The 55002-nt window shown below is 29.9% G+C and carries 70 protein-coding genes, 1 tRNA gene and 1 pseudogene (2 of these 72 running past the window's edge); 52 read left to right on the top strand and 20 right to left on the bottom strand.

The window, feature by feature from the left end:
• The 14 genes from secE to AJN64_RS09710 all read left to right on the top strand — a co-directional run.
• Positions 1 to 14, top strand: partial view of a preprotein translocase subunit SecE gene (gene secE, locus AJN64_RS02205; protein WP_002854985.1) — the end only. The gene continues 166 nt to the left of window position 1, outside the view; 14 of the gene's 180 nt are visible here — the last part of the coding sequence; its start codon lies beyond the left edge, outside the window; its stop codon occupies positions 12 to 14.
• 9 nt (positions 15 to 23) lie between these two features.
• Positions 24 to 557, top strand: a complete 534-nt coding sequence (nusG, locus tag AJN64_RS02200; protein ID WP_002851098.1) for a transcription termination/antitermination protein NusG — start codon at positions 24 to 26, stop codon at positions 555 to 557.
• A gap of 25 nt (positions 558 to 582) precedes the next feature.
• Positions 583 to 1008 (top strand): 50S ribosomal protein L11, encoded by a 426-nt coding sequence (rplK, locus tag AJN64_RS02195; RefSeq protein ID WP_002779452.1) that lies wholly within the window; start codon positions 583 to 585, stop codon positions 1006 to 1008.
• Positions 1009 to 1062: 54 nt separating this feature from the next.
• Positions 1063 to 1764, top strand: a complete 702-nt coding sequence (gene rplA, locus AJN64_RS02190) for a 50S ribosomal protein L1 (RefSeq protein WP_002854928.1) — start codon at positions 1063 to 1065, stop codon at positions 1762 to 1764.
• A 151-nt stretch (positions 1765 to 1915) separates the two neighbouring features.
• The gene (rplJ, locus tag AJN64_RS02185; RefSeq protein WP_002858610.1) at positions 1916 to 2395 is read left to right on the top strand and encodes a 50S ribosomal protein L10; all 480 of its coding nucleotides are present in this window, start codon (positions 1916 to 1918) and stop codon (positions 2393 to 2395) included.
• A gap of 20 nt (positions 2396 to 2415) precedes the next feature.
• Positions 2416 to 2793, top strand: a complete 378-nt coding sequence (gene rplL, locus AJN64_RS02180) for a 50S ribosomal protein L7/L12 (protein ID WP_002854820.1) — start codon at positions 2416 to 2418, stop codon at positions 2791 to 2793.
• A 108-nt stretch (positions 2794 to 2901) separates the two neighbouring features.
• Positions 2902 to 7038: a DNA-directed RNA polymerase subunit beta gene (rpoB, locus tag AJN64_RS02175; RefSeq protein WP_072223748.1), complete on the top strand. Its 4137-nt coding sequence runs from the start codon at positions 2902 to 2904 to the stop codon at positions 7036 to 7038.
• The gene (gene rpoC / locus AJN64_RS02170; protein WP_070292611.1) at positions 7031 to 11584 is read left to right on the top strand and encodes a DNA-directed RNA polymerase subunit beta'; all 4554 of its coding nucleotides are present in this window, start codon (positions 7031 to 7033) and stop codon (positions 11582 to 11584) included. Before rpoB ends, rpoC begins: the two co-directional genes overlap by 8 nt.
• A gap of 121 nt (positions 11585 to 11705) precedes the next feature.
• On the top strand, positions 11706 to 12092 hold the full coding sequence (rpsL, locus tag AJN64_RS02165; RefSeq protein ID WP_002782934.1) for a 30S ribosomal protein S12: 387 nt from the start codon (positions 11706 to 11708) through the stop codon (positions 12090 to 12092).
• A 69-nt stretch (positions 12093 to 12161) separates the two neighbouring features.
• Positions 12162 to 12632, top strand: coding sequence for a 30S ribosomal protein S7 (gene rpsG / locus AJN64_RS02160; RefSeq protein ID WP_002779471.1), 471 nt, complete (start codon positions 12162 to 12164; stop codon positions 12630 to 12632).
• 12 nt (positions 12633 to 12644) lie between these two features.
• Positions 12645 to 14720 (top strand): elongation factor G, encoded by a 2076-nt coding sequence (fusA, locus tag AJN64_RS02155; RefSeq protein ID WP_053872511.1) that lies wholly within the window; start codon positions 12645 to 12647, stop codon positions 14718 to 14720.
• Between the two features lie 28 nt (positions 14721 to 14748).
• Positions 14749 to 14825 (top strand) — tRNA-Arg (locus AJN64_RS02150).
• A gap of 181 nt (positions 14826 to 15006) precedes the next feature.
• Positions 15007 to 15552 (top strand): Arm DNA-binding domain-containing protein, encoded by a 546-nt coding sequence (locus AJN64_RS09715; RefSeq protein ID WP_261665704.1) that lies wholly within the window; start codon positions 15007 to 15009, stop codon positions 15550 to 15552.
• Entirely contained in the window at positions 15553 to 16209 is a 657-nt protein-coding gene (locus tag AJN64_RS09710) for a tyrosine-type recombinase/integrase (protein WP_261665703.1), read from the top strand. It begins immediately after the preceding gene.
• On the opposite strand, the gene AJN64_RS02140 is transcribed toward AJN64_RS09710, so the two are convergent.
• The 11 genes from AJN64_RS02140 to AJN64_RS02105 all read right to left on the bottom strand — a co-directional run bounded on the left by AJN64_RS02140 (position 16206) and on the right by AJN64_RS02105 (position 20866).
• Entirely contained in the window at positions 16206 to 16376 is a 171-nt protein-coding gene (locus AJN64_RS02140) for a helix-turn-helix transcriptional regulator (protein WP_002864902.1), read from the bottom strand. The two genes, AJN64_RS09710 and AJN64_RS02140, sit on opposite strands and share 4 nt — an antisense overlap.
• Positions 16369 to 16911 (bottom strand): pentapeptide repeat-containing protein, encoded by a 543-nt coding sequence (locus tag AJN64_RS02135; protein WP_070240604.1) that lies wholly within the window; start codon positions 16909 to 16911, stop codon positions 16369 to 16371. The genes AJN64_RS02140 and AJN64_RS02135 overlap by 8 nt, the downstream gene beginning before the upstream one ends.
• Position 16912: 1 nt before the next feature.
• Positions 16913 to 17587 carry an antirepressor gene (locus AJN64_RS02130; protein WP_070248390.1) on the bottom strand — a complete coding sequence of 225 codons (675 nt, stop codon included), beginning with the start codon at positions 17585 to 17587 and terminating at the stop codon, positions 16913 to 16915.
• A gap of 143 nt (positions 17588 to 17730) precedes the next feature.
• Positions 17731 to 17889 (bottom strand): hypothetical protein, encoded by a 159-nt coding sequence (locus tag AJN64_RS09525; protein ID WP_002826568.1) that lies wholly within the window; start codon positions 17887 to 17889, stop codon positions 17731 to 17733.
• Positions 17890 to 18092: 203 nt separating this feature from the next.
• Positions 18093 to 18335, bottom strand: a complete 243-nt coding sequence (locus tag AJN64_RS02125; RefSeq protein ID WP_070240596.1) for a helix-turn-helix domain-containing protein — start codon at positions 18333 to 18335, stop codon at positions 18093 to 18095.
• A gap of 14 nt (positions 18336 to 18349) precedes the next feature.
• Complete coding sequence (locus AJN64_RS02120) at positions 18350 to 19117, bottom strand: RloG protein (RefSeq protein WP_070273997.1); 768 nt, start codon at positions 19115 to 19117, stop codon at positions 18350 to 18352.
• Position 19118: 1 nt separating this feature from the next.
• Positions 19119 to 19271 carry a hypothetical protein gene (locus AJN64_RS09520; protein WP_002881929.1) on the bottom strand — a complete coding sequence of 51 codons (153 nt, stop codon included), beginning with the start codon at positions 19269 to 19271 and terminating at the stop codon, positions 19119 to 19121.
• Positions 19268 to 19522 (bottom strand): hypothetical protein, encoded by a 255-nt coding sequence (locus AJN64_RS02115; RefSeq protein ID WP_070292610.1) that lies wholly within the window; start codon positions 19520 to 19522, stop codon positions 19268 to 19270. Before AJN64_RS02115 ends, AJN64_RS09520 begins: the two co-directional genes overlap by 4 nt.
• Positions 19513 to 19782: a hypothetical protein gene (locus tag AJN64_RS02110; RefSeq protein ID WP_070292609.1), complete on the bottom strand. Its 270-nt coding sequence runs from the start codon at positions 19780 to 19782 to the stop codon at positions 19513 to 19515. The genes AJN64_RS02115 and AJN64_RS02110 overlap by 10 nt, the downstream gene beginning before the upstream one ends.
• 229 nt (positions 19783 to 20011) lie before the next feature.
• On the bottom strand, positions 20012 to 20182 hold the full coding sequence (locus tag AJN64_RS09515; protein ID WP_186820829.1) for a hypothetical protein: 171 nt from the start codon (positions 20180 to 20182) through the stop codon (positions 20012 to 20014).
• 411 nt (positions 20183 to 20593) lie between these two features.
• Entirely contained in the window at positions 20594 to 20866 is a 273-nt protein-coding gene (locus AJN64_RS02105) for a hypothetical protein (RefSeq protein ID WP_002881937.1), read from the bottom strand.
• 51 nt (positions 20867 to 20917) lie between these two features.
• Between AJN64_RS02105 and AJN64_RS09510 the strand changes: the two genes are divergently transcribed.
• A complete protein-coding gene (locus AJN64_RS09510; RefSeq protein ID WP_002881938.1) occupies positions 20918 to 21058 on the top strand; it encodes a hypothetical protein in 141 nt (46 codons plus the stop codon).
• Here the strand turns inward: AJN64_RS09510 and AJN64_RS02100 are convergent.
• On the bottom strand, positions 21048 to 21239 hold the full coding sequence (locus tag AJN64_RS02100) for a hypothetical protein (protein WP_002783990.1): 192 nt from the start codon (positions 21237 to 21239) through the stop codon (positions 21048 to 21050). The two genes, AJN64_RS09510 and AJN64_RS02100, sit on opposite strands and share 11 nt — an antisense overlap.
• Before the next feature lie 141 nt (positions 21240 to 21380).
• Here AJN64_RS02100 and AJN64_RS02095 point away from each other — a divergent pair, with 141 nt between their 5' ends.
• Positions 21381 to 22115 (top strand): hypothetical protein, encoded by a 735-nt coding sequence (locus tag AJN64_RS02095; protein WP_002881990.1) that lies wholly within the window; start codon positions 21381 to 21383, stop codon positions 22113 to 22115.
• A 190-nt stretch (positions 22116 to 22305) separates the two neighbouring features.
• On the opposite strand, the gene AJN64_RS02090 is transcribed toward AJN64_RS02095, so the two are convergent.
• From AJN64_RS02090 to AJN64_RS02080, 4 genes are all read right to left on the bottom strand, one after another.
• Positions 22306 to 22623 carry a hypothetical protein gene (locus AJN64_RS02090; RefSeq protein WP_002881987.1) on the bottom strand — a complete coding sequence of 106 codons (318 nt, stop codon included), beginning with the start codon at positions 22621 to 22623 and terminating at the stop codon, positions 22306 to 22308.
• Positions 22605 to 23141, bottom strand: a complete 537-nt coding sequence (locus tag AJN64_RS02085; RefSeq protein ID WP_002819544.1) for a type II toxin-antitoxin system antitoxin SocA domain-containing protein — start codon at positions 23139 to 23141, stop codon at positions 22605 to 22607. The genes AJN64_RS02090 and AJN64_RS02085 overlap by 19 nt, the downstream gene beginning before the upstream one ends.
• A 32-nt stretch (positions 23142 to 23173) precedes the next feature.
• A complete protein-coding gene (locus AJN64_RS09505; protein WP_002819537.1) occupies positions 23174 to 23350 on the bottom strand; it encodes a hypothetical protein in 177 nt (58 codons plus the stop codon).
• 136 nt (positions 23351 to 23486) lie between these two features.
• Positions 23487 to 24158, bottom strand: coding sequence for a LexA family transcriptional regulator (locus tag AJN64_RS02080; protein WP_070292608.1), 672 nt, complete (start codon positions 24156 to 24158; stop codon positions 23487 to 23489).
• Positions 24159 to 24268: 110 nt separating this feature from the next.
• Here AJN64_RS02080 and AJN64_RS02075 point away from each other — a divergent pair, with 110 nt between their 5' ends.
• Entirely contained in the window at positions 24269 to 24502 is a 234-nt protein-coding gene (locus tag AJN64_RS02075) for a hypothetical protein (protein WP_032599974.1), read from the top strand.
• Complete coding sequence (locus AJN64_RS02070; RefSeq protein WP_070292607.1) at positions 24499 to 24699, top strand: hypothetical protein; 201 nt, start codon at positions 24499 to 24501, stop codon at positions 24697 to 24699. Before AJN64_RS02075 ends, AJN64_RS02070 begins: the two co-directional genes overlap by 4 nt.
• Here AJN64_RS02070 and AJN64_RS09500 read toward each other — a convergent pair.
• Together AJN64_RS09500 and AJN64_RS02065 are read right to left on the bottom strand one after the other, a co-directional pair.
• Positions 24696 to 24851, bottom strand: a complete 156-nt coding sequence (locus AJN64_RS09500) for a hypothetical protein (protein ID WP_162844509.1) — start codon at positions 24849 to 24851, stop codon at positions 24696 to 24698. The two genes, AJN64_RS02070 and AJN64_RS09500, sit on opposite strands and share 4 nt — an antisense overlap.
• 198 nt (positions 24852 to 25049) lie before the next feature.
• Positions 25050 to 25352 (bottom strand): hypothetical protein, encoded by a 303-nt coding sequence (locus AJN64_RS02065; protein WP_002873587.1) that lies wholly within the window; start codon positions 25350 to 25352, stop codon positions 25050 to 25052.
• A gap of 42 nt (positions 25353 to 25394) precedes the next feature.
• Between AJN64_RS02065 and AJN64_RS02060 the strand changes: the two genes are divergently transcribed.
• The 12 genes from AJN64_RS02060 to AJN64_RS02005 all read left to right on the top strand — a co-directional run bounded on the left by AJN64_RS02060 (position 25395) and on the right by AJN64_RS02005 (position 37190).
• Positions 25395 to 26396, top strand: a complete 1002-nt coding sequence (locus AJN64_RS02060) for a hypothetical protein (RefSeq protein WP_070292606.1) — start codon at positions 25395 to 25397, stop codon at positions 26394 to 26396.
• 10 nt (positions 26397 to 26406) lie between these two features.
• Positions 26407 to 27057 (top strand): hypothetical protein, encoded by a 651-nt coding sequence (locus tag AJN64_RS02055; RefSeq protein WP_052824632.1) that lies wholly within the window; start codon positions 26407 to 26409, stop codon positions 27055 to 27057.
• 17 nt (positions 27058 to 27074) lie between these two features.
• Positions 27075 to 27455, top strand: a complete 381-nt coding sequence (locus AJN64_RS02050) for a hypothetical protein (RefSeq protein WP_002871223.1) — start codon at positions 27075 to 27077, stop codon at positions 27453 to 27455.
• Positions 27455 to 27841 (top strand): terminase small subunit, encoded by a 387-nt coding sequence (locus AJN64_RS02045; protein ID WP_002826748.1) that lies wholly within the window; start codon positions 27455 to 27457, stop codon positions 27839 to 27841. Before AJN64_RS02050 ends, AJN64_RS02045 begins: the two co-directional genes overlap by 1 nt.
• Positions 27838 to 29130: a terminase gene (locus AJN64_RS02040; protein ID WP_044778790.1), complete on the top strand. Its 1293-nt coding sequence runs from the start codon at positions 27838 to 27840 to the stop codon at positions 29128 to 29130. Before AJN64_RS02045 ends, AJN64_RS02040 begins: the two co-directional genes overlap by 4 nt.
• Positions 29120 to 29392, top strand: a complete 273-nt coding sequence (locus AJN64_RS02035) for a hypothetical protein (protein WP_002781524.1) — start codon at positions 29120 to 29122, stop codon at positions 29390 to 29392. Before AJN64_RS02040 ends, AJN64_RS02035 begins: the two co-directional genes overlap by 11 nt.
• Positions 29373 to 30911: a hypothetical protein gene (locus AJN64_RS02030; protein WP_070292605.1), complete on the top strand. Its 1539-nt coding sequence runs from the start codon at positions 29373 to 29375 to the stop codon at positions 30909 to 30911. The genes AJN64_RS02035 and AJN64_RS02030 overlap by 20 nt, the downstream gene beginning before the upstream one ends.
• Positions 30904 to 31107, top strand: a complete 204-nt coding sequence (locus tag AJN64_RS02025; RefSeq protein WP_000931940.1) for a hypothetical protein — start codon at positions 30904 to 30906, stop codon at positions 31105 to 31107. The genes AJN64_RS02030 and AJN64_RS02025 overlap by 8 nt, the downstream gene beginning before the upstream one ends.
• A complete protein-coding gene (locus AJN64_RS02020; RefSeq protein WP_070292604.1) occupies positions 31097 to 31744 on the top strand; it encodes a hypothetical protein in 648 nt (215 codons plus the stop codon). The genes AJN64_RS02025 and AJN64_RS02020 overlap by 11 nt, the downstream gene beginning before the upstream one ends.
• A 10-nt stretch (positions 31745 to 31754) precedes the next feature.
• A complete protein-coding gene (locus tag AJN64_RS02015) occupies positions 31755 to 32135 on the top strand; it encodes a hypothetical protein (RefSeq protein WP_052784634.1) in 381 nt (126 codons plus the stop codon).
• A 259-nt stretch (positions 32136 to 32394) separates the two neighbouring features.
• On the top strand, positions 32395 to 33561 hold the full coding sequence (locus AJN64_RS02010) for a hypothetical protein (protein ID WP_070292603.1): 1167 nt from the start codon (positions 32395 to 32397) through the stop codon (positions 33559 to 33561).
• On the top strand, positions 33558 to 37190 hold the full coding sequence (locus tag AJN64_RS02005; RefSeq protein ID WP_070292602.1) for a hypothetical protein: 3633 nt from the start codon (positions 33558 to 33560) through the stop codon (positions 37188 to 37190). Before AJN64_RS02010 ends, AJN64_RS02005 begins: the two co-directional genes overlap by 4 nt.
• Before the next feature lie 394 nt (positions 37191 to 37584).
• On the opposite strand, the gene AJN64_RS09495 is transcribed toward AJN64_RS02005, so the two are convergent.
• Positions 37585 to 37761 (bottom strand): hypothetical protein, encoded by a 177-nt coding sequence (locus AJN64_RS09495; RefSeq protein WP_162835471.1) that lies wholly within the window; start codon positions 37759 to 37761, stop codon positions 37585 to 37587.
• Between the two features lie 11 nt (positions 37762 to 37772).
• Entirely contained in the window at positions 37773 to 37958 is a 186-nt protein-coding gene (locus AJN64_RS02000) for a hypothetical protein (protein ID WP_070292601.1), read from the bottom strand.
• Positions 37959 to 38388: 430 nt separating this feature from the next.
• On the opposite strand from AJN64_RS02000, the gene AJN64_RS01995 reads away from it, so the two are divergent.
• The 22 genes and pseudogenes from AJN64_RS01995 to AJN64_RS01895 all read left to right on the top strand — a co-directional run.
• Positions 38389 to 39423, top strand: coding sequence for a DUF5309 family protein (locus AJN64_RS01995; protein ID WP_070292600.1), 1035 nt, complete (start codon positions 38389 to 38391; stop codon positions 39421 to 39423).
• A complete protein-coding gene (locus AJN64_RS01990) occupies positions 39423 to 39827 on the top strand; it encodes a hypothetical protein (RefSeq protein WP_038816909.1) in 405 nt (134 codons plus the stop codon). Before AJN64_RS01995 ends, AJN64_RS01990 begins: the two co-directional genes overlap by 1 nt.
• Positions 39808 to 40002 (top strand): hypothetical protein, encoded by a 195-nt coding sequence (locus tag AJN64_RS01985; protein WP_002861676.1) that lies wholly within the window; start codon positions 39808 to 39810, stop codon positions 40000 to 40002. Before AJN64_RS01990 ends, AJN64_RS01985 begins: the two co-directional genes overlap by 20 nt.
• Positions 40003 to 40004: 2 nt before the next feature.
• On the top strand, positions 40005 to 42647 hold the full coding sequence (locus AJN64_RS09705) for a hypothetical protein (RefSeq protein WP_070292599.1): 2643 nt from the start codon (positions 40005 to 40007) through the stop codon (positions 42645 to 42647).
• Between the two features lies 1 nt (position 42648).
• Entirely contained in the window at positions 42649 to 43098 is a 450-nt protein-coding gene (locus AJN64_RS01975; protein WP_044780581.1) for a hypothetical protein, read from the top strand.
• A gap of 12 nt (positions 43099 to 43110) precedes the next feature.
• Positions 43111 to 43746 (top strand): DUF4376 domain-containing protein, encoded by a 636-nt coding sequence (locus AJN64_RS01970; protein WP_002873428.1) that lies wholly within the window; start codon positions 43111 to 43113, stop codon positions 43744 to 43746.
• Positions 43743 to 44126 (top strand): hypothetical protein, encoded by a 384-nt coding sequence (locus AJN64_RS01965; RefSeq protein WP_070292598.1) that lies wholly within the window; start codon positions 43743 to 43745, stop codon positions 44124 to 44126. Before AJN64_RS01970 ends, AJN64_RS01965 begins: the two co-directional genes overlap by 4 nt.
• Positions 44119 to 44493, top strand: coding sequence for a DUF1353 domain-containing protein (locus tag AJN64_RS01960; RefSeq protein ID WP_004306042.1), 375 nt, complete (start codon positions 44119 to 44121; stop codon positions 44491 to 44493). Before AJN64_RS01965 ends, AJN64_RS01960 begins: the two co-directional genes overlap by 8 nt.
• Entirely contained in the window at positions 44490 to 45770 is a 1281-nt protein-coding gene (locus AJN64_RS01955) for a hypothetical protein (RefSeq protein ID WP_070292597.1), read from the top strand. The genes AJN64_RS01960 and AJN64_RS01955 overlap by 4 nt, the downstream gene beginning before the upstream one ends.
• A gap of 48 nt (positions 45771 to 45818) precedes the next feature.
• Complete coding sequence (locus AJN64_RS01950) at positions 45819 to 46280, top strand: DUF5675 family protein (RefSeq protein ID WP_070292596.1); 462 nt, start codon at positions 45819 to 45821, stop codon at positions 46278 to 46280.
• Between the two features lie 230 nt (positions 46281 to 46510).
• Positions 46511 to 46930 carry a hypothetical protein gene (locus tag AJN64_RS01945; protein ID WP_004306038.1) on the top strand — a complete coding sequence of 140 codons (420 nt, stop codon included), beginning with the start codon at positions 46511 to 46513 and terminating at the stop codon, positions 46928 to 46930.
• The gene (locus tag AJN64_RS09210) at positions 46848 to 47045 is read left to right on the top strand and encodes a hypothetical protein (protein ID WP_002796174.1); all 198 of its coding nucleotides are present in this window, start codon (positions 46848 to 46850) and stop codon (positions 47043 to 47045) included. Before AJN64_RS01945 ends, AJN64_RS09210 begins: the two co-directional genes overlap by 83 nt.
• Positions 47038 to 47529, top strand: a complete 492-nt coding sequence (locus AJN64_RS01940; RefSeq protein WP_070292595.1) for a hypothetical protein — start codon at positions 47038 to 47040, stop codon at positions 47527 to 47529. Before AJN64_RS09210 ends, AJN64_RS01940 begins: the two co-directional genes overlap by 8 nt.
• Positions 47529 to 49253: a hypothetical protein gene (locus AJN64_RS01935; RefSeq protein WP_070292594.1), complete on the top strand. Its 1725-nt coding sequence runs from the start codon at positions 47529 to 47531 to the stop codon at positions 49251 to 49253. Before AJN64_RS01940 ends, AJN64_RS01935 begins: the two co-directional genes overlap by 1 nt.
• A 116-nt stretch (positions 49254 to 49369) precedes the next feature.
• Complete coding sequence (locus AJN64_RS01930) at positions 49370 to 49519, top strand: hypothetical protein (RefSeq protein WP_004306029.1); 150 nt, start codon at positions 49370 to 49372, stop codon at positions 49517 to 49519.
• 3 nt (positions 49520 to 49522) lie between these two features.
• Complete coding sequence (locus AJN64_RS01925) at positions 49523 to 50215, top strand: tRNA1(Val) (adenine(37)-N6)-methyltransferase (protein ID WP_002881238.1); 693 nt, start codon at positions 49523 to 49525, stop codon at positions 50213 to 50215.
• Positions 50205 to 50579 (top strand): YkgJ family cysteine cluster protein, encoded by a 375-nt coding sequence (locus AJN64_RS01920; RefSeq protein WP_002881237.1) that lies wholly within the window; start codon positions 50205 to 50207, stop codon positions 50577 to 50579. Before AJN64_RS01925 ends, AJN64_RS01920 begins: the two co-directional genes overlap by 11 nt.
• A complete protein-coding gene (locus AJN64_RS01915) occupies positions 50552 to 51829 on the top strand; it encodes a tetratricopeptide repeat protein (RefSeq protein ID WP_038816845.1) in 1278 nt (425 codons plus the stop codon). The genes AJN64_RS01920 and AJN64_RS01915 overlap by 28 nt, the downstream gene beginning before the upstream one ends.
• Entirely contained in the window at positions 51826 to 52602 is a 777-nt protein-coding gene (gene trpC / locus AJN64_RS01910; protein ID WP_002854779.1) for an indole-3-glycerol phosphate synthase TrpC, read from the top strand. Before AJN64_RS01915 ends, trpC begins: the two co-directional genes overlap by 4 nt.
• Positions 52603 to 52611: 9 nt before the next feature.
• A complete protein-coding gene (locus AJN64_RS01905; protein ID WP_070292593.1) occupies positions 52612 to 53097 on the top strand; it encodes an HIT family protein in 486 nt (161 codons plus the stop codon).
• Entirely contained in the window at positions 53087 to 54085 is a 999-nt protein-coding gene (mnmH, locus tag AJN64_RS01900) for a tRNA 2-selenouridine(34) synthase MnmH (protein WP_002861230.1), read from the top strand. The genes AJN64_RS01905 and mnmH overlap by 11 nt, the downstream gene beginning before the upstream one ends.
• 337 nt (positions 54086 to 54422) lie before the next feature.
• A pseudogene (locus AJN64_RS01895) lies at positions 54423 to 55002 on the top strand (hypothetical protein); it runs 12 nt beyond the window's last position.

Below are 55002 nucleotides of genomic sequence, written 5' to 3'. Positions count from 1 at the left end.
CTGCGATCGTATAAGGAGAGTAAATGAGTACTCATAAATGGTATGCAATTCAAACTTATGCTGGCAGTGAAATGGCAGTTAAAAGAGCCATTGAAAATTTAGTAAAAGATAACGGAATTGAAGAACAACTTAAAGAAATTGTTGTTCCAACTGAAGATGTTATTGAATTTAAGAATGGAAAGGAGAAGATTAGCGAAAGAAGTTTGTATTCAGGATACGTTTTTGCACTTCTTGATTTAAATACAGAGCTTTGGCATCGCATTCAATCTCTTCCAAAGGTTGGTCGTTTTATTGGAGAATCCAAAAAGCCAACCCCTTTAACAGAAAAAGATATTAATTTGATTTTGGAAAAAGTTCACAATCGTGCAGCGCCTAAACCAAAGATTTCTTTTGAAGAAGGGGAAAATGTGAGAATCACAGAAGGGCCATTTGCAAACTTTACTGCAATTGTAGAAGAGTATGATATGGTTCGTGGTTTATTAAAATTAAATGTTTCTATTTTTGGACGCTCAACTCCAGTGGAGATCTTATATTCTCAAGTTGAGAAAATAATTTAATTTATATCAAGTAAGGAGATTTGTTATGGCTAAAAAAGTCGTAGGCGAAATTAAATTGCAAATTGCTGCCACAAAAGCAAACCCATCACCACCTGTTGGTCCTGCTTTGGGTCAGCAAGGTGTTAATATTATGGAGTTTTGTAAGGCTTTTAATGAAAGAACAAAAGATATGGCAGGTTTTAATATCCCTGTTGTTATCACTGTTTATGCAGATAAAAGTTTTACTTTTATTACAAAACAACCGCCAGCTACGGATTTGATCAAAAAAGCAGCTGGAATTTCTAAAGGTACGGATAATCCACTTAAAAATAAGGTGGGTAAGTTAACTCGTGCTCAAGTTTTAGAAATAGTAGATAAGAAAATTGCAGATTTAAATACTAAAGATAGAGATCAAGCTGCTAAAATTATTGCAGGTTCAGCTCGTTCTATGGGTGTTGAAATCGTAGATTAATCCTTTCACCGCCAAGGTAAAAGGCGGTAGCACTTTAAAATGCGGAGAAAATAAATGGCTAAGATAGCAAAAAGATTAAAAGAATTATCACAAAAAATTGATTCAAATAAAGAGTATGCTTTAAGCGATGCAATTGATACAATAAAGACTTTAAAGTCTGCTAAATTTGATGAGACTGTAGAAATTGCTTTAAAACTCAATGTTGATCCAAGACATGCAGATCAAATGGTAAGAGGATCTGTTGTTTTACCTGCTGGAACGGGTAAAAAAGTTCGCGTTGCTGTAATTGCAAAAGATGCAAAAGCTGATGAAGCGAAAAATGCTGGTGCAGATATTGTGGGTAGCGATGATTTAGTAGAAGAAATTCAAAAAGGTAATATGAATTTTGATGTTTTGATTGCTACTCCAAATTTAATGGGACTTGTTGGTAAAGTTGGTAGAATTTTAGGCCCAAAAGGTTTAATGCCAAATCCTAAAACCGGAACAGTGACTATGGATGTTGCTCAAGCGGTTAATAATGCAAAAAGTGGTCAAGTAAATTTCCGTGTTGATAAGCAAGGAAATATCCATGCAGGTCTTGGTAAAGTAAGTTTTTCTAAAGAACAATTATGGGACAATGTTAGCACTTTTGTAAAGGCAATTAACAAACACAAACCTGCCGCAGCTAAAGGTAGATATATTAAAAATGCGGCTTTATCTTTGACAATGAGCCCTTCTGTAAAGCTTGAAACACAAGAATTGCTTGATATGAAATAAGAGTTGCTTTTTTGCAACTCTTTTGTTTTAAAATAAACATTTGAAAAAATTTTTGATTTTTTGAGATGTTTATTTTAGATTGAAGATGGTCGAGGCGTAAGCTTAATTGGATTTCCACTCTACTTGAAATCTCAATCGGAAAGGAGAAAATGTGACTAGAAGCGAAAAAGTTGAGATTATTGCTAAACTTGAAGAAGGTTTTAAAGCTAGTGAAGCTATTGTAGTTTGTAATTACAGAGGTCTTAGCACAAAAAAACTAGAAGAGCTTAGAAATAATGCAAGAGAAAACAATGTAAAAGTTCAAATTGTTAAAAATACTTTGGCTAACATTGCTCTTAACAATTCCGGTAAAACAGGTCTAGTTCTTAAAGATACAAATATTTATCTTTGGGGCGAAGATCAGCTAAGTGTTTCAAAAGTAGCCGCTAAATTTGAAGAAAATAACGATAAATTTGAAATCAAAACAGCTCATATTGAAGGCGAAGTTGCAGATGTTGCTAAGGTTAAAGCTCTTGCTAAAATGCCTTCACGCAATGAGTTGCTTGCTATGCTTTTGCAAGTTTGGAATGCGCCAATTACCAATTTCACAATAGGTTTAAATGCGCTTAAAAATAAAAAAGAATCTGAATAAATTAAATAAAAGGATAAAAAATGGCAATTTCTAAAGAAGATGTATTAGAATATATTTCAAATTTAAGTGTTCTTGAGTTATCAGAACTTGTAAAAGAATTTGAAGAAAAATTTGGTGTGTCTGCTGCTCCTGTAATGGTAGCTGGTGGTGCTGCAGCTGGTGGTGCTGCAGCTGCTGCTGAAGAAAAAACTGAATTTGATATCGTTTTAACTGATGGCGGTGCTAAAAAGATTGAAGTTATTAAAATCGTTCGTGCTCTTACAGGCCTTGGTCTTAAAGAAGCAAAAGATGCAGTTGAGCAAACTCCTTCAACTCTAAAAGAGGGTGTGGCTAAAGCTGAAGCTGAAGAAGCTAAAAAACAACTTGAAGAAGCTGGTGCTAAAGTAGAACTTAAGTAATTTTAAGCTTTAAAGTTAGAAGAAGATTTGCCAAGGCAAGTCTTCTTTTTTTATTTTTACCTAATTTTTAGGTCTTCTTTTTTAAATTTACAAAATTTACCATGAGGTATGTGCGATATGTTAGATAATAAATTAGGAAATCGTTTAAGAGTAGACTTCTCAAACATTTCAAAACAAATAGAAATCCCAAATCTTCTACAATTACAAAAAAAGAGTTTTGATTATTTTTTAAATCTTGATAATGGTGAAAGTGGTATAGAAAAAGTTTTTAAATCAATTTTTCCTATTCATGATCCGCAAAATAGATTGAGTCTTGAATATGTTAGTAGTGAAATAGGCAAGCCAAAATATACCATTCGCGAATGCATGGAAAGAGGTTTGACTTATTCTGTAAATTTAAAAATGAAAATCCGTCTTACTCTGCATGAAAAAGATGAAAAAACAGGGGAAAAAGTTGGCGTAAAAGATATTAAAGAACAAGAAATTTATATCCGCGAAATTCCTTTAATGACAGATCGTGTATCTTTTATCATTAACGGGGTTGAGAGGGTGGTTGTAAATCAATTACATAGAAGCCCTGGTGTTATTTTTAAAGAAGAAGAAAGTTCAACGGTTGCAAATAAGCTTGTTTATACAGCACAAATTATTCCTGATCGTGGTTCGTGGCTTTATTTTGAATACGATGCCAAAGATGTTTTGTATGTAAGAATCAACAAGCGTAGAAAAGTTCCTGTAACTATGCTTTTTAGGGCTTTAGGGTATAAAAAACAGGATATTATTAAGTTGTTTTATCCTATCCAGACTATACATGTGAAAAAAGATAAATTTTTAACAGAATTTAATCCAAATGATTTTATGGACAGAATAGAGTATGATATTAAAGATGAAAAAGGAAAAATTGTTCATCAAGCTGGAAAACGACTTACAAAGAAAAAAGCAGAACAGCTTATTAAAGACGGTTTAAAATGGATAGAATACCCTGTAGAAATTTTACTTAATCGTTATTTGGCAAATCCTATTATTGATAAGGAAAGTGGAGAGGTTTTATTTGATTCTTTAACTTTGCTAGATGAGAGTAAGCTTGCCAAGATTAAAGAGCAAAAAAGTTTTGATATAGCAAATGACTTGGCTAATGGCGTTGATGCAGCGATTATTAACTCCTTTGCTCAAGATGGAGAAACTCTAAAACTTCTTAAACAAAGTGAAAATATCGATGATGAAAATGATTTAGCTGCGATTAGAATTTACAAAGTTATGCGTCCAGGTGAACCTGTGGTAAAAGATGCAGCGAAGGCTTTTGTAAATGATTTATTCTTCAATCCTGAAAGATACGATCTTACCAAGGTAGGTCGTATGAAAATGAACCATAAGTTAGGTCTTGAAGTGCCTGAGTATGTTACTGTTTTGACTAATGAAGATATTATTAAAACTGCAAAATATTTAATTAAAGTAAAAAATGGTAAAGGACATATTGATGATAGAGATCATTTAGGAAATCGTCGTATCCGTTCTATAGGTGAACTTTTAGCCAATGAACTTCATTTAGGTCTTGCAAAAATGCAAAAGGCGATCAGAGATAAATTTACTTCTTTAAATGCGGATCTTGATAAAGTAATGCCTTATGATTTAATCAATCCTAAAATGATTACTACAACCATCATTGAATTTTTTACAGGAGGTCAGCTTTCGCAATTTATGGATCAAACCAACCCTTTAAGTGAGGTTACTCATAAGCGTCGTTTGTCAGCGCTTGGTGAAGGTGGGCTTGTAAAAGAAAGAGCAGGTTTTGAAGTGCGTGATGTTCACGCGACACATTATGGTAGAATTTGTCCAGTTGAAACACCTGAAGGTCAAAATATTGGTTTGATTAACACTCTTTCTACTTATGCAAAAGTAAATGAACTTGGCTTTGTTGAAGCACCATATAGAAAAGTTGTAAATGGTAAAGTGACTAATGAAGTTGTTTATCTTACAGCAACACAAGAAGAAGGCTTATTTATCGCACCAGCTTCAACTAAGGTTGATGCTAAAGGCAATATAGTAGAAGAATTTGTTGAGGCTAGACAAGATGGTGAAACTATACTTGCAAGACGCGAAGAAGTGCAATTAATCGATCTTTGCTCAGGTATGGTTGTTGGGGTTGCGGCTTCTTTGATTCCGTTTTTAGAGCACGATGATGCAAACAGAGCACTAATGGGTTCAAACATGCAACGTCAAGCTGTGCCACTTCTTACTGCTTCAGCTCCGATAGTAGGAACAGGTATGGAACAAATTATTGCGCGTGATGCTTGGGAAGCTGTTAAAGCAAAGCGTGGCGGTGTGGTTGAGAAAGTGGATAATAAAAGTATTTTCATTTTAGGTGAAGATGATAAAGGTCCATTTATTGACCATTATACTATGGAGAAAAATTTAAGAACCAATCAAAATACAAATTATATTCAACATCCTATTGTTAAAAAAGGTGATATAGTAAAAGCAGGACAAATTATCGCAGATGGTCCTTCTATGGATCAAGGCGAACTTGCTATAGGTAAAAATGCTTTAATCGCTTTTATGCCTTGGAATGGTTATAACTATGAGGATGCTATAGTTGTAAGTGAGAGAATTATTCGTGAAGATACCTTTACAAGCGTGCACATTTATGAAAAAGAAATTGAAGCAAGAGAACTAAAAGACGGCATAGAAGAAATTACCAAAGATATCCCAAATGTAAAAGAAGAAGATGTTGCACATCTTGATGAGAGCGGTATTGCAAAAATTGGTACCCATATCAAACCAGGTATGATTTTGGTGGGTAAGGTTTCTCCAAAAGGTGAGGTTAAACCAACTCCTGAAGAAAGACTTTTAAGAGCTATTTTTGGGGAAAAAGCAGGACATGTTGTGAATAAATCACTTTATGCAACCGCTTCTTTAGAGGGTGTTGTTGTGGATGTTAAAATTTTCACTAAAAAAGGCTATGAAAAAGATGATCGCGCAATAAAATCTTATGATAAAGAAAAAATGGCTTTAGAAAAAGAACATCATGATAGACTTTTGATGATGGATAGAGAAGAAATGCTTCGTGTTTGTGCTCTTCTTTCCAAAGCCCCTTTAAATAGTGATCAAAAAATTGGAGATAAAAATTATAAAAAAGGACAAACTGCAGATATTAGCGAACTTGAAAAAATCAATCGTTTTACTTTAACAACTTTGATTAAAGCTTATTCTAAAGAGATTCAAAAAGAATACGATGATTTAAAAAATCATTTCCAAAATGAGAAGAAAAAATTAAAAGCAGAACACGATGAAAAGCTTGAAATTTTAGAAAAAGATGATATTTTACCAAGTGGGGTAATTAAGCTTGTTAAAGTTTATATTGCTACAAAGAGAAAGCTTAAAGTCGGTGATAAAATGGCAGGACGCCACGGAAACAAAGGTATAGTTTCAACTATAGTTCCTGAAGTGGATATGCCTTATTTACCAAATGGCAAAAGCGTGGATATTGCGCTTAATCCACTTGGCGTTCCAAGTCGTATGAATATAGGCCAAATTTTAGAAAGCCATTTGGGTTTAATTGGACTTAGACTCGGAGATCAGATTCAAGAAATTTTTGACAGAAAGCAAAAAGATTTTCTTAAAGAATTAAGAGCAAAAATGCTTGAAATTTGTTCTATTCCAAGACTTGCAAGCGAAAAAGAATTTATTAAAAGCTTAAGCAATGAAGAGCTTTTAAACTATGCTAGAGACTGGAGTAAAGGAGTTAAATTTGCTACTCCTGTTTTTGAAGGTGTAAATATAGAAGAATTTAGCAAGCTTTTTGAAATGGCCAAGATAGATATGGACGGCAAAACAGAACTTTATGATGGACGCACGGGTGAGAAAATCGCAGAGCGTGTTCATGTAGGATGTATGTATATGCTAAAACTCCACCACTTAGTTGATGAGAAAGTTCACGCAAGAAGTACAGGACCTTACAGCTTAGTTACCCAACAACCTGTGGGTGGTAAAGCACTCTTTGGGGGACAAAGATTTGGAGAAATGGAAGTTTGGGCACTTGAAGCTTATGGAGCGGCTCATACTTTAAGAGAAATGTTAACCATAAAATCAGATGATGTAGAAGGTAGATTTAGTGCTTATAAAGCATTGACAAAAGGTGAAAATGTTCCAGCAACAGGAATTCCTGAAACATTTTTTGTATTAACCAATGAGCTTAAATCTCTTGCTTTAGATGTTGAGATTTTTGATAAGGATGAAGATAATGAGTAAATTTAAAGTAATAGAAATCAAAGAAGATGCAAGACCTAGAGATTTTGAAGCGTTTCAACTAAGACTTGCAAGTCCTGAAAAAATCAAATCATGGTCTTATGGAGAAGTAAAAAAACCAGAAACTATCAATTATAGAACCTTAAAGCCTGAAAGAGATGGGCTTTTTTGTGCAAAGATTTTTGGACCTATAAGAGATTATGAGTGTCTTTGTGGTAAATACAAAAAAATGCGTTTTAAAGGCGTTAAGTGTGAAAAATGTGGTGTTGAAGTAGCAAATTCAAAAGTGCGTCGTTCTAGAATGGGGCATATTGAGCTTGTAACTCCTGTGGCTCATATTTGGTATGTTAATTCTCTTCCAAGCCGTATAGGGACGCTTTTGGGTGTTAAGATGAAAGATCTTGAGCGCGTGCTTTATTATGAAGCTTATATCGTTGAAAACCCAGGAGATGCTTTCTATGATAATGAAAGTACTAAAAAAGTGGAATATTGCGATGTTTTAAACGAGGAGCAATATCAAAATTTAATGCAACGCTATGAAAATAGTGGCTTTAAAGCAAGAATGGGTGGAGAAGTTGTTCGTGATTTACTTGCAAATTTAGATCTTGTAGCGCTTTTAAATCAGCTTAAAGAAGAAATGGCGGCTACAAATTCAGAGGCTAAGAAAAAAACCATCATTAAACGCTTAAAAGTTGTAGAAAATTTCTTAAATTCAAATTTAAACGCCAATACCGATAGCGATGAAGCCGTACCAAATCGTCCTGAATGGATGATGATTACAAATCTTCCAGTTTTACCGCCAGATTTGCGTCCTTTAGTGGCTTTAGATGGTGGGAAATTTGCAGTTTCTGATGTGAATGACTTATATCGTCGTGTTATTAATAGAAATACACGTCTTAAAAAACTTATGGAACTTGATGCACCTGAAATCATTATAAGAAATGAAAAAAGAATGCTCCAAGAGGCTGTTGATGCACTTTTTGACAACGGTCGTCGTGCTAATGCTGTAAAAGGAGCAAATAAACGCCCATTAAAATCTTTAAGTGAAATTATTAAAGGCAAACAAGGACGTTTTAGACAAAACCTACTAGGTAAGAGGGTTGATTTTTCAGGTCGTAGCGTTATTGTTGTAGGTCCAAAACTTAGAATGGATCAATGCGGTTTACCTAAAAAAATGGCTTTAGAGCTTTTTAAGCCACATCTTTTAGCTAAGCTTGAAGAAAAAGGTTATGCAACCACAGTAAAACAAGCTAAAAAAATGATAGAAAACAAAACTAATGAAGTTTGGGAATGTTTAGAAGAGGTGGTAAAAGGGCATCCTGTTATGTTAAACCGTGCGCCTACTTTGCATAAACTTTCTATCCAAGCTTTTCATCCTGTTTTAGTGGAAGGTAAGGCTATACAACTTCATCCTTTGGTTTGTGCAGCATTTAACGCGGACTTTGACGGGGATCAAATGGCAGTGCATGTACCGCTTTCTCAAGAGGCCATTGCAGAATGCAAAGTGCTTATGCTTTCATCAATGAATATTCTTTTGCCGGCAAGCGGTAAGTCTGTAACCGTTCCATCTCAAGATATGGTTTTAGGGATTTATTATCTTTCACTAGAAAAAGCTGGTGCTAAAGGTTCGCATAAAATTTGTACAGGTATTGATGAAGTGATGATGGCGCTTGAAAGCAAGTGTTTGGATATTCATGCGAGTATACAAACTATGGTAGATGGTAGAAAGATTACCACTACAGCAGGAAGATTGATTATTAAATCCATTTTACCTGATTTTGTGCCTGAAAATAGTTGGAATAAAGTCTTAAAGAAAAAAGACATTGCCGCGCTTGTGGATTATGTTTATAAACAAGGTGGTTTAGAGATTACAGCAAGTTTCTTGGATAGACTTAAAAATTTAGGTTTTGAGTATGCAACTAAAGCAGGTATTTCAATTTCGATTGCAGATATTATTGTTCCTAATGACAAGCAAAAAGCTATCGATGAAGCAAAAAAACAAGTAAGAGAAATTCAAAATTCTTATAATCTTGGTTTGATTACTTCAGGGGAAAGATACAATAAAATCATTGATATTTGGAAAAGTACAAATAATGTCCTTTCAAAAGAGATGATGAAGCTTGTAGAAAAAGATAAAGAAGGTTTTAACTCTATTTATATGATGGCAGATTCTGGTGCTAGGGGTAGTGCGGCTCAAATTTCTCAGCTTGCTGCGATGAGAGGACTTATGACTAAACCTGATGGTTCTATTATCGAAACTCCTATTATTTCGAATTTCCGTGAAGGGCTAAATGTTCTTGAATACTTTATTTCAACTCACGGTGCTAGAAAAGGTCTTGCAGATACCGCTCTTAAAACAGCAAATGCGGGTTATTTGACAAGAAAACTTATCGATGTTGCACAAAATGTAAAAATTACTATTGAAGATTGTGGAACGCATGAAGGTGTTGAAATCAATGAAATTACCGCAGATAGTTCTATTATAGAAACTTTAGAAGAAAGAATTTTAGGCAGGGTTTTAGCTGAAGATGTGATCGATCCTATTACAAATTCTGTGCTTTTTGCAGAAGGTACTTTAATGGATGAGGAAAAAGCAAAAATTCTTGGAGAAAGCGGTATAAAAAGTGTCAATATCCGCACTCCTATTACTTGCAAAGCTAAAAAAGGAATTTGTGCAAAATGTTATGGTATCAATCTTGGCGAAGGTAAATTAGTAAAACCAGGTGAAGCAGTAGGAATTATTTCCGCTCAATCTATCGGCGAGCCAGGGACGCAGCTAACTCTAAGAACTTTCCACAGCGGGGGGACTGCAAGTACGGATTTACAAGATAGACAAGTAAGCGCACAAAAAGAAGGTTTTATAAGATTTTATAATCTTAAAACTTATAAAAATAAAGAAGGTAAAAATATCGTAGCAAATCGTAGAAATGCGGCGATTTTACTTGTGGAGCCAAAAATCAAAACTCCATTTAAAGGTGTGATTAATATAGAAAATATTCATGAAGATGTGATTGTTTCTATTAAAGATAAAAAACAAGAAGTAAAATACATACTAAGAAAATACGATCTTGCTAAACCAAATGAATTAGCAGGTGTAAGTGGTAGTATAGATGGAAAACTTTATTTGCCATATCAAAGTGGTATGCAAGTAGAAGAAAATGAAAGTATCGTGGAAGTGATTAAAGAGGGTTGGAACGTTCCTAATCGTATTCCTTTTGCGAGTGAAATTTTAGTAGAAGATGGCGAGCCCGTGGTACAAAATATCAAAGCAGGAGAAAAGGGAACGCTTAAATTTTATATCCTTAAAGGCGATGGTTTAGATAGAGTAAAAAATGTTAAAAAAGGCGATATTGTTAAAGAAAAAGGATTCTTTGTGGTGATTGCTGATGAAAATGATAGAGAAGCAAAAAGACACTATATTCCAAGAGAATCTAAGATAGAATTTAATGATAGTGAAAAAATCGATGATGCAAATACCATCATTGCAAGTGCTCCTAAAAAAGAAAGAAAAGTGATTGCAGAATGGGATGCTTATAATAATACTATCATTGCAGAAATTGATGGTGTTATAAGCTTTGAGGATATTGAAGCAGGTTATAGTGCTGATGAGCAAATTGATGAAGCTACAGGTAAGCGTTCTTTAGTGATTAATGAGTATTTGCCAAGCGGAGTTAGACCAACTTTGGTAATTGCAGGAAAAGGTGATAAGGCTGTGCGTTATCAGCTTGAACCAAAAACCGTTATTTTTGTTCATGATGGTGATAAAATCGCTCAAGCAGATATTTTAGCAAAAACTCCAAAAGCTGCAGCTAAATCAAAAGATATTACAGGAGGTCTTCCAAGAGTTTCTGAACTTTTTGAAGCAAGAAAACCAAAAAATGCGGCTGTGATTGCAGAAATTGATGGTGTTGTTCGTTTTGATAAACCTTTGCGTTCTAAAGAAAGAATTATTATCCAAGCAGAAGATGGTACAAGTGCTGAGTATTTAATAGATAAATCAAAACACATTCAAGTAAGAGATGGCGAGTTTATCCATGCAGGTGAAAAACTTACAGATGGAGTTGTTTCAAGTCATGATGTGCTTAAAATTTTAGGTGAAAAAGCCTTGCATTATTATTTGATTTCTGAAATTCAACAAGTTTATCGCGGACAAGGTGTTGTGATTTCTGATAAACATATAGAAGTTATCGTTTCTCAAATGCTAAGACAAGTAAAAGTTGTAGATAGTGGACATACGAAATTTATCGAGGGTGATTTGGTTTCAAGACGTAAATTCCGTGAAGAAAACGAAAGAATCATTAGAATGGATGGAGAACCTGCTATTGCTGAGCCTGTGCTTTTAGGTGTAACAAGAGCAGCGATTGGAAGTGATAGTGTGATTTCTGCAGCTTCATTCCAAGAAACTACTAAAGTTCTAACCGAAGCAAGTATAGCGGGTAAATTTGACTACTTAGAAGATTTAAAAGAAAATGTTATTCTAGGTAGAATGATACCTGTTGGAACAGGGCTTTATGGTGAACAAAATTTAAAACTTAAAGAACAAGAATAACTTTTTATCAATAGCCCTTTTTTAGGGCTATATTTCCTCATTTAAATATTTTTTAACTAAATTATAAGCAAAAATTAGATATCATCCAAAGTTTATTACATTTTTAAAGAAAGGAATTATTGTGCCTACCATAAATCAATTGGTTAGAAAAGAGCGCAAAAAAGTTTTAGAAAAATCTAAATCTCCAGCGCTTAAAAATTGTCCACAAAGAAGGGGAGTTTGCACTAGGGTTTATACTACAACACCTAAAAAACCAAACTCAGCGTTAAGAAAAGTTGCCAAAGTAAGACTTACTAGTGGCTTTGAAGTGATCAGCTATATCGGCGGTGAAGGTCATAACTTGCAAGAACACAGCATTGTTTTAGTGCGTGGCGGTAGGGTAAAAGACTTACCAGGGGTTAAATATCACATCGTTCGTGGTGCTCTTGATACAGCAGGTGTTGCAAAAAGAACAGTTTCTCGTTCTAAATATGGTGCTAAACGCCCTAAAGCAGGCGCTGCAAAATAATCATTCATACAGACAAATCCGTTAGATTTGATTTTGTTTGAGTAAAATTTAAAATTTGAAGGAAAAATAATGAGAAGAAGAAAAGCTCCGGTAAGAGAAGTCTTGCCTGATCCGATTTATGGTAATAAAGTAATCACAAAATTTATTAATTCTTTAATGTATGATGGTAAAAAAAGCACAGCTACAACAATTATGTATGGTGCTTTAGAAGCTATTGATAAAAAAGGTGGCGAGAAAAAAGGTATTGATATTTTTAATGATGCGATTGAAAATATCAAGCCTTTATTAGAAGTGAAATCTCGTCGTGTAGGTGGTGCAACCTATCAAGTTCCAGTAGAAGTTCGCCCTGCTAGACAACAAGCTTTGGCGATTCGTTGGATTATTTCTTTTGCAAGAAAAAGAAGTGAAAGAACTATGATTGATAAACTTGCAGCTGAGCTTTTAGATGCTGCTAATAGCAAAGGTGCTTCATTTAAGAAGAAAGAAGATACTTATAAAATGGCTGAAGCAAATAAAGCATTTGCTCACTATCGTTGGTAAGAAGGAGTGTGTATGTCAAGAAGTACTCCTTTAAAAAAAGTTAGAAATATCGGTATTGCTGCTCACATCGATGCGGGTAAAACGACTACATCTGAAAGAATTCTTTTCTTTACAGGCATGAGTCATAAAATCGGTGAAGTTCATGATGGTGCTGCAACTATGGACTGGATGGAACAAGAGAAAGAGCGTGGGATTACTATCACTTCTGCGGCTACAACTTGTTTTTGGAAAGACCATCAAATCAACCTTATTGACACTCCAGGCCACGTTGATTTTACAATTGAAGTTGAAAGATCTATGCGTGTTCTTGATGGTGCTGTTGCGGTATTTTGTTCAGTGGGTGGGGTGCAACCTCAAAGTGAAACAGTTTGGAGACAAGCAAATAAATACGGTGTTCCAAGAATAGTATTTGTAAACAAAATGGATAGAATCGGTGCAAATTTTTACAATGTAGAAGATCAAATTCGCAACCGTTTAAAAGCTAATCCAGTTCCACTTCAAATTCCAATTGGTGCTGAGGATAATTTTAAAGGCGTAATCGATCTTGTAACTATGAAAGCTTTAGTTTGGGAAGATGATACTAAGCCAACTGATTATGTAGAAAAAGAAATTCCAGCTGAACTTAAAGAAAAGGCAGAAGAATATCGTACAAAAATGATAGAAGCAGTTTCTGAAACTTCAGATGAGTTGATGGAAAAATATTTAGGCGGAGAAGAATTAAGCCTTGAAGAGATTAAAACAGGGATTAAAGCAGGATGTTTAAGTCTTTCTATCGTTCCTATGCTTTGCGGTACAGCGTTTAAAAATAAAGGGGTTCAGCCTTTACTTGATGCTGTTGTGGCTTATTTACCAGCTCCTGATGAAGTGGCAAATATCAAGGGTGAATATGAAGATGGCACAGAAGTTTCTGTAAAATCAACCGATGATGGCGAGTTTGCAGGACTTGCATTTAAAATCATGACAGATCCATTTGTAGGACAACTTACTTTCGTGCGTGTTTATCGCGGTTGTTTAGAAAGCGGTTCTTATGCTTATAACTCAACTAAAGATAAAAAAGAAAGAATTGGTCGTTTGTTAAAAATGCACTCTAACAAAAGAGAAGAGATTAAAGTGCTTTACGCAGGAGAAATTGGTGCTGTTGTAGGACTTAAAGATACTTTAACAGGGGATACTCTTGCAAGTGAAAAAGATAAGGTAATCCTTGAAAGAATGGATTTTCCAGATCCAGTTATTTCTGTTGCAGTTGAGCCAAAAACTAAAGCTGATCAAGAAAAAATGTCTATTGCTTTAAATAAATTAGCACAAGAAGATCCAAGTTTTAGAGTTTCTACAGATGAAGAAAGTGGTCAAACTATTATTTCAGGTATGGGTGAGTTACACCTTGAAATTATCGTTGATAGAATGCTTCGTGAATTTAAAGTTGAAGCTGAAGTAGGTCAACCACAAGTTGCTTATCGTGAAACTATTAGAAAAGCTGTTGAACAAGAATACAAATACGCTAAACAATCAGGTGGTCGTGGTCAGTATGGACATGTATTCTTACGCCTTGAACCACTTGAGCCAGGTAGTGGATATGAATTTGTTAATGATATCAAAGGTGGGGTGATTCCAAAAGAATACATTCCTGCAGTTGATAAAGGTGTTCAAGAAGCATTACAAAATGGTGTTTTAGCAGGTTATCCTGTAGAAGATGTTAAAGTAACTGTTTATGATGGAAGTTATCACGAAGTGGATTCATCTGAGATGGCGTTTAAACTTGCTGCTTCTATGGGCTTTAAAGAAGGTGCTAGAAAAGCAGGCGCTGTGATCTTAGAGCCTATGATGAAAGTCGAAGTAGAAACTCCTGAAGATTACATGGGTGATGTTATTGGCGATCTTAACAAACGTCGTGGTCAAGTAAATAGCATGGATGAGCGTGGTGGAAATAAAATCATCACAGCATTTTGTCCTTTGGCTGAAATGTTTGGTTATTCAACTGATCTTAGAAGTCAAACTCAAGGTCGTGCGACTTATTCTATGGAATTTGATCACTATGATGAAGTTCCTAAAAATGTTGCGGATGAAATCATCAAAAAAAGAAACGGTTAAATTTTTAGCGGGATTTTTCCCGCTTTCTGTCCTCGTAGCTCAGCAGGATAGAGCGCAAAATTCCTAATTTTGAGGCCGTGAGTTCGAATCTCGCCGTGGACACCAAGTAGTAATTCATTAAGTAATATTAAGATACAAAATACACTATTTTAACAACTTTTCTACATTAAAATTTTTCATTATGATTGAAATTTTTTCTATTTTTTCTTATAATTCTGTAGCCATTTATGTAGCCAAAGTAAAAAAGCTAATTCTGGCTACAAAAATACTAAAAAAGGTTTTTTTAATGCTAACTCAAAAAGATATAGACAATTTAGAAATAAAAGATAAAAGGTATATGATTAGCGTAGGAGAACCAAAAGAATTATATGTCCGAGTTAATCCAACAGGTAAAAAAGTTTTTTATTTAAGAGCTTCAAAATTTAAAAATTTTATAACAATAGGGGAATGCCAAAAAGGTGTTTTAAATGTTACAAATGCAAGAGAAAAAGCAAAAGATCTTTTAAAATCAATGTATGATGGAAAATTTATCGGCAAAAATGATAAGGTTATGACACTTGAAAAAGCAAATTTTCTTTATGTTGATATAAAATCTAAAAAATTAAATTCAGCTACAATCAAAAAAGAACAGTCAATTTTTAAAAAATATATTATTCCAACTTTGGGACAAAAAGATATAAATGAATTGAAAAAAGATGATTTTCTACCTATTTATGATTTAATGCAGAAAAAAGGAATATACGAAACAATAAATAAAAATATATCTTTGCTATGTAGGATATTTGAGATTAGTAGACAAAGAGGTGACTTAAAAACAGATATAATACTTTAATTGAAAGATTTAAAGAAATTTTACAATGAAGCAAATCACAATAAAGTTAAACATTTTAAAGCTATAGTAGAAGAACAAGAAATAAAAAATATGTTAGAATGTATGAAAGAATATAAAAATCATCCACGGACAAATACAACTATAATTAATGCAATTTATTTTACGCTTTTAACAGCACAAAGAAGTAAAAATATTCGATTTGCTAAATGGAGTGATATTGACTTTGAAAACAATCTTTGGATTATAAAAGCAGATGAAATGAAAGTAAGAACTAATGGTGATAATATTATCCCTTTAAATAAATATGCTTTAAAGATACTAGATATGCAAAGAATTTTAAATGGAGATAAAAAGTATATTTTCGCTAATAATAATGGAACTATTAGCGAGAATTTTGCTGTAAGATTTTTTAAATTTTATAATTTAGAGCACACTATACATGGATATCGTTCTACTTTTAGAAGTGTTTATACTAATAAAAGCAATGAGTTAATTCAGCAAGGTATTAGTAAAGATATAGCAGAAATGATATTACATCATATAAGCGGCAATGAAATAGAAAGGGCTTACAACAGAGCCAAGGCAATTGATTTAAGAGTAAAACTTATGCAATGGTATGGAAATTACTTAAATTCTCTTTGTGAGTTTTGCTTTTAATGTCTTTTAGCTTTAAGCCATTTTTCTATTTCTTTTATTTCATATCTTATGGATTTTCCTATGCGAATGTAAGGTATTTTACCATCTTGTCTTAACTTAAATAATGATGTTATACTAACTCCTAAATATTCGCTCAATTCTTTTTCTCTAAAATATTTTTTAACCATTTTCAACTCCTAATCTTTTATCTATAATTTCAAAAATAGTATCCTTGTAATAACTCCAAAGCCATTTCTGTTCTTCATCTTCTAAATCATCAACGCTTAAATTACGCCATTCTTTTATTGTTTTAGTATCACAACCTAAATTCATCATAGTTTTTGTAAAAGTCATAACATAGGTATCAACGACAACACTAAAGATATTTTTCATATCTCCTATACAGTCCCTAAGATCTACATTTTCAAATATACAATTTTCAAATTCTGTTCTTAGAAAATTACAAAAATGGAAACTTGCTCCACTAAAATCGCAATCTATAAAAGATGCATTCTTGCTTGAAATATCATTTAAATTAGCGTTTTTAAAACTAGCACCATTTATAAATACATTATCAAAATCCAAACCACTTAAATTTAGATTTTCTAAGTTTGCATCATTTAAAGAAATACCTTCTAAAATGCAATACTCAACTAATTCTTTTTCATTTTTTCTATCATCTTTGATAATGATAGTTTCATCAAGTCTTTTTAAAATTCCCATCTCATCTCCTTAATATTTTTTTCCATTTTTCTTCGTATTCATCATAATTTTGCCAATAATCAAGAGTTTGTTTTAGCTTCTTAACAACAGCATCCCAAGTTGTTATTTTTGTACTTTCTAATGCTATTTTTTCAGCTAAAAATTCAAATTCCCATTCTTTAAAGCAAAGCATATTATAATCCTTAGCTAGTATTTTTCTAAGCTCTAGTAATTCTTCCTTGCTAAGCTTTCTTTTAAAGCTTAACTCCTTTTTATTTTCTAAGTCGTATTTTAGGGCTTTGATTTTGTTTTCATAATGTTCCTTTTGTTGTTTTAATTGAGATTTATAACCTATTTTTTGATGATGATTTAAAGAATTAAGCCTTAGATTTTCATCGCTTAGGGTTTTAAATCTAGCCTGTGTTTGCTCTCTTAAAAGCTTAGCTACTTTTTTGCGGTATTCTTTAGCCTTAGGACTTTTTATAAAAAAGCCTAGCATATAAACACCTTCTAAGGTCCATTTGATTACTCTTTGTCTTCCGCCTTTGGTTTGCTCATAATCATAGAAATAGTGTATATTTTCTATGAGCTCATCAGCGTGATAGTTTTTAGTGCTATTTATGTTTTGTTTTGAAGTTTCATAAGATATTGCAACTTCTGTATTTAAAAAAATTGTTTTTGGGGTTAAAGTTTGCATAATTACTCTTGCTTTTTAATTTAAAAGCAAGAGTGTTTTATAAGTTTAGTGTTGTTTTTTTACCTTTTTATAAGCTTTGTAAGCCTCATAAGAAGCAATAATAAGGCAAATTGTTAAAAATCCACTGATTATATATTCGCCGCTCATTTTTTCTCCTTTCTATCTGCATAAATACTAAGTGCCATAAGTGCCACACTGCCAAACACTATATAAGTGTTATTTAGTGTGATGTTGCCACTAAGTAAAGCATAATTACCATTGACAAATAAGCCAAGTCCTATGTTCTTAAGTAACTCTAACATAGTCAAATTTTAACAAAACTAACTTAAAACACTCTTACTTTAAAAGAACATTACAGAATTATTCTGTATTCTTAGAGTAATTATACATAAATATTATATAAAAGTCAATATATTTTATAGAAAATATATATATTTTTTAAAAATAAATATATAAATTTTCTGTATTTTAAAGGTATAAAGAATTTCTTTACACCTTTAAATGCTTATTTTTGAAGCTCTTTAAATAATCTTACAAACTCATCAAGCATTTTAAGTCTTGTTTTTAAACGATGATTTTCTAATACCAAATTTAAAGATTTTTTAGCTTGTAAAGGCAAATCATTATCATTAGCTACCCATTTTTGAATAGTAGTAAGATGCACCCCCAAAATCTCGCTTAACTCCTTTTGTGTGATATTTAACTCTTTACAAACTCTTTTAACAATGTTTTCTTTCTCTTCTGCCATGCTACTCCTTTCTTTTATTCTAAAAATATTTTATCTTTTATGTTAAAAATTCTATATAAAATGATTTTATTTTTATCGTTTTTATAATACTCTAAATCTACTAAAAAATTAAATCCATAAGGATTTTTCAAAACTTCTTCGGCTATTTTCTCATCACTAAAACTAACATCAACCGCATAAGGACTTAAAGCATCGCACTTTGCCTTATGTTTTGTTTTATTGTCTATTTTATTTGTAGTTTTATACATCGTTATCAAAGCATTTTCATGTATCTTTTGATATTCAATTTCCTTTTTTTCGCAAATGTAGTTAGCATTTTCATAAATAAGCTCAGCTTCATCACTATTTATTCTCAAAAGTTCTTCACCTTTATGATTGATAAAAAAAGTATTTTGATTTATAGTAACGGGTGCAAATATATTTTTTAAATTATTGGCATTATACTTAGTAAAATGCGGATTTTCTTCTATTTCTTCTATACTTTTTGATTTGATATTTTTAAAAGATATGATAAGTTCTATAAATTCATTTAATGCTTGAATAGGTGCAATAATAGGCAAAACTTCTCCCGCTATTTCAAAAACCAAAGAATATATATCACTGCCAGTTTCAACCTTTTCTAAAAAAATTTTACTTTGTGTTATACCGTGTTCTTTTGATATAAAACTATCCATTAATTTTTGAAAACTTAACAAAGAATTAGCCATTATCCCAAGTTCTATGTTTTCTTCATGGATAATTTTTATTTTAAAATTAACAATGTTTTCTTTCTCTTCTGTCATATTACTCCTTTTTACTGGTTATTTTAACATAATCGCTTAAAATTTTAACTATTTGAGTTGCTAAAGGGCGGTATTCTTTATCTGCTATTTTTTGCAACTCTTCTTTTAATTCTAATGGAATTCTTATACTTAGCGGTTTTGTTTGTTTTTTCATAATTCCTTCTCCTTTAATCTTTTTACTTCTTTAATAGCCTTATCATCGTTTTTAAAAACGCCTATAAGCCCTAAAGCATCAAGTATTTTTATACGAAAATTACTAAGTTTTACATTGATTTCAATTTCTTCTTCTAACTTCAATGAAATTTCATTTATAGCACTATCTTTTAATGCTATTACACCTTTTAGCCTTTGAATTTCTTTTTCTAAATATCTTATTTTTTCATTTTTTTTACTATTTAAGAACATAGTTTCGACCTTTCTTTTGCATAAAGAAGCTCATAAATTTTATTTTGCAAAGAGCTAATTTCTTTTATATTTTTCATATTTGCTTCTATTTGGTCTTTTAACTCTTTTAAAAGTTCTATTTTTTCATTTTCAAGATTAGAAATTTCAGTTTTTAAAGGTTTATTTTCATCTTTTAAAGACTTGTTTAGCTTTATTTCTTTTCTATATTCATCTTTACTTAGTTTTATGATGACTTGTTCTTTCGTGTGATAAGCTTTCATTTTTTCTCCTTTTAGATTAATGCTTAAAAGGGACAACTGAGTTCTTTAAAATAGTAGAAATAAAACAAAAAGGCGAATTCTCAAGTAGTAAAGTTGCCCCATTTAAGCATTAAAGGAGCTTAAGAAAAGCCAAGAGCCTTGCTCTCTTGGCGTGAGTATTGTTTAAGTATAGGCTAAGCAAGGCTATTCTATAATTTTAGTGGTTTTTTAGTTTAGTTGATTGATTATTTCAATCAACTTTTTTACTATTTTCAATAGTAAGAAAATAATATTTAAAATCTTTTCTATCATTAAAAATAGCTCCTTCCCCACCAAGAGAAATTAGCCACTTAAACAATGTTATTTTATCAAATTTATTTTTATTTTCGATAAAGCCGAGTAAATCCGCAAGTCTCGGCATTGTATAATCGTTTAAGTTTATGCTAAGCGGATTTGGTTAAAATTTGTCTGTGTTTTATAAAAGTGTGGCTATTTAATTGTAAAGTCTTAATAGCTCTAAAACTAATTGTAAAATTAGAATTAAAATAGTTATTAATTTTTCAATCATTTTAGCCTCCTTTCTCAACACCGAGACAAGTTAGCAACTTAAACTTTATAATTATACTTTCTTTTTCTTAAACTCTTGATTTTCTGTCGTTTTTAAAGTGCAAGAAAACCTTAAAAATAGCACTATAAACAATAATAGCGAGCCAAGTTTATGGATAACTTGCTAACCCTTCCGCTATACAGAACTATCAACGCAATAGTAAAGCTTAATTTTCAAGCGGTCAAAAGCTTAAGAAAGCCCTTTTTTAAAGGACTTGTTAAACTTTTAAAAAAGCTTTTTGCAGTGTTTTTCGAATTTTCTAACTCTATCTAAAAGCTCATAAGCATTTCTTATAAATTCATCTCCATAAGCCTGTAAGGATATTGCTATTTCTTCATCATCTTCTAAGCTTATTTCCAAAGAGTTTTTAAAATCTTGCAAGTTTGCAAATATATTTTCTAAATTCTCTTTGCTTTCAAACTCATTTGTAATTAATTCTTTTGTTTGGCTAGAAATTCTTTTTTCTTCTCTATCAAAATAAAAATCTGTAAAACTCATTTTTTATCCTTTTTTTAGTTATAATCACTTTCACTCTAGGAAGGTGATGTAATGGACGAAATACAAAGCTTAAAAGCTCAACTTAATAATCTTCTTTTAAGAGTTAGCGAGCTAGAAAGTAAAGTCGCAACCCTTGAAAAAAGACTAGATGACAAAGATTTTCAAGTTTTAAACGAAACTCCTAATCTTTGAGAGAAATAACAAATCCTTTGTTTTCAAACGCTTCTTTGGTGATTAAGTTTTTAACTGCATTATGAAGAACATTAGCTAAAAACTCTTCCAAAGAAGCGTAACTTTTTGAATAATTTCTTTCAAAGGCTATTTCTAGCATTTTTTTAATATCAGGTCTTAAATCTAATTTAACCTCTAGCATTTTTTTATCCTTTTTGTTTTGTTGAAATAATTCTACAAAATGGATAATTAAAACAAACTTAAAATTTATACAATTTGGATAATTTTTAAAAAATATTTGTGGTATAATTTGTTATATGAATTAAAATAAAGGGTATATTTTTTGAAAAATCAAACATATGAAGATAAACTAGAAGAAGCATTTGATGATTATCTAGATGATAGAATGAGTAAATATGAACTTTTTAAAAAAATCAGTGAAATAAAAATTGAAAATTTAAAAAATATTAAAGATGTTTATCTAAAAGTTCCTAATTTATTTCAATTTAAATGGCTCCTATTCTGTGTAGTAATGTATTTTATTTGCGTTTTTATATCTATGAGTTTTTTAAAAAATGAAGTTTGGTTTTTTGTTTATTTTATATTTTTTCTATATGTTTATGCAAAAGGAGTTGACAGAAAAATTTTAGATAGAGATTTAAGATATTTATCTAATAGCATAGACAATTGTGAAGAATATATAGAAAAATTAAAAGAGAGAATTAAATATATCGAAGATGAGCTACTTGATTTTATGGATGGAGCGAAAGAAAAAGCAATTATAGAAGATTATTTTAAATTAAAAAAATATGCTGAATATGTAAAATTTCAACTTAAAATTTTAGAATCACAGCCAACGTTACAAAATGAATTAGATAAATTGAAAAATTCTTTTAAGTTTGAACCATCACATAAAACAATTGATTTTTATTTTTCTGGAATTGAAAAACAAATAAAAAACGAAATGGGATTTAGCGATAAGATGAAATCGATAATAGAGAATGAAGAAACTCTTTGGTTTAATAAAGATAGCTACAAATTTTATAATTATTTCTATAAAGAACGAGAAGAAGATTAAAAACTATTTGCGATGGATATAAAAGGTTTATGGGGTATTGAGGGTATAAGTAAAATAAAGACTAAAATTTACCACAATCAGCTTTATAACTTTTTATACTCTTGCCAACTTGCAAGTAACTTCACTTGGTTTGTATTGATTATAATCAGCAAAAGCTAAAATAGCTAATAATGATAAGATTATGAGTTTTTCATTTATTTATAAGGGATTTTATTTCAATTCTCATTTCTTCACATATAAAACAAAATAATTTGGCTTTAAATTCTACTAAGAAATCTTTAAAATTTTTTGTTGCGCAAACTAATAAATCATAAAATTCCACTAATTTCTTTTCATCGAAATTGCGTATTAAATCTAAAATTTCTTTTACATCACTTTTTTCATTTAATTTTGAAAATGTTACTCTAATATATTTTCCAAATTCACTATAAGCATATGTTTCGTTTTTTAATTTATAGGTTGATACTAAAAATCTTATTATATTAATAGCTAAATTTGGAATAGGCATTCGTATTCCTTAGCTTTTTGGTTAATTAAAGCAAATTTATACTTCTCATCTTCTAATTTTTTACCATCTAGCTTTGAGTTAATTCTCTCAAATAAATCTTCAAAAGAATAATTATCAAAGTTAAAATCACAATCGAATGGAGTTAGATTATAAAACACTAAAGAGTGAATATAATCAATCATTTTTTTAAATGATTTTCCCATTGTTTTTTGGTCAAATCTATTAAGATTATATTCTTTTAATATTTCATCTATTTTTTCTTTAACTTCGTTTGAGCATTCTGAATTTGGTTTAGGGTCATCTAAAGCTTTTGCTACATCAAGACTAAAAGGTCCAAATTTATAACTTTTAAAATTTATACCGATAAACGGTCTTGAATGTTGTTGATAATATTTCAACTCTAATAAAAATAATATTTTTTGATAAAGCCTTGCCATTAATGCGTCTTTACTTATCTTTTTAAGATAAGATACGGCTTCAATTAATCTTTTTTCCGATGCTGCATCCATTTTCCTCATTATATATCCTTTTTTGGAAATTAATATAATCTTTATGATACTAATTTATTTGCTAAAACAACTAAATTCTTTTTATCTTTTTTCTGAAATAACTTTTCTTTCTGTGGCTTGTGCATCTTTAAGCTTATTAGAAATTTTCCATAATTTGATAATTTCATCTTAATTTGCTTACCGTAAAAACCATTCCAAAATGATTGTATTTTTGTCATAAGTTTTCTTTCTCTATAATTAAACAAACCTAAAATATTTTATATTATACTGCACTTTGTTAAATAAAAACTTTAAATAAAAATAAAACCATTGCTTAAAATTCATCCCACCACTTCTATAAAATTTTTAAAGATTTCAATTTTCATTTACCAATTTTAAATTAGATTTTGGGTTGTTTGGTATCTTTTGAATTTTTACAACTTTATAGATTTTCAAATCATCGATATCATCGATATCAATCCTAAAAGTAGTCGTTTTAAAACTATCACTTTGGTTAACTGGTTTAAATTCAATAACTCCAACATCTTTCTTTTCTACAAAAATCTTGCAAGCAATTTTATTATTATAGGTATAAACAACAAGATCTCCATGTCTTGGTTTTGAACTGTCTGTATCATATATAATAATGTCCCCATCTTCAATTATAGGAAACATGCTATCGCCATTCGCTCTAGCTGCTTTTAAATTTGATTTATTTTGCGATAATGGTATATAAGTAAATTCATCTTGACACTCATAAACATCATTAATTGGCAAGCCGCAACTTACAGAGCCAGTAATTCTAATTCTTTGTACTTCAATTGGCTCATCTGATATTAAAACATTTGCATCAGTTTCTCCAAGAACTTTCATAACCGCTTCGATAAATTCTGCAGTCATTTTTCTTTGTCCTAATGCATATTTTGAAATTGCAGCAGTTTTAATTCCATGTCCATTTCTATACCCATATGCGGTTAATTTCTCTGCTAGCTCATTTTGTGTTAAATTATGCTTTTTTAAGAGTTTCTTTAAATTCTCTCCATTCATATTTTATAACCTTATATTCCAAAATAATTATACATATTGTATAATTTATAATTCTACAAATCGGATTATTTTAAGAAAATTTTAATTATCCATTTTGTAGAATTATATTTATGAAAAGAATAGATTTAATTAAAAAAATAACTTTGAAATTTGGAGGAGCCAATAGCTCTTGGTATGCAAAACTTAACGGCAATAGGAAGGTTGATATAAAAACCGCATTAAAACTAAAAGATGAATTTAATATTCCATTAGAAGCATGGGGAGATTCTGAAATTTTGAGTAAAACAATGAATGAAATTATAAACATACCTAAGCGTGGGAGAAAAAGAAAGGATAGAGAATGAAAAAGGCAATGAAAAGGGTTAGGATTGAAATTGATATTAGCGATGAAACCTATGAGATAATGCTTAAGCTTATGAAAAAAAGAAAATATGAAAAAGTAGAAGATTTACTCTTTGCATATATGGGAACTATGTATAAAATGGAGCTTGCTGGTGCTTTGCTTGAGAATGATAAAAATCTAAGTCTTAATAAGACTTAGATTTCTCCTAGGTAGTTTGGAGTTTCCAAAGAGTAGTGTTGTGGTTGTGCAGCTTGTTCTAGCTGTTTTATCCTGTTTTCTAACTCTTTGATTTGTTCTTCTAACTTTGAAACTCTAGCTTCTGTAGATTTTTGTTTTTGCTTGTCATCCATTTTGATAAGTCCTTTTCTTGATTTGGTGCAAAAAAATTATAGCAAAGGACTTTTTAAAACGGATTAAGGAATGAAATGCTTGAAAGATTGATTGAGATTATAGGATTATTTATTTTTACTTTGATGATGTTGCATTTTAGACTGTTTCTAGTGGCTGGTATTTCGGCTGGGATTTTAATATCTTGCATTTATTATTATCTAAAACGCATTTTTTATCACGGTAGTGAGGACAAATAATGTATTTAAATTTATCTTTTTTAAAAACCATTTCAAAAGGAGTTTTTTTGTAACTAATTTATATCCTAAGTTAGGATATAGTCTTTTTGTCAAATCGTTTTCTAGCTTCATATCTTTAATACAAACTCTTTTTAGTTTTTGTTTTTTAGTTAAATATAAAAACAAAGGACGGATACTTAAACCAAATAAAACACCTATTAAAAAATATAACAAATTTTCTAAAGTGGCGGTTTTTAGCATTTCGGATAAGAAAGAATTAAACATAAAAAGCCTTTTTAATTTAAATTATAACATAAAGGAGCGTTAGTGATACCAAGTTTTATAGCAAGTTTTGATGTAGCTTTGGGGCGTAAAAGCCTAAGAGAGAGAAAAGGCTATTTAAAATTATCAAATACTATAGCTTATGGTGGTCTTAGTGTTGATGCTTTAGCATTGTATATTCAATTAGCAAAGCTTAGTGAAAAAACGATTGTAAGTGAGATCTATTTAAGAGAGTTTATAAAAGTTAAAAATAATCAAAGAATTAGTTTAAACAGACTAAGAATTGCTAAAAAAGAATTAATTGAACTAAGGCTTTTAGAAATTAAAAAGGTTAGAAATGGATCTTTAAATTTTTATGAGTGGATTTTAAAAGATGAAAATTATCAAGTTAAAAAACATTTTAACAAATCTTTATCTTTGCTTAAAAGCAGTGATGAAAAGCTAAGCAAAACTCTTAAAAATAACACTTCATCAATCGACAGAAAATTAACTACTGAAAACGAAAAAAAAGAGAATTTGCATTATATAGAAACACGCACGCACGCACACGATAATAAATTTATAAATAATATAAATATTAATAATAATAAATTTATAAAAAAAGAGAATTTAGAAAATTTAAAAAATAATCAAGAAAAGAAAGAATGCGTTTCTAATCAAAACGCCTCTTTTGTGACGAGCTTTATTGATTTTAGCAAAAAGGAGTTAGAGAAAATGGCAAAAAAAGAGTTTAAAGTCCCAAATGCAAATGAACTCATGAGACAAATAATAGCTTTTAATGAGAAAAATGGCACAAACTTTGGTGAAGAGTTGGCTAATGATTTTATAGGCTATTGGGATGCTAGGGAATGGAAAAGAAATGGAAAAAGAATGTCAAGTGTGGCAGGAAGTCTTTATACATGGCTTAAATACGCTAAAGAAAATGAAGCAAGAAAAAATCAGCGTTTTAACAGAAAAAAAGAAGCCAATCCTAGTGTGGTTGATAGCTTGATGGAGTATTACGGAATGAAAGATGAGAACAAAAACAAGCTCTTAGGATGCTTTTAAGGAGTAGAAAATGCAAGAAAAAATACAAATTTTAATGGACTTATTGGAAATTAATAAGGCTCAAGCAACTGATATAGTAGGTAGATATTTGCAAGATGCAAAAGATATTCATGCTTTCTTAGATTTTTATTTCGAAACTTTAGAAAGAGAGAATATCGTAGGGACAACCTATGAGAAATTAAGAAGAGTTTGCAAAAGAGCTGAAATCGAGTTTAAAAAGCGTTTTGAAGACAAAGAATTTTTTTTAGAATGGTTAAAAAATAAATATAAAAATAGTCCATTTTTTAGATTGCTTGAAAGTGATTTTAAATACTCATATGTTTGTTATGATGGACAGGGCAACCTTTTTAAACGATTAGCAAAATCAATTAATATGTTGGTTTGTCTAAATAATTTTGGAGAATTAACCTACGAAGATGGAGAAATGCTAAAAAATAACGAATTTAAACACGCTTTAATAGATTTTATATTTAAAAATCAAGAGCGCATAGGAAAAGATATATATATAAATACTTCTTATAAGATAAAAGGATATACATCTTTAAGCCATGAAGAAGAATATAATAACTTTAAGAAGGTGCAGAAAAAATTTTTTAAGGAGAATCAAGAAGAATTTCAAAAGAAAGTAAAAGTCAAAATGGCTTTTAAAAATATAAGCTAAATTTAAGAAAGTCTGAAATGGAAAAGTATATTTTAAAAATTGATTTAAAAAGCAATCCTGTACCTTATAAAAGAACCACGCAAAGATCTAAATTTGCATGTAAAGATTATCTTAAATATTTAGATTTTAAAAAACTCTTGCAAATGGAGTTTAGAAGACAAAATAATATTAGCTGTTTTCAAGCCTTTGATAAGCAAAAGAAATATGAGTTTTCTTTAAAAATAGGATTTAACAGCAAAAGGCATGGCGATGGGGACAATATCGTAAAATGCGTGTTAGATGCGTTATTTGAAAACGATAAGAATGTTTTAAAAGGCGATTATGAGATTATTAGTTTTAAAAAATCTTTTTTAAACTTAGAAATCAAAGAATTTAATTTTAAAGAAGGGGTGGCTTGATGGCTAGAATGATGACAAATGGCAAAAGTATGACAAAAGAAGAGCTTGTTTCAAAAATAGAGAGTTATTTTAATGAAAGAGTTGTCTTAAAAGAAACTAAGGAGAGTATTATTTTTGCACCTAAAACAAAAGTGGGATTAGCTGTGTATTTAGGAATTACAATGCAAACCTTAGGCGAGTGGGAGAAGGATAAGGATTTTGGAGAAATTGTATCTCAAGCTAAACAAAAATGTGAAATGGATATTTTAAACCATTCCTTAATCGGCACTTATACTCCTAGCGTTAGTATGTTCTTGCTAAAAAATCAGCATGGCTACGTGGATAAACAAGAAGTAGTTAGCGATAACGTTCAAAAAATTGAAATTATAAGAAGTGAAATCAAATGAAATTAAAAATCGATTTTTCTTACACTCCTGCACAACTTAAAGTTTTTGATGATAAAAATCCACGCTTTATAACTGTAGCAAAGGGCAGAAGACTTGGTTTTACAAGGGGAAGTGCTAAGTTTGTTATCGAAAACTTGCTTTTAGGACAAAATGTTTTATGGGTGGATACCATACAAGCAAATTTACAAAATTATTACGAGTTATATTTTACACCTGAGTTAAAAAACTTACCAAAAGATTTTTACTCATGGAGTGTGCAAGACAAGAAACTAATTATTAATGGAGCAGTGCTTCATATGAGAAGTGCTGAAAGAAGTGAAAATATCGAAGGTTTTGGATATGACCTTGTTATCTTAAACGAAGCAGGAATTATTTTAAAAGGTAGTAAAGGAGAGTATCTTTGGTACAACGCTATAAGACCTATGTTGCTTGATAACCCTAAATCAAGAGCAATTATCGGTGGAGTTCCTAAAGGAAAAAATCTATTTTACGAGCTATGTAGAAAAGAACTCAGCGATAAAAATTGGAAACATTTTCAATTCTCAAGCTATGATAATCCATTTTTAAAAGAAGAGCAAATTAAAGAATTAATTGAAGAAGTAGGCGGAGAAGGTAGTGAAGTTGTCAAGCAAGAAATTTATGGTGAGTTTATAGATAGCTCGAGTGCTGAATTATTTTCTCTAAGTGAAATTGAAAATGCGATGAGCAAGAACTCTTTTAGCATTGAAAAAATGCAAGGCGAGAATATTTGGGGGCTTGATGTAGCAAGATATGGAGATGATAAGAGTGTTCTTGCAAAAAGAAAAGGTTTTGTAATTGATGAGATTAAAAAATACTCACAACTTGGAACTATAGAATTAGCAAACAAAATACTAGCTGAATACAATCAAAGCGAAGATAAACCAAAAGGTATTTTTATAGATACTTGCGGTCTTGGCGTTGGCGTATACGATGTCTTGTTAAATTATGGCTTGCCCGTATTTGAGGCAAATTCTGCAAATTCTGCAACTAGCAATGAATACTTAAATAAAAGAGCGCAGATGTATTTCACCTTTGCTAAAAACTTAAAACACATGGAGCTTTTTAAAGATGAAGAATTAAAAAAAGATATGAGAATGATTGAGTATGAATATAGCGACAAGGGGCTTTTAAAGATAGTTTCAAAAGAGTATTTAAAAAAGAATTATGGCAAAAGTCCTGATGTTAGCGATGCGGTGGCATTAACTTTTTTTGAAAAACTATACAGCAGAAACAATACTAATGAAGATTGGAGTTATGATGGCTGGTGAGTTTTTAATGATCTATGATGCAATTGATGTAAACAAAATAAAAAAGCTTTCAAATTTAAGCGATGAGGCTATAAAGTCAAGTCTTGCAAATGAATTTTTAGAGCTTGTATCAGGGTTTAATAATATTTCTAAAAAGAAATTTAAAAGAGAATTTGCGGAGTTTTTATTTGAAAAAGGAGTGAATGAAAAAGATATTTTAAAAATAACAAATTTAAGCAAAACAACAATATGGAGAATTATGAATGAAAACAAAAAGAACTAATGATGAGAGAGTATCGTTTTTAACACAACTCATTAGCGAAAGTAAAAGTGGATATGAAAATTACAAACCACACTTTAAAGAGTTGCAAGATGCTTATTTGCTTGAAAATAAGGTAATGCAAAAATTGAGAAAAAGAAATAAATCAAGTATCTATATACCAAAAATAAACTCTAAGGTAAAATACCTAATCACTAGCCTAAACGAAGTTTATTTTAATAGCGAAAGAATGGCAGATATTGAAACATATATCAATAGCGATGATACTATTATAGAGCTTTGGCAAAATGCCATAGATTTTTATAGCGGTAAAATCAATATGTTTAAGATTTTTCAACCGCTTTTCTTAGATGTTTTACTTGTGGGAACAAGTATAGCTAAGGTTACTTGGCATAAAGGAATGCCACGCATTGAAAGAGTAGATATTGATAGTATATTCTTTGACCCAAATGCACTAAATAGCGAAGATATAGGCTATATAGTCAATGAAATTTATCTAACTTATAATCAAATCCATGAAAGACAAAAGCTAGGGTTTTATAAAAAAATAGAAATTGAAAAGCTTTTTGATGAAGATGATGAATATAAAAAAGTGAAGCTTTATGATATTTATGAAAGAAAAAACGATGATGAGTGGGTGGTTTCTACCTTATTTGAAAATAATTTACTTAGAAATGAAGTTACTTTGCAAGATGGACAGCCTTTTATCTGGGGTTCAATGCTACCACAACTTAAAAAGATAGATAATGAAAACTATGTAAGTGCTTATGGCGAGCCTATAATGGCTTCAGCTATGCCTTTGCAAGATGAAATTAACATCACAAGAAATCTTTTAATCGATGCTGTAAGATCTCATATTATGCCAAAAATAATAGTACCAAAATCAATGGGAATAAGCAGAGAAGATATAGAAACCCTAGGAAAGCCTATATATACAGATGACCCCAAAGGAATTCAAATACTGCCTCCTCCAAATATAAATAGTTCTGGAATAAATTTGCAATTATTAGAAAGTGAGCTAACAGAGGTAACAGGAATTAGTCCACAAAATAATGGCGCGCAAACAGCACAAAATGAAACAGCAATAGAAATAAGCATAAAAGCACAAGAAGGTGGAAGAAGAAGTGCTGACTACATAAGACAGTATAACGAAACCTTTATAGAGCCTTTATTTGATAGATTTGCAATGCTTGTTTTTAAGTATGGAGAAGATAGTTTTTTTAATGGTTTTCAAAGAGAGGATATTCCTAGTTTTAGATTTAAAATTCAAACCGGCACAGGTGCCATGAATAAAGAAATTAGACGTGCAGGAATTCAAGCTAGCATGCAAGTATTTTCACAACTATATCAAATGTATATGAGCATAGGAGATGCAGATTCTGCTTATGGGATTATAAATGCTAGCAAAGAACTTACTAAAGAATTATTACCAATTTTAGGTGTAAAAAATGTAAATAGTTTATTTGCTTTTGAAAACAATGAAGATATTAATCCGCAAATGCGAGGAGAAACTAATGCTTAATATTGAAATTAAAAGCGATATATCTAAAACCAAAGGAGGAAAGAAATTAATAGATTTTATCAAAGCAAAATATAGTGAATGTTTTTATATAGCAAAAAATAACGATGAGAAAGAGTTAAGGTTAAAAGCTTTAGATACTATGGCTTTTTTAGACATAATAATCAATAAAATAAAGGATGAAGAAGATGGAAAATGATGCTTTAAAAGATTTAATAAATGCCATAACAGATGATGATAAAGGACAAGTTGCTAATAATGGCGACGAACCTACGCAAGTAGCAGATAATGAACCTATGCAGGTTGCTAATGAGAACGAGCCTGATTATAAGGCGATGTTTGAAGCTTATAAAAGTGAAAATGACAACAAATTAAATGCTTTAATGAGTGAGCTTGAAGCTTTAAAAAATCCAAAGAAAGAACCAAGCGAACAAGAATTACAAAGAGAGCAGTATTTAAAAGAATTAGGACTTGATGGACTTGATGAGAAATTAAAAAGGCTTGAAGAGCTTGATAAAAAGCAAAAAGACAAAGAAGAGCAAGATGCACTAATCGCTAAATACGCACAAGTAGAAAGCGAGTTAAGAAAAGCCTATCCTGATGCGGATTTAAAGGCTATGGCAGAACTTGCAACAAAATTAAATGGTTTAGGCGAAGGTAATATTGACAGCTGGAAAACCTTGCTTAATTTGGTCGGAAAATCAAATAATGCCAAAAAAGCTGAAGATTTATCAAGTGCAAATAATAATGTAAGAACTAGTGATTTTAACGATAAGTTAAAAAAAGGCGAAGTTAGCGAGATAGATCTAGGCAAAGAATTATTAAGTTTAGTATAAAGGAGAAATCATGGATTTTATAACAGCTTTAAAAGGTGGTACAGGACTAGGCTCTAGCTTTGCAGATACTTTGATGAAAACAAGCAATTTTACTCCAAATTTAGCAAGTAGCAGTGGTGGTTTTTTAAATGGATTAAAAAATTCTTTTAGTAATTTTGGAGATTGGTTATTTAAAAGTTCTGATGCAAATAAAGTAACTAATTTTGATAGATTAGGAAATGTTTTAGGCGGTGCCGGCGCTTTATATGGTGCTTATAATCAGCAAAAAATGGCAAAGAAAAATTTTGATTTACAAAAAGATGCTTATAACTTCAATAAGTATCTAGCCAATGAAGAGTTAAACAGAAGAAAGAATATGGAAAATAAACTTCAAAATGTTTGGAGTAATTAAATAGATTTGGATTTAAGGAAGCCAAAGGGAAATTATAGCTCCCCTTAAAAAAGGGGAAATCAAGTATTAATAAACCTTGACTATAATTATACAAAGTAGTATAATTATAACTATAATTTTGGTTAGCAATTTAATCACCTCCCAACTGGGCGGTAAATTAACGCTAAAGGGCGGCAACCCTTTGGCGTTGCACCCTTTTAAAATTATACACAAACTTCCTTAAATCCTTTATTTTAAAAGAAAGAATAAAGGAAACAAAATGGCATTTTATAACCCACAAAGAGTAGTATTTAATCCTGATACAGGCGTTATACAAAACGCAGGAAAAATCGGTGGTGTCTTATATGACATCATGAGTAAAAGTTTTGATGATAAAGCTAAAGCTAATGAGTTTCAGCAAGAGCAAGATTTAAGAAAGCAACAAATGGAATTTAATCAGGCTATGCAAAATAATCAGCTTTTGCAAAATGAAAGAAACTTTGATTATCAAAAGGAAAGAGCAAATATAGCAGATCAGCAATGGCAAATGAACTACAATCAAAGAGCTAGACAATATGCCATGCAAAATGCTTTAAGACAGCAAGAAATAAATGCTAATAAGGCTTACAATGATTTAAATTATCAAAAAGGATTATTAGAACTACAAAAATTGCAAAATGAGATAAATGCAAAACAAAAAGAGCAGGATTTATTAAATGGAGTTCTTAGTAATAGTCAAGGTTTCAATAGTCAAAACAATGCAAATTTACAAAACAATACAAGATATAAAGCAGACGCTCAGTTTTTAGATTTAGCAAGTAATCAAGGTAAAACATATGATACAACCCATGGTTTTTGGAATGGAGCTATAGAGCGTGGTTTTGGTGGATGGGGAAGTCAAAGTACGGATTTAAATGATGCAAGTGATTTATTCTTAAAAAGAATGCAAAGTGATTTATTAAGGGGTGGTAAAAATGCTAAATGGAATTTAGAGAATATACAAGCCAATTTCCCTATTAATGGTTATACCATGGAAGCAAATAATCAAAGGGTAGCTCAAGCATTAGCAGGAGAATGGTTAGCAGAAGCTCCAAACTCTTTTAAAATGGAATTAGCAGAAAGACTAGGAAATGCCAAAACAAATATAGAAAAACAAAGTGCTATAGAAGACTATCAAAAGAATATGAATTTTTATAATAACTATGCCCCAAAGGTAAAAGCTTTTTACTGGGATGAAAAATACTCAAAACCTAGTAAAAATGCAGTAATTATAGATAATTCAACAGCTAATCAAAATACACCAAAATTACATAGCGTTAGTTTTAATGGAATTAATGCTCAAATATCAGAGCCTGATGCTAATGGTAATGTAATATTAGTTAATCAAGCAGGTAGAAAAATGCAAGTTAGCGTAGAAGAATTAAAAAAACAAGGATTAATACAATGAATATAAGAGAATTTTTATTAGAAAAACCACAAGAAAATAACATTATTTCATTTTTGCAAGATGGAGTAAGTCAAAGTGAAAATCAAAATACAAGTGAATATTTATCAAATTTAAAAAATGAAGTAATAAATGATTTTTATAAAAATAAAGATAAATATGCCAAAGAATATGAAAAATATAATTTCAAAGACCAAAATTTAACAAATCCTATGGGTGGTATTAGTGAATATAAAAGGGATTTATATGATTATAATAAAAATCCATCCATGAATGCTGATGATTTAAGTAATTATATTTTAGATAAGCAATCTAAATTTAATGCCTCTAAACCTATTTTTGCTGATGATAATGAAGTAGCAAGAAAAAGTAATCAGTTTATGAGAGATTTAGGCGATGAGTTGCAAAAATCAGGGCGTGGAAGATTATTGCAAGATGATGATGGATCTTATTGGGTGCAAGATAATAACGGAAATTATTCTAAAGTGCAAGGTAGCACAATGGGTGATTTATATCGTGGATTAAGAGATAATGGTGCTAGTATGGCTTTAGGAACAGCAGGTGCCATTGGCGGTACAATGCTAGGTGGCGGAGTTGGTATGGTTGCAGGTGGTGCATTAGGTGCATCTTTAGGGGCAGGATATGATTACTACGGAAATACAAAAGATACAAATCAAGATATGAATTTAAAAGAAGCTCTTATGCTTATGGGCGAAAATGCAGGACTTTCTTTAATAGGAGATGCAGCTTTTGCAGGAGTTGCCAAAGGAGCAAGAGCTTTAAAAAATACCTATAATATGGCAAAAACAGGAGCACAAGCCGGTAAAGATATGATAGATGGCATGGCAGTAAAAGGTGGTAATTTAGGTAATAGGGTTATAGATAAAATCACCCAAAAAGATATCCCTATGATAGGAAAATTTACAGATGGTGGCTTACAAAATGCAGAAACAATTTTTAATAATCTTACAAAAAATGTAGAGAATAAAAAACAAATAGATGAACTTATAGCAAAAGAAAATCCAACATACCTAGAAAATGGAAAACCTACAATAGAAATATTAAAAAATATTGTCGAACAAGGACTTAATAAAAATAATCCACAATTTATACAAGATAGCGCTAAAAGAACAAGTGCTATTTTAAAAAATATTTCTAATAGTTTACAAGGAGTTCCTACTACTCAAAGAAGAGAAGTATTATTAAAAGCAGCACAAGCTTATCCAGAAATAGGAAGTTTTTTAGATGATGTTTTAAAGGCTGATAAGGATGCTAGTATTTCTTTTTTAAATATGATTAAAGGACAAGATGAAGTATTTAAAAATAAAACAGGTTTAAATGGTGAGTTTGATTATAAGGCTTGGCAAAAAGATAATCACGCTTATGAGAATAGAATAAACCAAGAGTATGGCAGTGCTATAAGTAAATTAGATGAGCTTAATAATGGAAAAATAGTATTAACTAGTGAAGATTTAGCAAAGCTTGAAAATTTTAAAAATAATAATTTTTTAGATCAAGATGTAAAAAATAACATACAAGGCTATTTAGATGAAATAAAAGGAAAAGAAGTAAGTGCGGAGCAAATTTTTGGATTAAGAACAGCTATAAATAAGCAATTAAACACAGGAAATAAAACATATAATACAAAACAAGCTTATAGAATAGTAAAAGAAATTTTAGATGATGCGTTGATAAGAAATGCTAGTGACAAGGTATTAGCAAAAGAAATACTAGATAATGCAAATAAAAACTTTGCCTTGAAAGAAAATTTTAAAGAAAGTTATTTAGGCATGATAAAGCCTCAAGAAACAAAAGAAGGGCTGACCGATAGATTGGTTAAAGGGCTTAGAAATATAAACGAAGATAAGAATTTAGAAAATGCTTTTAAAGGAATGAATGAACAAGAAAGATTAGCTAATGAAACTCATGTGATGAATGCTTTATTAGAAAAACATAGGATTGAAGGCGTGGGGTATGATTTTAAATCCTTAGCAAGAGATTTAAAAGATGTTGAATTTTCAAGCAAAAAAATAAAAGATGCTAAAGATGTTATTAATACATACGCTTTAATATATAACAATAATAGAGATTTGATAATGACAGCTTTAGCAAGTAGTGGTAGAAAGACAAACTCTTCAATGGCTACAACAATACAGGGTGTTTTTGATAGAATATTAATAAGTGGCATTTTTGCAAGATTACATGCTTTAGCTCCCTTTTTTAAAAGTGCTAAAGAACAAGCATTAAGAAATCAAATACTAGATGCTCTAAAACTTGCTAAAACCAATAAAGAAGTTATATCTAATCTTAAAAACATAAAAATAGCAGATCAAGAACAAAGTAGAATTTTTAAAGATGCTTTAGATAATTATATTAAAGTAGATAAAGAACAAAATAAAATATTAAAAGATGCACTAATAAAAGAAGGTGTTATCAAAGGCGACAACTTCTTCATGGATAAAGCTGATCCGAGCAAAGCAAAGAGTGATTTAAATGTAAAAATAAGCGTTTCTCCAAATGTTAGAAATTTAGCAAAGCTTACAAATGATGAGATTATAGCCGACTTAGAATATTTAGCCAATAAACATAAAGAGATGTTTAAAAAGCCTAGTGATGTGTTTAAACTTATAAAAGAAATTAAAGAAAATCCTACATTTTTTTATAAAAATAATAGAATAGATATAGCTTTAATAGCAAAAAGATTAAATGATAATAAATTAGGAAAACTTGGTGTAAATAAAGATACTGGAGAAGTTAGACATGTGACTAAAGTTAAAGAAAAGGATTTAACAAGGCTTGAAAAAGTTAGTAAGAAAAATACTAAAGAAAATGTTGGCATTATCCAAACTTTCATCCAACCAGGTAGCAAAAATGATAACTCATTGAATGGGCTACCAAATAATCCTAATTCTACCCAAACTAAGCCTAAAAAAAACTTAATGGATGATATAAAAGAGAATATTAAGAATAAAGAAGTAAAGAAAAAGAATAAAAAAAGCGTAAAACAAAGACTTGATGAAAAAATACAAAATGATAAAAAAGCTAGTGAAGATATTCTAAAAAGATATGATAATTTTCTAAAAGAGAATAAAGATTATAATCTTGATTTTTTAGATAGGATGAATTTAAATACTCTTGACTACAACTTAACTAGACAGATGATAATCAATGCCAAAGAAAGCACAAATAAAGGTGTAAAAAAAGATATTCCAAGTGCTTTAAGGGGTAAAATCGAACAAGAATTAAACATACAACCTTTAAAAGAATTTGGCGAAAATTATGCAGAATATTATCACGATGGAAAAGGTGCTTTACAAAAACTACTCATTGAAAAACAAGGGCAGGTAGCAGGTGCTTTTCATAGAAAAGATTTAGGGGATATTGATTTGGTTTGGGGAGAAGTAACAGATAAGATAAAACATAAAGGTTATGGCTTATCTCATATTATCGATAAGCATCCTGAGTTGGATTTGAAATTAATTAGCGATATTGTCGATAAGGGGAAATTAAATAACCAAAACAACATAAGATATAGAATAGAATATAAAAATTATATTATAGGTTTAAGCAGTGAATATAAAGGAAATAAAAGAACTTTTATAATTACAGCTTTTGAAAGATACAAAGGATAAAAACAACACTTTCACCGATTGTTTTTTTGCGGTTAGCTCGGACAATTTACTAACCAACCTTTTATCAATTATAGCATAAATTCATGTAATTATTTTTTAAAATTAAAAGATAATTGGAAGGGAGATAATAGGATTATAACTGCATATAATTTTTATTAATATTATCGCCCCTAGCTCAGCCGATACGCACTAAAGCTAGGCTTAATACTGACACTTTAAGCGTGAGTAGTGTCAATGGCGATTATTAATTATAGCATAAATTCATGTAATTATTTATTAAAATATAAAATGTTAAGATTGTTGCAGCTTTTGAAAGATACAAAGGATAAAAACAACACTTTCACCGATTGTTTTTTATGGAATTTCTGTATTTTTATCTTCTTTTTTTGCAGAATTAGACATTTTTTGTTTTTGCAATTTTTTCAATTTGTTTCTCTCTAAATTCAATATTCTCTTTATATAATTTTGCTTGTTTTTCTCTTATAATAGCATTTAAATCCCATAAATTAAAGCATTCGTTTTTTATAGGTCTACCTACAAAACCATCTACAAAAGCTTGTGTTTTTGTCATTTTGGTTTTCCTTATTTTTGTTTTGTGATTTTTTCGAATTTGGCGTTATACTCTTCATTGCTATGTTTTCTTAATTCTTCGGATTTTTTATAAAAATCAGTTATCATTGTTTTTCCATCTTTTAAAGATGTAGCTTTAAGGATATCTGCATTAAACATATTTGTAAAGCCAAATAAAAAAGCATTTATGTTTGACATTTTTACTCCTTAAAATTCTTAGCTTATACTGATTTTAATTAAATTATACCTTTTTTACAGTTAATTTATACTTATTTTATAAAAGTATAAATATTTGAAGTCTTCACCCTGCTTTTTTTGAAGACTTTTTAGTGTTTTAAGGACAAACTAAGCAGGGTTTCTTTAAAATATCATTAATTATATTAAAGATTAGTTCTTATCTAGCTCTTTATCGCTACGATAAGGACTACTAAAAGCATTAAGATTATAATAACTTCGTTCATCTTAACCTCCTTTCAAACTTTTTACAAAGTCTTCAAAGAGATATCCTTAAAACCATAAAATTATACGTAAAAAATACTTAAAAATTTAATTTCATTTCAAAACACACTATATTTGAAATAGTCATTTTTGGAAAAATCCTTAAAACTAAACTAAGGAGAATTTAAAAATGGCTTTACCTTCAATGGGGCATACAGCACCCGCAACAGAAAATGTTAAGTTAAAACAATCAATATATGAAACGATTATTAAAATTGGAGCTACTGAAACACCAATTTTAAATAAAATAGGCACTTCAAAGGTTACAAATCCTTTAACTCATAGTTGGATTACTGATACTTTTGAAGAACCAAAAAAGAATGCAAATTTAGAGTTAAGTAAATTTGTAGGTGAGACAAAAAACACAGCTCAAAAAACTACAAATGCTACTCAAATATTCATTACCGAAGCCATGGTATCAAAAGCTTTATTAAAAGCAAATCAATATGGTGGCAATGAAATGGAGTATCAAATCGGCAAAAAAACCAAAGAACATAAAATGGATATGGAATATGCTTTATTTGGTCTAGGCAGAGATAGTGATGTAAAAAAATCAGTTTTCAAAGATTATGTTCAAGCACAAGAAGCAACAAGTGGAGAAATGGCTGGACTTTTTCATTATATCGCTAAAGGAAAAGATAGCTTTGCTGATGGAAAGCGTGGAAATGTATTAGCTTTTGATGAAACAGGAGATTGGAGCGGAACTGCAACAGAACTAACAGAAGATAAACTCAATCAAATTTTGCAAACCATTTGGAATAGCGGAGTTACGCCTAAAGATGTCTTTTTAGGAGCTGACTTAAAAGGAGCTATCAATAAATTCGCTACAAGAATTTTAGGTAATGAAACAAAACTAGTAGGACAAGTAGTGAGCCTTGAAACAGATTTTGGAACGGTAAATTTCCATATGCATAGATTATTAACCCCTAAATATGGTTTGGGTGATGTTTTAATTGCTGGAGATTTTGAGTATATGAAACATGGGCTTTATATTCCTACTATGATTGAAGATGTTCCAACTGATATTACTGCAAAAGCAAAAAGATTTTATACGCAAAGCACTTTAGAAGTAAGAAATGCTGATGCTTTTGCTATAGGAGTGGGATTAACTAGTGGAAATAATGCAAAGGCTAAAGCGGTTTTAAAAGCAGCAAAAGGTGCATAATGCTTTGTATTATGGCTAAAAAACTCATTATCGCTAAAGTTAAAAATTCTTACAAAATGATAGAAGATGATGAAGTTTTGAAAGCCTATTTTATGGAAGCATTTTATTATATTTTATCAAAATGTGTTCCTAGCGTTCTTTTAAAAAATGTAGAGCAAGGCGAAAAAGTTTTTAGGCAAGTTAGAAATAATCATTTTTTGATTATTCCTGATGAGCCTGATTTTGACAATGAAAAAGAACATTTAATGATAGATGAAACACTTAGTTTTGCTGTGATTAATTATGTTTGTTATTTGATTACAAGATGCGAAGAAAAAGACTTTCTGGCATTATGCGACAAGATAATTTATGAGTATATAGCTAATGATGGCAAGGAGCTTGATGATGAAAGAACATGGTTGTAATTGTAATTTCACAAAAAAATTTAATAGAGCTTTGAGTTATAAAGACTATATACAAAGTATAAATAGTGCTGATTTTATAGCTTATTTAGATGATAAAAAATGGCTTTTAGCCATGGATGATCTGCTTTTCTTTTGTGAAAAGAGAATCAAAGATAGTGATTATTATGAAGGTTAAAAATGGGAACAAGCTTAAATGAATTAAAAACAGGTAGAGAAAAACTTGAAATCATAAATCAAGTTTTAGCTAGAATAAACAGCATTTCAGAAGCAATAGACAATACAAGACTTGATGAAGTTGTAGGCTTAAAACAAGCTTGCGAATCTTTAAAAAATGAATGTTTAAAATTTAAAAATGATATTGTAGATAAAAATGATGATATTTTAAGCAAATATGATGATATTAATAAAAAATATTCAAATATAAGTGAAAAATACAACAATGTAAATGCAAAATTTGATTATATTAAAGAAGCGTATGAAGATTTTTCTTTAAATAAACAAGAAATACAAAACATTAAAGATTTTTTAGAAAATAATACAGAAGAGTTTGAGAATTTAAAAAAAGATATACAGAAATATGAAGAAATAAAATTTAATTTAGATAATTATATTAATGAAATTAAACAAAATAAAGATTTTGTAAAAGAATATTTTGATTTGAACACAAAAATTAAAGATGAAATTTTAAGTGAACTTAATCATGCTTTAGAAATTGTAGATAGCTTACATTTAAATGTTGATGAATTAAAAGAAATAAAACCTGAATTAATAAGTATTAAAAAAGAAGTAAAAGATTTAGCAAATGAAGCAAAATTAGTAGTAAGTGAAGCAAGCGAAATTATAAAAAATAAAATTAACACTATATTCTTTGAAAACCAAAGATTAAATGAAGAAATGATAGATAGTGTTAAAAAGCTAGAAGAAATTAAATTTGATATTGGAGTTAAATATAAAGAAATAGCTAGTGCATATGAACTACTTTTAGAAAGCAAGCAAAATATAGAAGATTTAAGAGAAGTTATAGCTTTATATAAAGAATTTGAAAATGATATAACATCTTATTCCCAAATTATAAAAGATTTTAAAAGTAAAATAGAAAATTTAGAACGAGATTTAAAATCACAGTCTGAAAGTATCTACTCTTCTTTAAATGATAAACAAAATGAAATATTAAAAAATTTAAATGAAGTAAAAAATGAAGCTTTAGTTAAATTTGATGAACTTACAGCAAAATGTGAAGGGTATAAAATACATTTTGAGCAAAGTTATGATAGGTTTAATCAAAGAGCTTTGATAGCTAATGAAGATTTAGGTAGGTTAGCTGAAGTTGCTAAAAAAGAACTAGGTAATGATAAGTTAATTTATGAAACAGAATTAAAAGTTTTAGCTGAAGAAACAATAAAACAAATGGAAGAAATGCTCAAAGGTTTAAGTGATGAAAGAAATGAAGTCACAGAGGTTTTTGAAACTCAAAAGAAAGAATTTACTACTCTTGTAGATACTTCTAAAGTTATGATTGACAACTTAAATCATATTTTTAATGCGAATTATCAAGCAAAGAAAAATGAGTTTAGTATTATTTTTAATGAAAAATTGCATAGTTTAAACGAGAATAAGCAAGATTTTTTAAATGAGCTTGTGAGCGCAAAAGAAAACGGACTCAATAAAATAAATGAAACAAAAGAGCAAAGCCTTAATGAAATAATCCAAACAAAAGAACAAGGACTTAATGAGCTTGAAACTAAAAAAGGTGAGTGCATAGATGAGATTGACAATCAAGCAAGAATCTATGATATAAGTGGTGTTAAGGCTAATGTTGAATATCTTCTTTCTTTGCTTAATGGTAAAGATGATGGTAAAGATGATGGAATTAAAGATGAAATTGCAAATATAGAGCAAGGTATAAAAGATAAAGAACAAGAGCTTGAAGAGATAAAAAAGCAAATTGAAGAAGCTTTAAATAATAATGATGAATTAAAGCAAAAAAATGAGGAATTAAAGGAAATTAAAAATCAAATCGATGAGGCTTTAAGTCAAGAACCACCTGCTGATACAAGCGAACTTGAAGAGAGAAAAGAAGAACTTGAAAATCAAATTGCTGAGCTTGAAAAAGAGATTGCTGGTGAATTAATTAACAAAAAAGAGGAAATTGAAAAAGAACTTGAAGAAGCTAATCAAAACTTAGAGGACAAAAACAATGAGTTAGAGCAAAATGAAAAAGATAAAAAGCTAATTACACAAAAAGTATTAGATATAACTATTAAAACTTTAGAAGCACTTATAGATACAAAAGTAAGTTTAAATGGCGATGAAGAGATAAATGGAAATAAAACTTTTGCTAATCCTATTTTAGTAAAAGTAGATCCAACTAATGATAACCATTTAACAAATAAAATCTATGTAGATACCGCTTTAAATACAAAAGCAAATTTAAATGGAGATAATATATTTAATGGCACAAATACTTTTAATCAGGCATTAACTTCTCGGGCCAATCCAACAAATGATAATCACTTAACTAGAAAATGGTATGTAGATTATGGTGGTGGAATTAAAAATCTTGGCACAACTGGCAGTATAAATCTAGATTTAAGACAAGCTCAACATTTTATTTTAACAGCAAATGCAAGAACAAGCATAGGAATAGCTAATTTTGGAGGAGTAGGAAAAAGCGGAACAATAACCATAAATAATTGTCAAAATGTAGTAGTTTTTAATGCCCCTTTTAATTTTAGAATAGCTCAAAGTGGATTTAGTGGCACTGAAACTTTTGCTTATTTTTGCATAGCTTCGAATAATGTAAGATTAGTAAGGACTTAAAATGAATTGTCTCCTTCTTTCTAATAATGGTATAGCACTAAATTTACCTCCATCTTTAGGAGGCTCGGTTGCAAATTATAATTATATGTTAAAGCTAGACATGATTTATAAACAAGCAGTGGTATTGCCATCAAATATTAATAATAAAGAAGTGGTTATGTTAGGCGAAGTTTGGACGACTGGAAATATGTCTAATAAAACTTCTGCAAATACTTTGCATATCACATGGAACAATTTTAACTCTAGTGTAGAATTGCATGCTTTAAGTAAATATTACACTGCTAATGCAAAAATCAAAGTAGAGAAAAAATTCAATTTTGGAAATATAAACAACTTACAAATAATGCTAAGTTCTTGGCAAAGCGGTAGTGCAAATGCAAGTGCTGGTTGGAACTTAAGTGATGGGGATAGATTAAACCCAAGAGCAAATTTAACATTATACTGGAATTAAGAAAGGATAAATATGTTTTATGATTTAAAAAATAAAAGTTTAAAATATGATGATATTTTTTTAAAAGATGTAAAAATACAAAACGAAGAAGGTGAAATTGATGCACAAGATACTTATTTTTTAAGTGCTTGCGATGATAAGCTTTTAAAAGAGCTTGGTTTTGCTAAAGTTAAAGAAGAAGAAATCCCAAGTTTTAATGAAAAAATTGAAGAACTTCGCCAAATTCAAACTTATGATGAAGAAAATAATCTTTATATTATTTCTTATGAGATTAAAGAAAAAGCATTAGAAGAGTTAAAAGAATTAAAATTAGAAGAACTAAAAGCTATAAAAGAAGAAAAGCTTTTGTTTATGCCTTTTAAAAATACTATATTTCAAATTGACACGGAAGCAAAAATTAATATTAGCGGAAAAGTTAGCGAGATAATGTTAGCAAATCTCAATAATACTCCTTTGGAAAATATTGCTTGGATTGATAAAGATAATAAAATCACTACATTTAACAAAGAAGAATTTTTAGAATTTGGGGTTGGTATCGCTAAATATACTGAAAGTATTATTTTTAAAAATGATGAACTAAGAAATAAAGTGAAAAATGCCACATCTTTAGAAGAATTAAATTTAATTGCATGGGAGAGTGAAAAATGAGTACTGAAAATATAATAAAAGAAGGTGCTATACTCGGTTCTTTAAGTGGATCTGCATTATTAGGATTGATGGTTTTTGTCTTAGCTGGGATTGCATGGCATTTATATAAAACTTTACATAAAGAAGCTGGGGAAAGAACAAAAGAACTTATAAGTGAAACCAAAAATACTAATGTCCTTATTAGAGAACAAATTGCAGTATCCAGAGCAAGTAGCGATAGTTTGGTTAAATTTATAGAAACACATTGCTCAAAAACCAATGACAAGCTAGAAGCTATAGAAACAGATCTTATGCGAATGGATGAAAGGCTTGTTAAGCTTACTCAAATAAGAAATGATGAATTAAGAAGTATTTTTAAAAAAAGGGAAAACAATGACTAAAACAGAATTAAAAAGGGTTTGTGTAAAGCCATACGATAAGGACAGATTTGAAGTGATACAAGATTATGAGTTTATTTTACCAAATTACAAAGGCATTGTACCACAAGGTTTTAAAACTGATGGAGCGAGTATTCCACGCCTTTTTTGGTCTTTGTTTCCACCTTTTAAAAGTGAGTATTTTAGCGCTTGTGTTGTCCATGACTATTTGTGTATAAATGCAAAATCAAGAGATGATTATAGGTTAGCTGATCTTGTTTTAAAAGAAGCAATGCAAGCTTTAGAAATAAATAAATTTAAGATTTTTGTTTTTTATTGCTCTTGTAATTTATTTCATCAGATCAAATGTTTAATAAAGGGGATAAGATGAGTTTAGAACAGGTTATAAATACTCAAAATGAAAGTTTAAATCAAATTATAAGTAGTTTACAAGAATTAGTTTTAAGTTATAAAAATGGTAATTTGAGTTTAGAAGATGTTAAAAAATTAATTAACGAAACTATTGAAAATATATCAAATGATTACATAAAAGAAAACGAGCTAAAAGAAAAACTAGAAGCCTTGCTAGAAGAGCTTGGAATCAATGCAAATATCAATGAAGAGAGTTTAAAAGAAGTTGTATTAAAAGTTGTTTTAGAAAATCAAGAAAGTTTAAAAGGTGATAAAGGAGATCCTTTTACTTATGAAGATTTTACAGAAGAACAGCTTGAAAATTTAAAAGGGCAAGATGGAGCTAAAGGAGCTGATGGTAAAAGTGCTTATGAACTTTGGCTTGAAAATGAAGAAAACACAGGAAAAAGTCAAGATGAATTTTTAGAAAGTTTAAAGGCTCAAACACCAACAAAAGAAGAAATTAAACCTATTATAGAAGAGATGCTCGAAGATATGAAATTAAATTTAGGCATTAATGGAATAAAAGTATCTAATTCTATTCCCACTCCAAAAACAAAAGCTAATGTTAATGATTTAATTATAACTTATAATGAAAATGTAAAACAACTTTGGCTTTGTGTGGCAAGTGATGATAAATACACAAGTTGGATTAATTTGCTTGGAAATGAAAATATTACAGCACAAGAGTTGATTATTATTAGTTTTGATACAAATTTAAATAGTGGTCAATATGGCGGATGTTTAAGTGATTTGCGTTTTGGTTTTGAAAATTCTTTAGCAAGCACTACGCAAATTATAAAAGGACTTAATGAAGGCAGTTTTTTAATCACTAAAGATGGAATGGGTTTAAAATCTAAAAATTATACTGAAGTTAGCGTTCTTTCAAAACCAAGTAAAAATCAAATAGAAGGAAATATCAAAACGAGCGGAATTTATAATGATCCTGCTTGGCATAATATTACCAATGCTTTAAAAAAATATGATGGCAATGCAAATGAATGCTGTCTTTGGGCTTCTAATATAAAAAATAGTGTAAGTATAGAGCTTTTTACAAATGAAATTCCTATGAGTCTTTTTTATAGGCAAGCTGGATATTATGGAAATGTCAATCTTTCAAATATAAAAATGCAAAAAGCCCTTAGAGTTCAAAATGAAATTATAGTCGAGAGAAGCTTTATAGGAATAAAAAAAGAAATTGATAAAACTACCTATGGTGATAATGCTTTTTTATTTGAATTTGAAGAAGAAAAATGAGTTTAAATCTAAAAATAAAATACAAAAAATAAAAAGAAAGGAATTATAATGAAAATAACAATTAATAGAAGATACATAGGTAAAACTTGTGTTATTGGTAAATTTAAGGTTTTAAGTGATGAAGAAGAAATTCTTTTTGAATGTTTTTCTTTGGAAGAAGATAAAGAGGGTTTAGAAAGTGGTAAAGATTTAAGAATACCTGAAGGAAATTATAATTTAAAAAGACATAGTCCTTCACGATTTGAAAATACTTTAAGAAGTATTACAAAAAAAGATGATGATACAATGATAAATGTTTATAATGATGAAGTTCTATCAAGCCGTGCAATTTTAATACACTGGGGAAACACTGACAAAGACACAAAAGGTTGTATCTTACTGGGGCTTACCAAGGATAATAATAATGAAAGTGTCGGTCAAAGCAGACAAGCTTGCAAAGAATTTTATGATTTGATGTATGGTAAAAATCTTGAAGACATTAAATTAGAAATAACAAATGAGTTAGCATAGAAAGGAGATAAAAGTTTAAGTAGGTTAAAGTTTACACCCCGCTTTTGCGGGGCAAGGCTAATAAGCCTTGACTATAATTACACAAAGTAGTATAATTATAATTATAAACTTCTGGTATGACATTTATATCACCACCTTTCGCGGGTGGAATTTAGCCATAGGGGGTCAGACCTACGGCTAACCCTTAGGGGTATTATACAAAAACCTTACTTAAACTTCTAAAACAAAATATGATAAATCTTTTATTTGGAAATGCAAAGCTTTATATCGCCTTAGCTTTAATGGCAATCTTAGCAGGATATTTTTATCTAAGACTTGATAGCACTCAAGCAAAATTAGAAAAAAGTCAAAATGATTTAGCCTTAGCTTTAGAGATTAATAAAAACAACGAAGCAAGGCTAAAAGAACTTACGCAAATTCATAAAGCAGAATTAAAAGCAATCAATGAAGCAAACAATCAAAAAAACGAAGTTAAAGAAAGGATAGAATATGTTAAAGAATACATTTATAAAAGCAATGAAAATAATATTACCAAGCTTTTTAACGATGTCGTTGATAGGTTGTGGGATGCAAACTCAACAAGTAGTAACCAAAATAGAAATTCAAAAAGTAAGAATTCCGCAAGAACTACTAACATTAAGCCCCCTTGAAAAGCCAAAGGCAAAAAATGAACTAGATATTTTAAATGCTTATTCTATGCTTTTTTACAAATACAAACAGTGTGAAATTCAGATAAGCAAAATAAAGGAGCTAAATAATGAGTAATACAAATGTTGATTACAACAAAAGACTTGAAGCATTTAAAGAAATTTATCCGCAAATTTTAGAAATGAGTTTAGCAGAAAAATCTCCATTTGGAGAATTTAAAAAGCTTTTAGAACAATTTGGAAACGATAATGTTATAAGAAATGACCAACAATTTCAAAGCTTGGCACAAGCGTTGGTAAGTGTTGGACAAACCATAGTGGCTCAAAGTCAAAATACAGCTTTATCCATGATTTTACAAGGCGATGAAAACGAGCTTAACGCTGAAAAAGCTTTACTTTTAAGAGCTCAAACAGAAACAGAAAAAGCAAAACCTGCATTAATAGCTAGACAAACTTCACAGATAGATGATAATTTAAGAATAGAAGCTGCAAAAGTTACACAGAGTGTTCAATTTGGATATTGTGCCGGTGGTCTTGATATACCACAAGAAATTATGAAGCTTGTTAAAGAAAAGATAGAAAATATAGAAAAGTCTTCATAATGCTTATAGATGAAAAAAGGCTTATGAGAAATTATACTCTTAAGCCTGCTTATCCATCAAACATAGGAGAATTGGATACACAAGAAGTATATAAACAATGGTTTACCTATGCTATGATAGGGGTAAATAAATATGTTGAGCTTTTACATAAACAACTTGTAAGAAAAGGTAGAAGTCAAATTCAAAATATAAACCATCCGCTATTTAAAAATTCGTATATAGTGAAAAAATATAACATTAAAAGTTCTAGCACTGCACCTTATAATAAGGAAAACTATAATGATTTAGGACTTAACCAATTTTTCGTAGGGCAAGATCCATACAAACCTTATCAAGGAGATCCTAGTAGTGAAAATGGAATATATCATGATATTTGCGAAATAAGAACTAATTATAATTTAGGAGGTATGCAGTATTATTATGGTTTTCCAAATAATTTAGCTCTTTTATTTGAAAAAGAAAAAGCTTGGAAATATAATGGAAAAGGATTTTTTTATATTGATGAAAAAATAAATTTCAAAGATATATTAAATAAGGCATTGGAAAATATAAATTATGAAATGCTTATAAATGATATAGAAGTAGTTATTTTTTCTCAAACCATCCAAAAAAATAATGAATGGATATATCCTAGTATTGATGATATTAAAATACCAGAAATTAAAGTAGAAAATGTTGAATTTAAACCAACTTTTGAAAAACCTTATAAAAAATTATGCATTGATGTTGAAAAATTTTATAATGATTTTAAAGAATTAAATAAAAATATATTTAGAATCGAAAAAGTAGAAATAACCTATAATGTATATGAGAAAGCACAAAAAACTAGAGAGAGTGATCCGAGTAAAATATATTATACTTTAACAAGCAAAAAGATATCTTTTTTTGAAGTATTTAACTCAATAAAAGAAAATTATAAATGCAAATATGCAACTCCTTTATGTTTTTATAATGGGTTTAATTTAGTTTGTTATGAAGAGCCTTATGTTGCTTATTCTTACCTCAATAATCAAAGCTTTGGAAAAAAAGATACAAGTGTTACGCCAAGCGTATATCCGTTATATAGAAAAAGTTCAAATTTACCTTATGGACGTAGAGATAGATGGTTTGCATTATGGGATAGTTTTTATTATCTTTATGTATACGAAAAATCAAGCAAAGGAATTTTAAGCTTTTTGGCACCTATTGTTACTATTATTTTGGCTGTAGCTACTTGGTGGATTGGCGGACAAGGTGCATGGCTAGGAACATTGATAGGGGTGAGTGAGAATGTAGCTGCGGGTATCACACTAGGAATTAGCTTAGGTTTAGCCGTGGGTTCACTTACTGGAAATAAATTATTTTCAATTCTTAATGCTGTTTGGGGTTTGGTTAATTTTTTAGGTGCTTGGGGTGCTAATAATTGGAATTTAGCTGCAGATTTTACAAAAAATACAGCACAAGCAGCACAAGAAATGTCAACTTTTGAATCAACTTTAAATATTATTGGAAATTTACTAAGTGGAGCTAGTAAGATTTTTGATGTTGTTCAAAGCATTACAGCAGATACTCCTGATATGATAAATGAGCAAAGCGATGATTCTGATAATGAAGGTGGAAATGGAAGTGAAGCTGAAGAATTAGCAAAAGATGCAATTAATCCAACTTTATGGTATAATTTTGAAACTGCAGATATATTAAATGAAAAAATAGAAAAGAAAGAAAAACCTATTTTTATATTTTAATTTTTGTAGCCATTTTGTAGCCAAATTAAATTTGAAATATTTAAAATTTATATTTTATGGTATTTTATAGTTATTGTTAGGTGTTCGCCGTGGACACCATTTTATGAGGTGTTATTATGATAAAAATTGCTTTTTTTATAACTTTTGTAATTTCTTTTTTGGTAGCACAAAGCCCAGTAAATTTTAAAGAAGATAATAATATAACAAAAGAACAAAATATATTTAAAGAACAACCTCCAAAACGCATTAAAATTCCAACTCATTAAAATATGGTTACGCTAGCGCAATTATCACAAGGATATCGTTACAATAGTGATTCTTTAATTTTAGCTGATTTTATTTTAAAACAAGGAATTAAAGGCGCTGTTTTTGATGTAGGTGCGGGCTCTGGTATCATAGGTATTTTACTTAAAAAAAATATTGCAAATTTAAGTTTATCTTTGATTGATATTCAAAAAGAAAATATAAAATTGATTGAAAAAAATTTAAAATCCAACCAAATACAAGGCGATATTTTTCATGATGATTTCAATCAATTTCAAAGCATAAAAAAATTTGACTTCATAGTTTGCAATCCTCCATTTTATAGACAAGGAGCTTACAAGAGTGAAGATCAGCATAAAGCTATAAGTAAATTTCAAGAATTTTTACCCTTGCATAGCTTTTTAGTTAAAACAAATTCTATGCTTAAACCAAATGGTACTTTGTATTTTTGCTATGAAGCTTTAGCTTTAGATGAAATTTGTTTTATTTTAAAAGATATGAAAATGAAAATAACAAAGCTTTGCTTTGTACATACACATAAAAACAAAAAAGCAAGACTTGTTTTGATACAGGTAAAAAAAGGTTCAAAATCGCCTTGTGAGATTTTATCTCCTTTTTTTGTATATGAAAATGAAATTTTAAGCAAACAAATGCAAGAAATTCACTTAAGATTTAGGTTAAAAAGTTATGATATTTGATAAAAATTTTTCTTATGCTTTTGATGAAAATGCTTGTGAGAAATGCGGTGGAAAGTGTTGCACTGGAGAAAGTGGCAATATTTTTGCGAGCATGGAAGAATTAGAAGCATTAAGAAAGCATTTAAATTTAGAAAGCAAAGAATTTGCTGAAAAATACTTGAGAAAAGTAGGCTTTAAAATGAGTTTTAAGGAAGTCGAATTTGAAGATGGCTTTGCTTGCATTTTTTTTGATACCCAAAAAAGAAATTGCAGTATCTACGATTTTCGTCCAAAACAATGCAGAACTTTTCCATTTTGGGAATATTTTAAAACACATCAAAAGGAATTAGAAAAAGAATGTATAGGTATTTGTTATTTGTCTTAGCAGCCTTTTTTTTGGCAGCTTGTGGAAGTTCAAAAATCAATGTTGTTTATCCTGATTATACAAAATATAAAAGCAATGATTTTGATTTAAGGGTTATGAAGGCTTATAATTATGAGTATTATAAACAATACAAAGAAGCCAGAGATGAATTTTTAAGTCTTTATCAAGATTATAATAATACTAATTTTTTAGAAAATGCATTTTTACTTACTTTAGCAAACAATCTTGACAAGCAAGCAGAGTTAAATAATCTAGCAAAGCCTTATTTAAATCAAAATGACAATCTTAAGCGACTTAGTGCTCTTTATGCTTTAAATTCAAATGATATCAACAATGCTCAAAAACTTATGAAAGAGCTTTTAACAAAAAAGGATAGTGATCCTAGAAATTTAGAGCTTTACGGGGATATTTTGGTTAAAAAAAATGATTTAAAAAATGCTACAAAATACTATAGATCTGCTTATAATCAAGTGCAAAATGAAGAAATTTTATTTAAACTCATAGGAATTTATGCGATTTTGAATGATACTTTAAATATTAAAAATGTTTTAGAATTTTCAAGAAAAACCAATGGTTGCACTCTCAAAACTTGCGTCTTGCTTGCTAAAATTTATTTTGATGAAAAAAATATCGAAGCTTTAAAAAGTATATATAAAGAGCTTTATCAACTTACCAAAAATAAAAGTTTTGTATTGGCTTTAGTTGAGCTTTTAAATTCTCAAGGCAAAACAGAAGAAGCTTTAAAAATTTCTTTGCAGTATGATTTAGATGATGACATTAAACTCGCTTTGTATCAGAATTTAAAACGCTTTGATGATGCTAAAAAAATGAGTTTAGCTCTTTATCATAAAACAAAAAATAAAGAATATCTTCTACGAGCGGCAGTTTTTGAATTTGAAGCTGCAAATGAAGCTAAAAAAATCACTCCAAAAGTAATTGATTCTGTAAAAGAAAAATTCGAACAGGCTATCGATAAAGATAGCAATGCTTTGTATTTAAACTACTATGGATATTTGCTTATAGATTATGATTTAGATGTTAAAAAAGGTATAGAGCTTGTGAAACTTGCCTTAGAAAAAGATCCACAGAATTTGTATTATTTAGATTCTTTAGCTTGGGGGTATTATAAACTAGGCGATTGTAAGCAAGCATGGGAAATTTTAAAACAAACATTAGATGATAAAGAATTTGCAAATTCTGATGAGAGCAAAGCTCATATAAAAGCGATAAAGGCGTGTATAAAACCATGATATTGGATAAAATTTTTGAAAAAACAAAAGAAGATTTAAAAGAACGCAAACTAAAACTTCCTTATGATATGTTAGGGCGTTCTTTAGCTTCAAATCCTTTCTTTCCAAAAGATGTGATTAAGGCTTTAAAAAGAGTAGAAAAAGAAGTTAAAATCATAGCAGAAGTAAAAAAAGCAAGCCCTAGCAAGGGAGTCATTAGAGAAGACTTTGATCCTTTGAGTATCGCTTTAAATTATGAGAAGAACAAAGCTGCGGCGATTTCTGTTTTAACTGAGCCGCATTTTTTTAAAGGTTCTTTAGAATACTTAAGTCTTATACGCCGTTATACGCAAATTCCTTTACTTAGAAAAGATTTTATCTTTGATGAGTATCAAATTTTAGAAGCTTTGGTTTATGGGGCGGATTTTGTATTATTAATCGCTAAAATGCTAAGCATGAAAGAGCTTAAAAAACTGCTTGAGTTTGCAAGACATTTAGGTCTTGAGGCTTTGGTTGAAATTCATGATAAAGAGGATTTGAGTAAGGCTATTTTTGCTGGAGCGGATATCATTGGTATCAATCATCGTAATTTAGAGGATTTTACTATGGATATGAGTTTGTGCGAAAAACTTATCCCACAAATCCCAAATTCAAAAATCATCATCGCAGAAAGTGGTTTAGAAAATAAAGAATTTTTAGAGCATTTGCAAAATTTAGGCGTTGATGCTTTTTTAATCGGCGAATATTTTATGCGCGAAAAAGATGAAGGAAAGGCTTTAAAAGCTTTGCTTTAAGGAGGGAAAATGCAGTATTTGTATGCACCATGGCGGAGTGAGTATTTTGAAAAAGAAAAAAGCATTTGTCCATTTTGTGATTGTGCTAATAAGATCAAAAGTGATAAAGAATTAGGTGTGATTTTTAGAGCAAAGCATTGTTTTGGAGTGATGAACCGCTATCCTTATTCTGCGGGGCATTTTATGGTGATTCCTTATGTACATGAAGAGCATATAGAAAATTTAAGCGATGAAATTTGGCAAGAAATGAGCCATTTTGTGCGTTTGGGGGTAAAAATTTTAAAAGAGCAAATCCATGCAAATGGGGTCAATATCGGTATGAATTTAAGCAAAGATGCAGGAGCTGGCATAGCTTTTCATTGTCATTATCATCTAGTGCCACGCTGGGCAGGAGATACAAATTTTATCACAACCATAGGAGAAACTAGGGTTTGTGGCACTAATATCGAGCAAGTTTATCAAAAACTTGTTTTGGCTTTTAAAAATGCTCAGTGAAGTTGAATTTACAGAATTTCAAAAAGAAAATTTCTCTCTTTTAATCGATGCAAGAAGCCCTAGAGAATTTTTGCATTCTCATTTGATAGGAGCTTTAAATTTTTATGCACTCAATGATGAAGAATATCAAGAAATAGGAACGATTTATAAGAAAAATCAAGCTTTAGCCAAGGCTAGGGGTGCGAGTTATATTTGTCAAAATACCGCTAAACATATATTAGAAATCACTCAAAATTTTCGCATAGGAGAAAAGGTGGGGATTTATTGTTCTCGTGGGGGTTTGCGTTCAAAATCTATCGCAGTGATTTTAAGTGAGCTTGGTTTTAGAGTGGTGCGTTTAAAAGGTGGCTTTAAAGCTTATAGAACTTTTGTAACGCGTTATTTTGAAAATGAAATAAATTTTGATTTTTTTGCTCTTTGCGGCAATACAGGCTGTGGAAAAACAGAGCTTTTAGAACAACTCCCACAAGCTATAAATTTAGAAAAAATGGCAAATCATTTAGGCTCATCTTTTGGTGATATTTTAGGAAAACAACCTACGCAAAAAGCTTTTGAAGCAGAACTTTTTCACAATATGCAAAATTTAGAAAATTTTGCTTTCATAGAAAGTGAAAGTCGCAAAATAGGGGATATCATCTTACCTTTGAAATTTTATGAAAAAATGCAAAAGGCTTTTAAAATTTATTGTTTTTGTTCTTTGGAAAATCGCGTTAAAAGAATACAAAAAATTTATCAAGAAAAAATGACTCCTTTAAAATTTCAACAATGTGTGCAAAAAATCAGCCCTTATATCAGCTTAAATTTACGCCAAGAATTGCTTCAAAGTTATGAGAAAAAAGAATGGCAAAAGCTTATTGTTATGCTTTTGGAGTATTATGATAAAACTTATAAAAAACCAGACAAGATTGATTTTGAGTTAAATACCGATGATATTTTAAAAGCTCAAGAAGAGCTTTTAGATCATTTTAAAGCGCAATTACTTTTTTAATATTAGATAATTTTATTAAATAATCAAATTTTTTCTTCATCATCTTACAATAATCCTTTTTTATCTTTGTTGTTTTTTAGCTTGGCCCAAATTTGTATTTTAATGCTAGTAAATTTGAATCATAGAGAAGTAAAATATTTTTTAAATCCCTATTTATAGTAATTTAAAATAAAAAAATAAACTTTTATAAAAAAATATATAAAATATTTCTTAAATTTATATTTTTTAAATCATTTTAAATATAATTATCTTGTAATTATATTTTGTAAGAAAGGGTAGGTAAGCGAATGCGGTAAATTCAAGTTTTATTGTATTGTGTACTCTGCTAGTTTTGCTTATGACTCCAGCTTTAGCAATGTTTTATTTGGGTATGGTAAGAAGTAAAAATACATTCAATACCATAATGAATTGCTTTATTGTTTTTAGTGTCATTGCTTTACAATGGGTAGTGCTTGAGTGGCTCATCCATAAAAACTGACTATTTTAGGTGGACTTAGTGGGCTTGTAGTTGCGGTTATGTAGATTTTATGCTTCTCTTGTTATAGGAGCTTTGTCTTTCTGTATTTTGTTGTTTTGGTTTGAGTTTTATTAAATACAAACTCAAATAGGATTGATTCTTTAGATGCTTTTTCTTTACACGGAATCGGAGGTGTTTGAGAGGAATTGCTACAGGGCTTTTTGCAAGTGCTAAAGTAAATCCTAATGTGATTGCTTAAAATGCGCTTGGCGAGATTTTTTATCAGTGGAAGTTTAGAGCTTTTAAAAGAGCAATTTCTTGCTATTATGATTTGTATGTTTTTTCAGCTCTCATAAGCTTTATTATTCTTAAGATTATTTCTTATTTTGTAGACTTAAGAGCGAAAGAAGAAGTAGAACAAAAAGGCTTAGATGTGAGTTTGCGCGGAGAAAAAGCTTAT

The organism is Campylobacter sp. BCW_4332, assembly GCF_001763175.1.
Lineage (GTDB): Bacteria > Campylobacterota > Campylobacteria > Campylobacterales > Campylobacteraceae > Campylobacter_D > Campylobacter_D jejuni.
The sequence above is the reverse complement of the archived record's forward strand: the minus strand, read 5'-3'. Positions and strand labels throughout refer to the sequence as shown.

Coding starts and splice junctions, on each gene's coding strand:
- AJN64_RS02020 (WP_070292604.1), top strand. CDS start 31,097: ATGGAAAATGATGCTTTAAAAGATTTAATAAATGCCATAACAGATGAT.
- rplA (WP_002854928.1), top strand. CDS start 1,063: ATGGCTAAGATAGCAAAAAGATTAAAAGAATTATCACAAAAAATTGAT.
- AJN64_RS02125 (WP_070240596.1), bottom strand. CDS start 18,335: ATGGCAGAAGAGAAAGAAAACATTGTTAAAAGAGTTTGTAAAGAGTTA.
- AJN64_RS02115 (WP_070292610.1), bottom strand. CDS start 19,522: ATGTTCTTAAATAGTAAAAAAAATGAAAAAATAAGATATTTAGAAAAA.
- AJN64_RS02005 (WP_070292602.1), top strand. CDS start 33,558: ATGAATATAAGAGAATTTTTATTAGAAAAACCACAAGAAAATAACATT.
- AJN64_RS09705 (WP_070292599.1), top strand. CDS start 40,005: ATGGGAACAAGCTTAAATGAATTAAAAACAGGTAGAGAAAAACTTGAA.
- AJN64_RS02035 (WP_002781524.1), top strand. CDS start 29,120: ATGGCTGGTGAGTTTTTAATGATCTATGATGCAATTGATGTAAACAAA.
- AJN64_RS02080 (WP_070292608.1), bottom strand. CDS start 24,158: ATGAATGGAGAGAATTTAAAGAAACTCTTAAAAAAGCATAATTTAACA.
- AJN64_RS01920 (WP_002881237.1), top strand. CDS start 50,205: ATGATATTTGATAAAAATTTTTCTTATGCTTTTGATGAAAATGCTTGT.
- AJN64_RS02000 (WP_070292601.1), bottom strand. CDS start 37,958: ATGTCAAACATAAATGCTTTTTTATTTGGCTTTACAAATATGTTTAAT.
- AJN64_RS02065 (WP_002873587.1), bottom strand. CDS start 25,352: ATGTTTAATTCTTTCTTATCCGAAATGCTAAAAACCGCCACTTTAGAA.
- AJN64_RS09505 (WP_002819537.1), bottom strand. CDS start 23,350: ATGACAAAAATACAATCATTTTGGAATGGTTTTTACGGTAAGCAAATT.
- AJN64_RS01985 (WP_002861676.1), top strand. CDS start 39,808: ATGAAAGAACATGGTTGTAATTGTAATTTCACAAAAAAATTTAATAGA.
- AJN64_RS01955 (WP_070292597.1), top strand. CDS start 44,490: ATGAGTTTAGAACAGGTTATAAATACTCAAAATGAAAGTTTAAATCAA.
- AJN64_RS09495 (WP_162835471.1), bottom strand. CDS start 37,761: ATGACAAAAACACAAGCTTTTGTAGATGGTTTTGTAGGTAGACCTATA.
- AJN64_RS02075 (WP_032599974.1), top strand. CDS start 24,269: ATGAAAAGAATAGATTTAATTAAAAAAATAACTTTGAAATTTGGAGGA.
- AJN64_RS01975 (WP_044780581.1), top strand. CDS start 42,649: ATGAATTGTCTCCTTCTTTCTAATAATGGTATAGCACTAAATTTACCT.
- rplK (WP_002779452.1), top strand. CDS start 583: ATGGCTAAAAAAGTCGTAGGCGAAATTAAATTGCAAATTGCTGCCACA.
- AJN64_RS01950 (WP_070292596.1), top strand. CDS start 45,819: ATGAAAATAACAATTAATAGAAGATACATAGGTAAAACTTGTGTTATT.
- nusG (WP_002851098.1), top strand. CDS start 24: ATGAGTACTCATAAATGGTATGCAATTCAAACTTATGCTGGCAGTGAA.
- AJN64_RS01925 (WP_002881238.1), top strand. CDS start 49,523: ATGGTTACGCTAGCGCAATTATCACAAGGATATCGTTACAATAGTGAT.
- AJN64_RS01990 (WP_038816909.1), top strand. CDS start 39,423: ATGCTTTGTATTATGGCTAAAAAACTCATTATCGCTAAAGTTAAAAAT.
- AJN64_RS01945 (WP_004306038.1), top strand. CDS start 46,511: ATGATAAATCTTTTATTTGGAAATGCAAAGCTTTATATCGCCTTAGCT.
- AJN64_RS02030 (WP_070292605.1), top strand. CDS start 29,373: ATGAAAACAAAAAGAACTAATGATGAGAGAGTATCGTTTTTAACACAA.
- trpC (WP_002854779.1), top strand. CDS start 51,826: ATGATATTGGATAAAATTTTTGAAAAAACAAAAGAAGATTTAAAAGAA.
- AJN64_RS02025 (WP_000931940.1), top strand. CDS start 30,904: ATGCTTAATATTGAAATTAAAAGCGATATATCTAAAACCAAAGGAGGA.
- AJN64_RS02140 (WP_002864902.1), bottom strand. CDS start 16,376: ATGGTTAAAAAATATTTTAGAGAAAAAGAATTGAGCGAATATTTAGGA.
- AJN64_RS01905 (WP_070292593.1), top strand. CDS start 52,612: ATGCAGTATTTGTATGCACCATGGCGGAGTGAGTATTTTGAAAAAGAA.
- AJN64_RS02055 (WP_052824632.1), top strand. CDS start 26,407: ATGCAAGAAAAAATACAAATTTTAATGGACTTATTGGAAATTAATAAG.
- AJN64_RS09500 (WP_162844509.1), bottom strand. CDS start 24,851: ATGGATGACAAGCAAAAACAAAAATCTACAGAAGCTAGAGTTTCAAAG.
- AJN64_RS02110 (WP_070292609.1), bottom strand. CDS start 19,782: ATGAAAGCTTATCACACGAAAGAACAAGTCATCATAAAACTAAGTAAA.
- AJN64_RS01930 (WP_004306029.1), top strand. CDS start 49,370: ATGATAAAAATTGCTTTTTTTATAACTTTTGTAATTTCTTTTTTGGTA.
- AJN64_RS02105 (WP_002881937.1), bottom strand. CDS start 20,866: ATGAGTTTTACAGATTTTTATTTTGATAGAGAAGAAAAAAGAATTTCT.
- AJN64_RS01965 (WP_070292598.1), top strand. CDS start 43,743: ATGAGTACTGAAAATATAATAAAAGAAGGTGCTATACTCGGTTCTTTA.
- AJN64_RS01995 (WP_070292600.1), top strand. CDS start 38,389: ATGGCTTTACCTTCAATGGGGCATACAGCACCCGCAACAGAAAATGTT.
- AJN64_RS09520 (WP_002881929.1), bottom strand. CDS start 19,271: ATGAAAAAACAAACAAAACCGCTAAGTATAAGAATTCCATTAGAATTA.
- AJN64_RS02130 (WP_070248390.1), bottom strand. CDS start 17,587: ATGCAAACTTTAACCCCAAAAACAATTTTTTTAAATACAGAAGTTGCA.
- AJN64_RS01940 (WP_070292595.1), top strand. CDS start 47,038: ATGAGTAATACAAATGTTGATTACAACAAAAGACTTGAAGCATTTAAA.
- AJN64_RS01960 (WP_004306042.1), top strand. CDS start 44,119: ATGACTAAAACAGAATTAAAAAGGGTTTGTGTAAAGCCATACGATAAG.
- AJN64_RS09515 (WP_186820829.1), bottom strand. CDS start 20,182: ATGCCGAGACTTGCGGATTTACTCGGCTTTATCGAAAATAAAAATAAA.
- AJN64_RS02090 (WP_002881987.1), bottom strand. CDS start 22,623: ATGCCTATTCCAAATTTAGCTATTAATATAATAAGATTTTTAGTATCA.
- rplL (WP_002854820.1), top strand. CDS start 2,416: ATGGCAATTTCTAAAGAAGATGTATTAGAATATATTTCAAATTTAAGT.
- AJN64_RS01915 (WP_038816845.1), top strand. CDS start 50,552: ATGTATAGGTATTTGTTATTTGTCTTAGCAGCCTTTTTTTTGGCAGCT.
- AJN64_RS02135 (WP_070240604.1), bottom strand. CDS start 16,911: ATGGGAATTTTAAAAAGACTTGATGAAACTATCATTATCAAAGATGAT.
- fusA (WP_053872511.1), top strand. CDS start 12,645: ATGTCAAGAAGTACTCCTTTAAAAAAAGTTAGAAATATCGGTATTGCT.
- AJN64_RS02120 (WP_070273997.1), bottom strand. CDS start 19,117: ATGACAGAAGAGAAAGAAAACATTGTTAATTTTAAAATAAAAATTATC.
- AJN64_RS01935 (WP_070292594.1), top strand. CDS start 47,529: ATGCTTATAGATGAAAAAAGGCTTATGAGAAATTATACTCTTAAGCCT.
- AJN64_RS02050 (WP_002871223.1), top strand. CDS start 27,075: ATGGAAAAGTATATTTTAAAAATTGATTTAAAAAGCAATCCTGTACCT.
- rpsG (WP_002779471.1), top strand. CDS start 12,162: ATGAGAAGAAGAAAAGCTCCGGTAAGAGAAGTCTTGCCTGATCCGATT.
- AJN64_RS09510 (WP_002881938.1), top strand. CDS start 20,918: ATGGACGAAATACAAAGCTTAAAAGCTCAACTTAATAATCTTCTTTTA.
- rpoC (WP_070292611.1), top strand. CDS start 7,031: ATGAGTAAATTTAAAGTAATAGAAATCAAAGAAGATGCAAGACCTAGA.
- AJN64_RS02070 (WP_070292607.1), top strand. CDS start 24,499: ATGAAAAAGGCAATGAAAAGGGTTAGGATTGAAATTGATATTAGCGAT.
- AJN64_RS09210 (WP_002796174.1), top strand. CDS start 46,848: ATGCAAACTCAACAAGTAGTAACCAAAATAGAAATTCAAAAAGTAAGA.
- AJN64_RS09715 (WP_261665704.1), top strand. CDS start 15,007: ATGCTAACTCAAAAAGATATAGACAATTTAGAAATAAAAGATAAAAGG.
- AJN64_RS02045 (WP_002826748.1), top strand. CDS start 27,455: ATGGCTAGAATGATGACAAATGGCAAAAGTATGACAAAAGAAGAGCTT.
- AJN64_RS02040 (WP_044778790.1), top strand. CDS start 27,838: ATGAAATTAAAAATCGATTTTTCTTACACTCCTGCACAACTTAAAGTT.
- mnmH (WP_002861230.1), top strand. CDS start 53,087: ATGCTCAGTGAAGTTGAATTTACAGAATTTCAAAAAGAAAATTTCTCT.
- AJN64_RS09525 (WP_002826568.1), bottom strand. CDS start 17,889: ATGTTAGAGTTACTTAAGAACATAGGACTTGGCTTATTTGTCAATGGT.
- AJN64_RS01970 (WP_002873428.1), top strand. CDS start 43,111: ATGTTTTATGATTTAAAAAATAAAAGTTTAAAATATGATGATATTTTT.
- AJN64_RS02085 (WP_002819544.1), bottom strand. CDS start 23,141: ATGAGGAAAATGGATGCAGCATCGGAAAAAAGATTAATTGAAGCCGTA.
- rpoB (WP_072223748.1), top strand. CDS start 2,902: ATGTGCGATATGTTAGATAATAAATTAGGAAATCGTTTAAGAGTAGAC.
- AJN64_RS02100 (WP_002783990.1), bottom strand. CDS start 21,239: ATGCTAGAGGTTAAATTAGATTTAAGACCTGATATTAAAAAAATGCTA.
- AJN64_RS02015 (WP_052784634.1), top strand. CDS start 31,755: ATGGATTTTATAACAGCTTTAAAAGGTGGTACAGGACTAGGCTCTAGC.
- AJN64_RS02010 (WP_070292603.1), top strand. CDS start 32,395: ATGGCATTTTATAACCCACAAAGAGTAGTATTTAATCCTGATACAGGC.